Annotated in this window: 55 protein-coding genes and 1 pseudogene (2 of these 56 cut by a window edge); 24 read left to right on the forward strand and 32 right to left on the reverse strand. The window is 67.5% G+C overall.

Annotated features, from left to right (window positions below; genetic code table 11):
- The 10 genes from ACFYO1_RS34325 to ACFYO1_RS34370 form a co-directional block, all read left to right on the forward strand.
- On the forward strand, window positions 1-515 hold the 3' portion of the coding sequence (locus tag ACFYO1_RS34325; RefSeq protein WP_387240475.1) for a ParB/RepB/Spo0J family partition protein. The gene continues 457 nt to the left of window position 1, outside the view; 515 of the gene's 972 nt are visible here — the last part of the coding sequence; its start codon lies beyond the left edge, outside the window; it ends in the stop codon at window positions 513-515.
- 199 nt (window positions 516-714) lie between these two features.
- A complete protein-coding gene (locus ACFYO1_RS34330; RefSeq protein WP_387240478.1) occupies window positions 715-1,953 on the forward strand; it encodes a nitrate/nitrite transporter in 1,239 nt (412 codons plus the stop codon).
- A gap of 46 nt (window positions 1,954-1,999) precedes the next feature.
- A complete protein-coding gene (locus tag ACFYO1_RS34335; RefSeq protein WP_387240481.1) occupies window positions 2,000-3,193 on the forward strand; it encodes a M24 family metallopeptidase in 1,194 nt (397 codons plus the stop codon).
- Window positions 3,194-3,235: 42 nt separating this feature from the next.
- Window positions 3,236-4,300 (forward strand): PLP-dependent cysteine synthase family protein, encoded by a 1,065-nt coding sequence (locus ACFYO1_RS34340; RefSeq protein ID WP_387240484.1) that lies wholly within the window; start codon window positions 3,236-3,238, stop codon window positions 4,298-4,300.
- The gene (locus ACFYO1_RS34345) at window positions 4,297-5,769 is read left to right on the forward strand and encodes a 4-hydroxyphenylacetate 3-hydroxylase family protein (protein ID WP_387240487.1); all 1,473 of its coding nucleotides are present in this window, start codon (window positions 4,297-4,299) and stop codon (window positions 5,767-5,769) included. Before ACFYO1_RS34340 ends, ACFYO1_RS34345 begins: the two co-directional genes overlap by 4 nt.
- Before the next feature lie 5 nt (window positions 5,770-5,774).
- Window positions 5,775-6,365 carry an NADPH-dependent FMN reductase gene (locus tag ACFYO1_RS34350; protein ID WP_387240489.1) on the forward strand — a complete coding sequence of 197 codons (591 nt, stop codon included), beginning with the start codon at window positions 5,775-5,777 and terminating at the stop codon, window positions 6,363-6,365.
- Window positions 6,362-7,201: a hypothetical protein gene (locus ACFYO1_RS34355; protein ID WP_387240492.1), complete on the forward strand. Its 840-nt coding sequence runs from the start codon at window positions 6,362-6,364 to the stop codon at window positions 7,199-7,201. The genes ACFYO1_RS34350 and ACFYO1_RS34355 overlap by 4 nt, the downstream gene beginning before the upstream one ends.
- Entirely contained in the window at window positions 7,198-8,163 is a 966-nt protein-coding gene (locus tag ACFYO1_RS34360) for a dihydroorotate dehydrogenase (RefSeq protein WP_387240495.1), read from the forward strand. The genes ACFYO1_RS34355 and ACFYO1_RS34360 overlap by 4 nt, the downstream gene beginning before the upstream one ends.
- A complete protein-coding gene (gene pyrE / locus ACFYO1_RS34365) occupies window positions 8,160-8,681 on the forward strand; it encodes an orotate phosphoribosyltransferase (RefSeq protein ID WP_387240498.1) in 522 nt (173 codons plus the stop codon). The genes ACFYO1_RS34360 and pyrE overlap by 4 nt, the downstream gene beginning before the upstream one ends.
- Window positions 8,682-8,775: 94 nt before the next feature.
- Entirely contained in the window at window positions 8,776-9,384 is a 609-nt protein-coding gene (locus ACFYO1_RS34370; RefSeq protein WP_387240501.1) for a TIGR00730 family Rossman fold protein, read from the forward strand.
- Window positions 9,385-9,396: 12 nt separating this feature from the next.
- Here the strand turns inward: ACFYO1_RS34370 and ACFYO1_RS34375 are convergent, their stop codons facing one another.
- The 8 genes from ACFYO1_RS34375 to ACFYO1_RS34410 form a co-directional block, all read right to left on the reverse strand.
- Window positions 9,397-10,125 (reverse strand): HD domain-containing protein, encoded by a 729-nt coding sequence (locus ACFYO1_RS34375; protein WP_387240504.1) that lies wholly within the window; start codon window positions 10,123-10,125, stop codon window positions 9,397-9,399.
- Window positions 10,100-11,203 carry an NAD(P)-dependent oxidoreductase gene (locus ACFYO1_RS34380; protein WP_387240507.1) on the reverse strand — a complete coding sequence of 368 codons (1,104 nt, stop codon included), beginning with the start codon at window positions 11,201-11,203 and terminating at the stop codon, window positions 10,100-10,102. Before ACFYO1_RS34380 ends, ACFYO1_RS34375 begins: the two co-directional genes overlap by 26 nt.
- 34 nt (window positions 11,204-11,237) lie before the next feature.
- The gene (locus ACFYO1_RS34385; RefSeq protein ID WP_387240509.1) at window positions 11,238-12,437 is read right to left on the reverse strand and encodes an MFS transporter; all 1,200 of its coding nucleotides are present in this window, start codon (window positions 12,435-12,437) and stop codon (window positions 11,238-11,240) included.
- 311 nt (window positions 12,438-12,748) lie between these two features.
- Window positions 12,749-13,120 (reverse strand): hypothetical protein, encoded by a 372-nt coding sequence (locus ACFYO1_RS34390; RefSeq protein ID WP_387240512.1) that lies wholly within the window; start codon window positions 13,118-13,120, stop codon window positions 12,749-12,751.
- A gap of 8 nt (window positions 13,121-13,128) precedes the next feature.
- A complete protein-coding gene (locus tag ACFYO1_RS34395) occupies window positions 13,129-13,596 on the reverse strand; it encodes a hypothetical protein (RefSeq protein WP_387240515.1) in 468 nt (155 codons plus the stop codon).
- On the reverse strand, window positions 13,593-15,245 hold the full coding sequence (locus tag ACFYO1_RS34400) for an alpha/beta hydrolase (protein ID WP_387240518.1): 1,653 nt from the start codon (window positions 15,243-15,245) through the stop codon (window positions 13,593-13,595). The genes ACFYO1_RS34395 and ACFYO1_RS34400 overlap by 4 nt, the downstream gene beginning before the upstream one ends.
- A gap of 8 nt (window positions 15,246-15,253) precedes the next feature.
- Window positions 15,254-15,592 carry a hypothetical protein gene (locus ACFYO1_RS34405; protein ID WP_387240520.1) on the reverse strand — a complete coding sequence of 113 codons (339 nt, stop codon included), beginning with the start codon at window positions 15,590-15,592 and terminating at the stop codon, window positions 15,254-15,256.
- A 126-nt stretch (window positions 15,593-15,718) separates the two neighbouring features.
- Complete coding sequence (locus ACFYO1_RS34410) at window positions 15,719-16,711, reverse strand: alpha/beta hydrolase (RefSeq protein WP_387240523.1); 993 nt, start codon at window positions 16,709-16,711, stop codon at window positions 15,719-15,721.
- Window positions 16,712-16,978: 267 nt separating this feature from the next.
- Between ACFYO1_RS34410 and ACFYO1_RS34415 the strand changes: the two genes are divergently transcribed.
- Window positions 16,979-17,797, forward strand: coding sequence for an HpcH/HpaI aldolase/citrate lyase family protein (locus ACFYO1_RS34415; RefSeq protein ID WP_387240526.1), 819 nt, complete (start codon window positions 16,979-16,981; stop codon window positions 17,795-17,797).
- Here ACFYO1_RS34415 and ACFYO1_RS34420 read toward each other — a convergent pair.
- The 8 genes from ACFYO1_RS34420 to ACFYO1_RS34455 are packed head-to-tail and all read right to left on the reverse strand — an operon-like array spanning window position 17,791 to window position 25,485.
- Entirely contained in the window at window positions 17,791-18,534 is a 744-nt protein-coding gene (locus tag ACFYO1_RS34420; RefSeq protein WP_387240529.1) for an arylmalonate decarboxylase, read from the reverse strand. The genes ACFYO1_RS34415 and ACFYO1_RS34420 overlap by 7 nt on opposite strands.
- Before the next feature lie 45 nt (window positions 18,535-18,579).
- The gene (locus ACFYO1_RS34425; RefSeq protein WP_387240532.1) at window positions 18,580-19,368 is read right to left on the reverse strand and encodes an SDR family oxidoreductase; all 789 of its coding nucleotides are present in this window, start codon (window positions 19,366-19,368) and stop codon (window positions 18,580-18,582) included.
- Entirely contained in the window at window positions 19,365-20,282 is a 918-nt protein-coding gene (locus ACFYO1_RS34430) for a hypothetical protein (RefSeq protein ID WP_387240535.1), read from the reverse strand. The genes ACFYO1_RS34425 and ACFYO1_RS34430 overlap by 4 nt, the downstream gene beginning before the upstream one ends.
- A complete protein-coding gene (locus tag ACFYO1_RS34435) occupies window positions 20,279-20,968 on the reverse strand; it encodes a hypothetical protein (RefSeq protein ID WP_387240538.1) in 690 nt (229 codons plus the stop codon). The genes ACFYO1_RS34430 and ACFYO1_RS34435 overlap by 4 nt, the downstream gene beginning before the upstream one ends.
- The gene (locus ACFYO1_RS34440) at window positions 20,965-22,086 is read right to left on the reverse strand and encodes a Rieske 2Fe-2S domain-containing protein (RefSeq protein ID WP_387240541.1); all 1,122 of its coding nucleotides are present in this window, start codon (window positions 22,084-22,086) and stop codon (window positions 20,965-20,967) included. The genes ACFYO1_RS34435 and ACFYO1_RS34440 overlap by 4 nt, the downstream gene beginning before the upstream one ends.
- Entirely contained in the window at window positions 22,080-23,045 is a 966-nt protein-coding gene (locus tag ACFYO1_RS34445) for an alpha/beta hydrolase family protein (RefSeq protein WP_387240544.1), read from the reverse strand. The genes ACFYO1_RS34440 and ACFYO1_RS34445 overlap by 7 nt, the downstream gene beginning before the upstream one ends.
- On the reverse strand, window positions 23,042-23,851 hold the full coding sequence (locus ACFYO1_RS34450; protein ID WP_387240547.1) for an oxidoreductase: 810 nt from the start codon (window positions 23,849-23,851) through the stop codon (window positions 23,042-23,044). The genes ACFYO1_RS34445 and ACFYO1_RS34450 overlap by 4 nt, the downstream gene beginning before the upstream one ends.
- A gap of 20 nt (window positions 23,852-23,871) precedes the next feature.
- On the reverse strand, window positions 23,872-25,485 hold the full coding sequence (locus tag ACFYO1_RS34455) for a nitrilase-related carbon-nitrogen hydrolase (RefSeq protein ID WP_387240550.1): 1,614 nt from the start codon (window positions 25,483-25,485) through the stop codon (window positions 23,872-23,874).
- A gap of 395 nt (window positions 25,486-25,880) precedes the next feature.
- Here ACFYO1_RS34455 and ACFYO1_RS34460 point away from each other — a divergent pair, with 395 nt between their 5' ends.
- The 4 genes from ACFYO1_RS34460 (at window position 25,881) to ACFYO1_RS34475 (ending at window position 28,521) form a co-directional block, all read left to right on the forward strand.
- Window positions 25,881-26,945, forward strand: coding sequence for a hypothetical protein (locus ACFYO1_RS34460; protein ID WP_387240553.1), 1,065 nt, complete (start codon window positions 25,881-25,883; stop codon window positions 26,943-26,945).
- The gene (locus ACFYO1_RS34465) at window positions 26,942-27,535 is read left to right on the forward strand and encodes a neocarzinostatin apoprotein domain-containing protein (RefSeq protein ID WP_387240556.1); all 594 of its coding nucleotides are present in this window, start codon (window positions 26,942-26,944) and stop codon (window positions 27,533-27,535) included. The genes ACFYO1_RS34460 and ACFYO1_RS34465 overlap by 4 nt, the downstream gene beginning before the upstream one ends.
- Before the next feature lie 18 nt (window positions 27,536-27,553).
- Window positions 27,554-28,144 (forward strand): neocarzinostatin apoprotein domain-containing protein, encoded by a 591-nt coding sequence (locus ACFYO1_RS34470; RefSeq protein ID WP_387240559.1) that lies wholly within the window; start codon window positions 27,554-27,556, stop codon window positions 28,142-28,144.
- A gap of 71 nt (window positions 28,145-28,215) precedes the next feature.
- On the forward strand, window positions 28,216-28,521 hold the full coding sequence (locus tag ACFYO1_RS34475) for a Dabb family protein (RefSeq protein ID WP_387240562.1): 306 nt from the start codon (window positions 28,216-28,218) through the stop codon (window positions 28,519-28,521).
- A gap of 4 nt (window positions 28,522-28,525) precedes the next feature.
- On the opposite strand, the gene ACFYO1_RS34480 is transcribed toward ACFYO1_RS34475, so the two are convergent.
- Window positions 28,526-29,140 (reverse strand): VC0807 family protein, encoded by a 615-nt coding sequence (locus ACFYO1_RS34480; RefSeq protein ID WP_387240565.1) that lies wholly within the window; start codon window positions 29,138-29,140, stop codon window positions 28,526-28,528.
- 2 nt (window positions 29,141-29,142) lie between these two features.
- On the reverse strand, window positions 29,143-29,586 hold the full coding sequence (locus ACFYO1_RS34485; RefSeq protein ID WP_387240568.1) for a MarR family winged helix-turn-helix transcriptional regulator: 444 nt from the start codon (window positions 29,584-29,586) through the stop codon (window positions 29,143-29,145).
- Window positions 29,587-29,667: 81 nt separating this feature from the next.
- Between ACFYO1_RS34485 and ACFYO1_RS34490 the strand changes: the two genes are divergently transcribed.
- Window positions 29,668-30,918, forward strand: coding sequence for an FAD-dependent oxidoreductase (locus ACFYO1_RS34490; RefSeq protein ID WP_387240572.1), 1,251 nt, complete (start codon window positions 29,668-29,670; stop codon window positions 30,916-30,918).
- On the opposite strand, the gene ACFYO1_RS34495 is transcribed toward ACFYO1_RS34490, so the two are convergent.
- The 5 genes from ACFYO1_RS34495 to ACFYO1_RS34515 are packed head-to-tail and all read right to left on the reverse strand — an operon-like array spanning window position 30,900 to window position 36,598.
- Entirely contained in the window at window positions 30,900-32,315 is a 1,416-nt protein-coding gene (locus ACFYO1_RS34495) for an aldehyde dehydrogenase family protein (protein WP_387240575.1), read from the reverse strand. The genes ACFYO1_RS34490 and ACFYO1_RS34495 overlap by 19 nt on opposite strands.
- On the reverse strand, window positions 32,312-33,457 hold the full coding sequence (locus ACFYO1_RS34500) for an FAD-dependent oxidoreductase (protein ID WP_387240578.1): 1,146 nt from the start codon (window positions 33,455-33,457) through the stop codon (window positions 32,312-32,314). The genes ACFYO1_RS34495 and ACFYO1_RS34500 overlap by 4 nt, the downstream gene beginning before the upstream one ends.
- On the reverse strand, window positions 33,454-34,842 hold the full coding sequence (locus tag ACFYO1_RS34505) for an aldehyde dehydrogenase family protein (protein WP_387240581.1): 1,389 nt from the start codon (window positions 34,840-34,842) through the stop codon (window positions 33,454-33,456). Before ACFYO1_RS34505 ends, ACFYO1_RS34500 begins: the two co-directional genes overlap by 4 nt.
- Window positions 34,839-36,113 carry an acyl-CoA dehydrogenase family protein gene (locus ACFYO1_RS34510; RefSeq protein WP_387240583.1) on the reverse strand — a complete coding sequence of 425 codons (1,275 nt, stop codon included), beginning with the start codon at window positions 36,111-36,113 and terminating at the stop codon, window positions 34,839-34,841. Before ACFYO1_RS34510 ends, ACFYO1_RS34505 begins: the two co-directional genes overlap by 4 nt.
- Window positions 36,110-36,598 (reverse strand): flavin reductase family protein, encoded by a 489-nt coding sequence (locus ACFYO1_RS34515; protein ID WP_387240586.1) that lies wholly within the window; start codon window positions 36,596-36,598, stop codon window positions 36,110-36,112. Before ACFYO1_RS34515 ends, ACFYO1_RS34510 begins: the two co-directional genes overlap by 4 nt.
- A 128-nt stretch (window positions 36,599-36,726) precedes the next feature.
- Between ACFYO1_RS34515 and ACFYO1_RS34520 the strand changes: the two genes are divergently transcribed.
- Window positions 36,727-37,512, forward strand: coding sequence for an IclR family transcriptional regulator (locus ACFYO1_RS34520; protein ID WP_364730294.1), 786 nt, complete (start codon window positions 36,727-36,729; stop codon window positions 37,510-37,512).
- A gap of 12 nt (window positions 37,513-37,524) precedes the next feature.
- On the opposite strand, the gene ACFYO1_RS34525 is transcribed toward ACFYO1_RS34520, so the two are convergent.
- Genes ACFYO1_RS34525 through ACFYO1_RS34535 form a run of 3 tightly spaced genes read right to left on the reverse strand, consistent with a single transcriptional unit; the run spans window position 37,525 to window position 40,157 of the window.
- Window positions 37,525-38,232 (reverse strand): hypothetical protein, encoded by a 708-nt coding sequence (locus ACFYO1_RS34525; RefSeq protein ID WP_387240590.1) that lies wholly within the window; start codon window positions 38,230-38,232, stop codon window positions 37,525-37,527.
- 15 nt (window positions 38,233-38,247) lie between these two features.
- Window positions 38,248-38,928, reverse strand: coding sequence for an isochorismatase family protein (locus ACFYO1_RS34530; RefSeq protein WP_387240593.1), 681 nt, complete (start codon window positions 38,926-38,928; stop codon window positions 38,248-38,250).
- Window positions 38,929-38,942: 14 nt separating this feature from the next.
- Entirely contained in the window at window positions 38,943-40,157 is a 1,215-nt protein-coding gene (locus ACFYO1_RS34535; protein WP_387240596.1) for a CaiB/BaiF CoA transferase family protein, read from the reverse strand.
- A gap of 135 nt (window positions 40,158-40,292) precedes the next feature.
- Here ACFYO1_RS34535 and ACFYO1_RS34540 point away from each other — a divergent pair, with 135 nt between their 5' ends.
- Window positions 40,293-41,186, forward strand: a complete 894-nt coding sequence (locus ACFYO1_RS34540; protein ID WP_387240599.1) for a hydroxymethylglutaryl-CoA lyase — start codon at window positions 40,293-40,295, stop codon at window positions 41,184-41,186.
- A 4-nt stretch (window positions 41,187-41,190) separates the two neighbouring features.
- Here the strand turns inward: ACFYO1_RS34540 and ACFYO1_RS34545 are convergent, their stop codons facing one another.
- The 3 genes from ACFYO1_RS34545 to ACFYO1_RS34555 are packed head-to-tail and all read right to left on the reverse strand — an operon-like array spanning window position 41,191 to window position 44,647.
- Entirely contained in the window at window positions 41,191-42,597 is a 1,407-nt protein-coding gene (locus ACFYO1_RS34545; RefSeq protein WP_387240602.1) for an MmgE/PrpD family protein, read from the reverse strand.
- Complete coding sequence (locus ACFYO1_RS34550; RefSeq protein ID WP_387240605.1) at window positions 42,594-43,460, reverse strand: cyclase family protein; 867 nt, start codon at window positions 43,458-43,460, stop codon at window positions 42,594-42,596. Before ACFYO1_RS34550 ends, ACFYO1_RS34545 begins: the two co-directional genes overlap by 4 nt.
- Window positions 43,457-44,647 (reverse strand): CaiB/BaiF CoA transferase family protein, encoded by a 1,191-nt coding sequence (locus ACFYO1_RS34555; protein WP_387240608.1) that lies wholly within the window; start codon window positions 44,645-44,647, stop codon window positions 43,457-43,459. The genes ACFYO1_RS34550 and ACFYO1_RS34555 overlap by 4 nt, the downstream gene beginning before the upstream one ends.
- A 137-nt stretch (window positions 44,648-44,784) precedes the next feature.
- Here ACFYO1_RS34555 and ACFYO1_RS34560 point away from each other — a divergent pair, with 137 nt between their 5' ends.
- The gene (locus tag ACFYO1_RS34560; protein ID WP_387240610.1) at window positions 44,785-46,242 is read left to right on the forward strand and encodes a dihydroorotase family protein; all 1,458 of its coding nucleotides are present in this window, start codon (window positions 44,785-44,787) and stop codon (window positions 46,240-46,242) included.
- Between the two features lie 10 nt (window positions 46,243-46,252).
- Here the strand turns inward: ACFYO1_RS34560 and ACFYO1_RS34565 are convergent, their stop codons facing one another.
- Window positions 46,253-47,146, reverse strand: a complete 894-nt coding sequence (locus tag ACFYO1_RS34565) for a DUF4437 domain-containing protein (RefSeq protein WP_387240613.1) — start codon at window positions 47,144-47,146, stop codon at window positions 46,253-46,255.
- Window positions 47,147-47,227: 81 nt separating this feature from the next.
- Between ACFYO1_RS34565 and ACFYO1_RS34570 the strand changes: the two genes are divergently transcribed.
- Window positions 47,228-47,797, forward strand: coding sequence for a TetR/AcrR family transcriptional regulator (locus tag ACFYO1_RS34570; protein WP_387240616.1), 570 nt, complete (start codon window positions 47,228-47,230; stop codon window positions 47,795-47,797).
- Window positions 47,794-48,537, forward strand: coding sequence for an arylmalonate decarboxylase (locus tag ACFYO1_RS34575; protein WP_387240619.1), 744 nt, complete (start codon window positions 47,794-47,796; stop codon window positions 48,535-48,537). Before ACFYO1_RS34570 ends, ACFYO1_RS34575 begins: the two co-directional genes overlap by 4 nt.
- Before the next feature lie 49 nt (window positions 48,538-48,586).
- Here ACFYO1_RS34575 and ACFYO1_RS34580 read toward each other — a convergent pair whose 3' ends face one another.
- Entirely contained in the window at window positions 48,587-49,549 is a 963-nt protein-coding gene (locus ACFYO1_RS34580) for a hypothetical protein (protein ID WP_387240621.1), read from the reverse strand.
- A 1,061-nt stretch (window positions 49,550-50,610) separates the two neighbouring features.
- Here ACFYO1_RS34580 and ACFYO1_RS34585 point away from each other — a divergent pair.
- The 3 genes from ACFYO1_RS34585 to ACFYO1_RS34595 all read left to right on the forward strand — a co-directional run bounded on the left by ACFYO1_RS34585 (window position 50,611) and on the right by ACFYO1_RS34595 (window position 55,563).
- Window positions 50,611-51,852, forward strand: a complete 1,242-nt coding sequence (locus ACFYO1_RS34585; RefSeq protein ID WP_387240624.1) for a hypothetical protein — start codon at window positions 50,611-50,613, stop codon at window positions 51,850-51,852.
- 42 nt (window positions 51,853-51,894) lie between these two features.
- Window positions 51,895-54,717: a hypothetical protein gene (locus ACFYO1_RS34590; protein ID WP_387240627.1), complete on the forward strand. Its 2,823-nt coding sequence runs from the start codon at window positions 51,895-51,897 to the stop codon at window positions 54,715-54,717.
- A 393-nt stretch (window positions 54,718-55,110) separates the two neighbouring features.
- Window positions 55,111-55,563, forward strand: coding sequence for a DUF4189 domain-containing protein (locus ACFYO1_RS34595; protein WP_387240630.1), 453 nt, complete (start codon window positions 55,111-55,113; stop codon window positions 55,561-55,563).
- Window positions 55,564-55,659: 96 nt separating this feature from the next.
- On the opposite strand, the pseudogene ACFYO1_RS34600 reads toward ACFYO1_RS34595, so the two are convergent.
- Window positions 55,660-55,852: pseudogene (locus ACFYO1_RS34600) on the reverse strand (inner membrane-spanning protein YciB) (its annotated part continues 158 nt past the right edge of the window); the annotation flags it as partial.

Below are 55,852 nucleotides of genomic sequence, written 5' to 3' on the forward strand. Positions count from 1 at the left end.
GCAAGTTGCGGCGGTGTTCCGCCGGGGAGAATTCCCACCTGAACGGCCGGTTGGGCCAGGACGGCAAGGTGTATCGGCTGGAGCTGTCCGAAGGCCGGGACCGCGCGGCGGATTTCATCGCGAACCATCCGGGGGCCTCGTTGCGCGAGATTGCCAAGCACGCCGGGATCTCGGTCACCACGGCCAAGCGGGTGCGCGACACCTCGTGCCATTCGGCCGCGGTTCCGGTGGGCCGCACCGCGGCTCGGCAAAGCGATACGGCCGGCCAGGCGCACGCGGTTCCGGTGCAGCAGCTCATCTTACGAAGCTTGCTCAACGATCCGGCCTTGAAGTTCACCGACGCCGGGAAGGCGTTGCTGCGGCGATTGGCCGCGGGCGCCGCCGACATTCGCGCATGGGAGCAGCTGGCTGTGCAGGCTCCGCGCCACACCTGGGGCGCCTTGGCCCAGCTGGCGCGCGCCAACGCGCGGACCTGGCAGGAATTGGCCGACCGGCTGGAGAACGCTGGTTCGTGAGGGCGCCTGTCCTGACCGGTCGGCTTCCGGATCCCCAGGGGCGGAGCGGGTTCCGGCCGTCTGCGCACACGGGAGCGGGCTACCGAAATCGTAGGGTGAATCAATTGAGTACGGCATTGCCGGTTGCTAACGTCCTCGTTGCCAGCCCGTCCTGTGCGGCGGGGCATCGAACTCCTGGTGGGAGAGCGGTCGGAGGGGCATGCGTAATCGAATCGGCAGGCTCGGCATCGGGTGGGAAACGGCCACTCAGCTGGCGGCGTCCTGCCTGCTCGGGGGCACCGCCGGGTGGTCGCTGACGGCCGCGGGCGCGGCCGCCTCCCGGCTCGCGGACACCTATCACGTCGGGCTGGCCGGCGTCGGTGCACTGACTTCGGCCTTCGCGGTGACCTATGCGGTATTTCAGCTTCCCGCGGGTGCGCTGATCGACCGGTTCGGTGTCCGGCGCGCCGGCGGCAGCGGCCTGGTGCTCGTTGCCGTGGCCTATTCGATCGGCGCCCTGACTCCGTCATTCACCTTGGCGCTGGTGTGTCGTGCGGCGGCAGGCGTAGGCGCGTCCATGTGCTACGTCGCCGGCGCGGAGGCCGCCCGGCGAAGCGGTACCGGGACGATGGGGCAGGGACTGTTCGGCGGGTTCGCGGCCGCGGCGGGCGGCGTTGCGCTCGTCGTCGTGCCCGCTACCGTCGGGTGGCTCGGCTGGCGGGCGAGCTGGCTCACCTGTGTGGCCATCGCCTGCGTAGGCCTTGCCGTCCTGCTGACCCCGGCCACCGCGGCGTTCGCCGCGGGGCGGGCCGACCGTGCGACTCGGCGGGAGAGGCCAAGCGGCGCTGCGATTTTGGCGGATACCCAGCTGTACCGGCTGGCCGCCGTGCACACCGTTACCTTCGGTGGCAGCATCGTGCTCAGCAACTGGACCGCCCTGATCCTGCAACGGACCTGGGGGATGACCGGAACCGCGGCCGAAGTGACCGCCTCGCTGATCTTGCTGACCACGGTGGTGAGCCGCCCGGCCGGCGGCTATCTCGCTCGCCGCCACCCGCTGCGGATGCGCGGCTGGACGGTCGGCTCGTTGCTGATCGGCGGCGCGGCGGTGCTTGCGCTGGCGCATCGTGGCCCGTTCGCCGTCGCCCTGTGTGCGGCAGTGATTCTCGGCGTCGCCTCGGGCCTGCCGTTCGCCGCGACCTTCGCCTCCGCGCAACGCCGTCATGCCGAGCAGCCTGCCGCGGCGATCGGTCTGATGAACGCCAACGCCAACTTTCTCATCGTCATCGGCACGCCACTCGTCGGCGCCGCGCTCGAAGGTGGTCATATCGCGCTCACCTTGGCCGGCTTCGCCGCGGTGTGGGTGGGGCCGCTGCTGGCCCTGCCGAAATACGACCTGGCCGTGCCCGACAAGGACGACGTCGAGGAATCGCCGATCGGTACCGCCCGATCGGACTGACTCGTATCGGCGTCGATATCGACAAAACAATATGGGGGCTCAATTCATGCGTATCAACCACTCACGCCTGCAACAACGTATGCGCGATTTCCGGCTCGACGCCGTGGTCAGCAGCACGGCGGAGAATCTGCTCTACCTCACCGGGATCGACAGTGTGCATCTCGGCATGTTTCCGCATTCCGGGCGTGCGTTCGCCGCGCTGCCCGCAAATACCGGCGACGGGGCGATTTTCGTCTGCGGCGGCTGCGAGATAGACCAATTTCTCGATGCCGACGAGAAGATCGTGGAAGCCGTTGCCTACGGCACATTCTTCCGGGAGGTGCCGGAGGAGGTGACGATGACCCCCGAGGACGAGTGGCTTCGTCAGGTCACCGTGGCTTCTCGGTTCGACGACGCGCTTTCGGCGCTGGCCTACGCGATTCGCACGGTCTGTCCGGGCGGCGGCCGGATCGGACTGGACGAGGACGGGGTTCCGAGCGCGTTCTTCGATGCGCTGGCCGAACGGTTGCCGCGGTGGGAGATCGTCGCGGCGGCCGGGCATCTGCGGTATGTGCGCCAAGTGAAGACCGAACGGGAACTGGAGTTGATCGCGGCCGCCGCGGCCGTCGGCGAGAACGCGATTCGCGCGACGATCGCCATCGCCGAGGAGGGAGTGACCGAGCGGGAGCTGGTTCGCGAATTCAATCGTTCGGTCGCCGCGCAGGGAGGCGCCGCGAAGTTCACACTCATCAGGATCGGAGCCAACGCGGTCGCGGGCCAGCGCCGTGCCACCGGGACGGTGCTGCGCCGCGGGCAAGCGATCTGGTTCGACGTCGGCGCGGTGGTCGGCGGCTACTGGTTCGACATCGCGCGCGTATGCACCCTCGGCGAACCCGACGCGCGGCTGGACAAGTTGTATAGCGCGGTGCTCGCCGGGGAACAGGCCGCGGTGGAACAAGCCCGCCCCGGCATGTCGGGCGCCGAATTGTTCGAGCTCACCACCGACCGCGTCCGGGAATCCGGTATCCCGCACTACCGCCGCAATCATGTCGGTCATGGAATCGGTGTCGAGGTCTACGACCCGGTACTCATCCGGCCGGACAGCACCACCGAACTGGAACCCGGCACGGTCGTCAACATCGAGACGCCGTACTACGAATTCGGATTCGGATGTGTCCACGTCGAAGATCCGTTCGTGGTCGAGGCCGACGGGAATCGATTGCTCACGACCTCGACTCGGGAATTGATCGTTCTGCCCTGACCACTCGTCGAAGGTCACCCAAGCTGTTTTTCAGGAGAACTCATGATCTACGAGAATGTGCTCGAAACGCTCGGCGATACGCCGGTCGTCCGCTTACGGAAGTTGTTGCCCCGGCCCACCGACCGCATATATGTCAAGCTCGAAGGAGCCAATCCGTCCGGAAGCATCAAGGACCGGGCCGCGCTGCACATGGTGGAATCGGCCGAACGAAAGGGTTATCTCGGTCCTGGGGCGACCCTGATCGAATCCACCTCCGGCAATCTGGGTAAATCTCTGGCTCTCATCGGGGCCGTCAAAGGCTACCGGGTAATTCTGGTGGTGGATCCGAAGACTCCGCAATCGGTGCTGTCCTACGCGGCCAGCCTCGGCGCGGAACTGGACATGGTGAGCAGGCCCGACGGCAACGGCAGCTACCAGAAGACGCGGATCGAGCGAGTACGTCAGCTGCTGGACGAGATCCCGGGTGGGCGGAACCTCGATCAGTACAACAACCCGGACAACCCGAAGGCCTATACCCGTTTCGCCGCGCCGGAGATCGTCAAAGACTTCGACCATTTGGACGCGCTGGTCGTCGCGGTCAGTACCGGCGGCCATATCACCGGATTGAGCAGTGCGCTGAAAGAACATTTTCCCGCGCTGCACGTTCGTGCGGTGGACGCGGTGGGCTCGGCGGCGTTCGGGCATCCGTTCGCCCCGTACAAGATGCGCGGTATCGGGCTGAGCTGGATTCCGGCGAATCTGCGTAGCGACCTGGTCGACTCGCTGCACCGCGTCGCCGACACCGAGGCGTTGTCGATCTGCCGGGCGCTGGCCGCCGAAGAGGGCCTGCTGCTCGGCGAGTCGGGGGGCGCCGCGGTCTTCGCGGCGCTGACCTATGCGGCGGCGAACCCTGGCCAGGTGGTGCTCGCGATCGCTCCGGACAGCGGCGTGAACTACCTGTACGAGTCGTATGACGACCAGTGGTTGCGTGGACAGGGCATCGTGCCCGGCAGCCTGTTCGGCACGTCCGCGGCAGTGCTGCGGCACACGGTCACGCCGATGTATCCGCCCTCCCCGCCGGCGACGGGCAACCCGGTCGACCGGCCGTTCGGGGAGGTGCGGGCATGATTCGCACGGGAGCGGACTACCTGCGCGGTCTGCGCGACGGGCGTGAGGTCTGGCTGGCCGGGCACAGGGTGCCGGATGTGCTGGCGGAGCCGGCCCTGGCCGGCGTCGCACACAGCGTGGCCCAGCTCTACGATCTCCAGCACGACCCGGCCCTCCAGGACGTGCTCGTGGATCAGGAAGACGGACAGCTCGTCCCGGTCTCGCTGGCGGCGCCGCGGGACGCGCACGCGCTTCGCCGCCGCGGCGCGGCGTTCCGCGCCACCGCCGAGGCCACGTTCGGATTGCTCGGGCGCTCACCCGATTTCGTCAACACCGCGGTCACCGCCTTCGCCTCCGCCGACGCGTTCTTCGCCTCGGTCGATCCGCGGTTCGGGCGCAATATTCGCGCGTTCCACGCGCAATGCCGGGCGAGCGATCTGTTTCTCTCGCATGCCACCATCAATCCGCCCGCCGATCGGGGGCGCAGCTCCAACGACCAAGACGACCCGTACATCCATCTGCGGATAGTCCGCGAAACGAGCGAGGGCGTGGTCGTTCGTGGCGCCAAACTGATCGGCACGCTGGTGCCGATCGCGGATGAGATCGTCGTGTTCCCGCTGCCGAAATACCATCCCGGCGATGAGGCCTACACGGTGGCCTTTTCGATTCCGGTGGGGACGCCGGGCGTGCGGATCGTCTGCCGGGAACCGTTCGTCAGCGATCCGGGGCGACGGGTGAGCAACCCGCTGGGCGCGTACGACGAAATGGATGCCACCTGCATTTTCGACGACGTCACGGTGCCGTGGGACCGGGTGTTCTTCTACGGCGACGTCGACGCCGCCAACCGCTTGTACGACGTCACCACGGCCCGCCATCACACCGGGCAGCACGGCATAGTCCGTGGCGCAGCCAAGGCCGAGCTGCTGGTCGGCATCGCCATCGCGCTCGCCGAAATGTCGGGAACCAACGCGTTTCTGCACGTGCAGGAGATGCTCGGGGAAGTCCTCGGTTCGCTCGAGCTCGCGAAGGCGGGGGTATTGGCTGCCGAGGCGAACGCCGCGCCCTCCGCGTGGGGGACCCATACGCCGGCCATCGAGCCGATCATGGCGCTGCGCTACCACTTTCCCAAACTGACCGCCCGGATGATCGAGGTCATCCAGATACTCGGCGGCGGAAGCCTGCTCGGCACCCCGGCCGAAGAGGACTTGCGCAGCGAACTGTGGCCCGCGATCGAACCCTTCTTCCGCGGCCGCGGCGTATCGGGCGAGGAGCGGGTTCGTCTGCTCAAGCTCGCCTGGGACGCCACCGGAAGCGCGTTCGGGCAGCGGCAGATGCAGTACGAGCGGTACCACTCCGGAGACCCCGTACGCCTGGCCGCCGCCCAGTACTTCGGATACGACACCACATCCCTGCTCGACGGCGTCGGCCGGGCGCTGAACCCCCGGCCGGTCCTTGCGGCGGCCGAAAAACGAGTGGAGATGGCCGAGTGAGCCGGATGTTCGTGCCCAGACGGCTGCTCGTGCTGGCCGGCGCGGCGGCACCCGCGTCCCGTACCCGCGCCGTGTCCGAGCTGATCTGCCGCACCATCGCGGACGGGGGAAGCCGGCCGATCCTGCGCGACCTGGTCGACCACCCCGTTCCACTGGTGCACCACAACTCGGGTCGTTCGGCGCTGGCCGATCTCAGATCTCAGGCGGCGCAGACCGAAGGCATGGTCTGGGTGACCCCGTGCTACCACGGCAGCTACTCCGGGATGCTCAAGAACTGCCTGGACCAACTGCGCCGGGAAGATCTGCAGGGCAAGCCGGTCGGCGTGGTGGCCGTCGGGCATTCGCTGAGTGCCGTTCAGGCCTGTGATCACCTCCGTGCGGTCGCGCGGGCCCTCGGCTGCGTCAGCGCGCCGACGCAGGTGGTGGTCACCGAGGCGGACGTCATGGACGACGCCGACGGCGCCGACCTGGAGAACTGCTCGATCGCCCGGGTGCGCCGGATGATCCGGGAGATCCACCTGCTCGCCGAAGTGACGTGGGGGTTGCGCAACGACGCGAACGGCGAGGTCGTCTACTCATCGAGGAAGGGCTCATGATCGATCTACGCCCGTCCGCGCCCGTACGGGAGGACGCCGAGGTAATCGCCCGCACGGACGTGCCGCACTACACGCTGGTGGAGCTCGCCGCACCGCGGATAGCGGATCGTCTCGAACCCGGGCAATTCGTTTCCGTGCCCGCACCGCCGGACCAGGGGCCGCCGGGCCGGTGGATGCTGTCCCCGTCGGCGGTCCGGCGGTCGCCGTCGAAGGCCGGGGTACTCCGATTTATCGTCAACCGCGGCAACACTTTTCGAACCGCGTTCGATACCCTGCGGCCCGGCGATCGGGTTGCGCTGATCGGCGCGCTCGGCTGCCCGGTGCGGCTGTCCGAGGCGCCGGGGCCGGTATTGATCGTGGCCGTGGGGCACGGGGTCGCCTTCGCCTGCCATCTCGCGGAGGAGCTGGCCCGGCGGGACCGTCCCTGTGCGGTGCACGTGTTCTTCCCCGAACCGGTGACCGAAACCGCGGCGCCCTGGGTCGCGGATGTCCCGGACCGGGCAGCCATAACCGCTGCGGCGATGCCGGATTCGCAGCACTGGACGCCCCGGCTGCGCGCCTTGCTCGACGCTGTTCGACCAGGACAGGTCGTCGTCGCGGCCGCCACGCCGATCGCGCGGTCGATCGCCGGCGAATGCCGCTCCCGGACGGTGCCGTGCCTGGTCCTGACCGAACCGTTCATGGCGTGCGGCATCGGACTGTGCCTGACCTGCGCCGTGCCGGTGCGCGATGGCGAACTGCGACAACGGTTTGCGCGCGCCTGCGTCGAGGGGCCGGCCTTCGCGGCGGACGCCATCGACTGGGAACTGCTCGCAGCCGCGGGGAGGCCGGAATGAGCGCGCAAGCCGACACCGTCGATCTCACCGCCGACCTGGCCGGCCTGTCGCTGACCACACCGATCGTGCTCGCGTCGGGTACCGCGATGTACGGCAGGGAGATCGGCGCGTTCCTCGACCTCGGCCGGGTCGGCGCCGTGGTGACGAAATCGGTCCTCCCGCGCCCGTGGCCCGGCCTACCGCCGGTGCGGGCGGCCAGGACCCCCGCCGGCCTGCTCAACGCCATCGGTCTCCAGGGGGAGGGGATAGACGCACTGCTCGACGAGCAGTTGGCCTGGCTGGCCGAACAAGGCGCCACCGTCATCGTTTCCCTGGCCGGGCACTCGATCGATGACTACGCCGCGGCCGCGGCGCGGATCGCCGCGCACGAATTACCGGTCGACACTGTGGAACTCAACATCTCCTGTCCCAATGTGGCCGACCAGAACAAGGTCTTCGCCAGGGATTCGACCTCCGCTGCCGCAGTCGTCGCCGGCGTCCGGGCTGTGCTGCCACATACTCGACTGTCGGCCAAATTGAGCGCGGACGTCCCGGACATCGTCGAAGTGGCCGGCGCCTGCGTCGAGGCCGGCGCGGACGCGTTGAGCTTGATCAACACCCTGCTCGGCGCGGCCATTCATCCACGGACACTGCGACCTTCGCTGTCCGCCGTCTTCGGCGGGCTTTCCGGGCCCGCGATCCGGCCGGTCGCCGTGCGGTGCATCTGGCAAGTCCATCAGGCTATGCCCGGCGTCCCGATTCTCGGCGGCGGCGGGGTTCGCAGCGGGCAGGACGTCGTCGAATTGACGGCAGCCGGGGCGTCCGCGGTTGCCATCGGCACGATCAACTTCGAAGAACCCGACGCCGCGGTGCGCATCACCGCGGAGCTGCGCGCATTGCTCGCCCAGCACGGGTATCGGCGATATCGAGATCTGATCGGCGCCGCCCATCGCGGCCGGGTGGCGAGCGAGGCAGGCGCATGAGCGAGCTGGCCGAACTCATCCGCGACCAGGCGCTGGTGCGTGGCCGGTTCACGCTGGCCTCCGGTGCGACGTCCGATCATTACTTCGATCTTCGCCGAATCAGCTTGCATCCCAGGGGTGCCCAGCTCATCGGCGACGCGATCATCGACTACGCGGGCGAATGGGTCTACGACGCGGTGGCCGGACTGGCGCTGGGCGCCGTACCCGTGGCCCTCGCGGCGATGACCGCTGCCCGCGATCGCGGCAGGCAGGTACCCGCGCTCATCATCCGGAAGGAGCCGAAGCAGCACGGTCTGCGGCGGCGGATCGAGGGCGGCGACGTCCGGGACAAACGGATCCTCATCGTGGAGGACACGTCGACCACCGGCGACTCCACGTTGATCGCGGTCGATGCCGTCCGGGAGGCGGGCGGCACGGTCGCGGGCGTGCTGCTCCTCGTGGATCGCGGTGGCGCCGAGGCGATCAGCGCCGCGGGGATCGCCGTTCGCTCCGTGTTCAGCGCCGCCGACCTGCTGTAGCCGAGCACGACGCGCCGTGGGATCGCGCGAACCCGTTGTGGCACAGGCCGCTACGATGACGCGGTACTGCCCGGCCGATCGAGAAGGAGGGAAAGTGCAAGAGATCCAGCTCGACGGTGAGGTCGCTCCATCCCTATCGCCGGTTCGGAGCATCGCGGTTTTCACCGGCTCCTCGATCGGTAAGCCTCCGGTCGCCGACCGCGTGCGGGTGTTCGGACGTGCTCTCGCCCAACGCGATATCGCCGTGGTCTACGGTGGCGGACATGTCGGTTTGATGGGCGTGCTGGCCGACTCCGTGCTGGCGGCGAACGGCACGGTCGTCGGCGTGATGCCGGTTCACCTGATCAACCAGGAACTGGCACATCGGGGGCTGACCGAGCTGCACACGGTCGAGTCGATGCACGAGCGCAAGGCGGCCATGGCCGCGCGCGCGGACGCGTTCGTCGCGCTGCCCGGCGGCACCGGCACGCTGGAAGAGTTCTTCGAGGCATGGACGTGGGGGCAGCTCGGGCTGCACAAGAAGCCGGTGTGCCTGCTGGATGTCGAGGGCTTCTGGCACCACCTGCTCGCGATGCTCAGCCGAATGGTCGATGACGGCTTTCTCGCGCCGCACTTGCTCGACGCCCTCATCGTGGCCGAGGACGTCGAGTCGATGCTCGACCAGATAGCCGCCTGGCGCCCACCGGCCGATAAATGGGCGTGACCGACGGACGGCTCAGTCGCCGACGGCCTGCGGCCGATTCGACCTGTCCGGCAGCCGGTCTCGCCATTCGGCGATGCGCGCCCCGGCTTCCGGGATCGCCTGCTCCCACTCCTCGATGAAGTCGCCGACGAACGCCCGCATCACCCGGGTCCGCTCCTGCGCCAAGGCTTTTCCGGTCGCCGTCAGCATGTCCGACTCCAGGCGGAAGAGCTTCTCGTAAAAGTGCGCGAGCACCGAACTGGTCTTGCCGGGCGAGTAGGCGTCGGACGGCAGAACCTGTGGCCGCCACAGTGGCTCGCCCAGCCCGCCGCCGTAGGCGAAAGCGCGGGCGATGCCGACCGCCCCGATGGCGTCGAGATTGTCGGCGTCGTGCACGATCGCCGCCTCGATACTCCAGTCCGGCGGCAACCCCTGCCCGAACGAGTAGGCGGAGGTCTGTTCGATGACCTGCCGGACCCGATCCCATTCCCGCGCAGGCACGTTCAACTCCGACAGCAATTGGGCCGTCATGTCCCACGCTTCCGCTATGGACACGTGCTCCTTGTTCTCGCGTCGCTCGATGATCCGATGACAGTCGTGCAGATATACCGACAACAGCGCTATCTCGAGGTCGCCGCCTTCGGCGCCGGCCAGTTTCCGCGTCAGGCCCGCCACCCGGTCCAGGTGCGACATATCGTGCGCCGGGTCGGCGGCGGCGAACAGCTCGAGCACGCGGTCACGAACGTCGAGTGTCGAGGACATTCTTTCCTCCATAGAGATGGCACCAGCGGGCCGCGAAATTGCGCTGACGGTCGGTCGGCAGCCGGTTTATCCCGTCCGGTCCACCGTTCTGGACGCCGTACGCGGCCGCGACGGTGAGCGCGAACAGCTCGGTGTACACCAGGTCCAGCGTATTGCCGAGAATACTGTTGTGCACGAAATTGACCGGCCTGCCCTCGTTGAGCAGCCAGGTGTGCTTCCCGTCCAGAACTATTTGTGCGAGATATTTCGACACGCGCTCGATCCGGCCGCCGGCGTCGAGATCTTCGACCGGGAATTCCACCTGTTTCGAACTGCCCGAGGCCAATACCGTGTCGTCGTTGAGCAGTTCGAAGTCCGCAACCGTGAGTGAGCGGTGACCGCTCACCCCGACGATGACATTGCAGCTCCGCAGCAATCGGGTCCGGCCGTGCACCTCGAAGCCGTCGGTCGCGGCGCCGGCCGATGCGATCGGATCGAGGTCGTACACGTGGACGCGCGCGCCCATCCGCTTCAATCCCTGCGCGGTGTATCGGCCGATTCCGCCGTAGCCGAGCACCCCGACGGTCTGGTTGCCGACCAGCCGGTTGAGTTCGGAACGGAACAGCGCGTCGACCGAGTGCGCGACGCCGTCGCCGACTCGCCGATCCTCGAGCCGCTTCAACGGACTGTCGGCGATGGTGTAGATCGGAACCCGCCGGTCCGCGACTGCCTGATAGCGCCACAGGCCCTGATTCGTATCCTCGACGATCGCCGAAACTCCGGCCTGGGCAAGGTCTTCGGTGATCTCCGCGCAGTATCCACCGACCTCTTGGACGACCATGTGCCCGCCATGGGACCGCGCCGCCGCCAGCACCGCCGGGGCGATCTCGGTGATCGACTCGACCGTCCGCACCGGGATCCCGCGTTGGTGCAGCTCCAGCGCTGCCGCGGCACTCAGCGAGTAGGGCACCGGTATCACGGCGATCAGCGCGAAGGATTCGGCCAGCCGCTGCACGTACTCGACGGATGTCTCGAGCAGATGAGTGACGAGAATGAGGCCGGCCCCCGGGGCGGGCGAATGCTGCTGCACCTCCGCCATCAGACGCAGGGGTGCGACTCGTGAGTCGACTATCTCAGGAGGGCGCGATATGTTCATCTTCGAGGCTTTCGGTTCGCGTTATGCATGGCATCTTGAATTGTTTGGCGAGATATGTAGTGACCGTGGCGATCACGAGTGGTACGACGATGACGGCGCCGCCGGCGCCCCAGCCGCCGCCCGCGATCAGATTTCCGGAGATCGCGGCGCCCGCGGCAGTGCCGAGCAGCACCATCGAGACGAGCCAGGCGAAGACTTCGGTTTCGGTGCCCGGCAACGTCTGGGTCGAGATCGCGACGAAGGCCGCGGCGATTGCCGGCGCCAGCGGAACTCCGGCCACGAACACGGCGGCGCACATGAGCGGCAGCGGCGCCGAGCCTGCCAACCCGAGGCACGCCGTCGGGACGTAGCCGAGCATGAGCGCACCGCAGAGCAGGGGCAAATGGTCGACGGCCGCCGAACGCGGCGTCCGCCGGCCGTAGCTTATCCCGCCGAGCAGCGCGCCGAACGCGTTGGCGCCGAGGATGATTCCCGATTGCCCGGGGCTGTCGTGGTCGTTGGCGAACGCCACCGCGGTCAAGTTCAGCATCCCGAGCGTGGCGCCGATGAACAGAAATGACACCAGAATCGCGTCGACGCTGATCCGCCCCAGCGGTCCCCACCAGCGGATCGGCTGGTCGGTGGCCCGGCGACGTGCCGTCCAGCGTGCCACCGGGTCGATGAGACAGTAGGCGACGGTGCCGGCGACGGACAGTGCCGTCACGAAAACGAGGCCGAACGACGGATCGACGAGAGCGGCGCACCCGGCGGCCAGCAAGGGACCCACAATGAAAATGAGTTCCTGAAGTCCGCTGTCCAGCGCGAAGGCCGAATGGACCAGCCTGTCGTCGCGGAGCACCGTGGACCAGATCGTCCGCAGGCACGCTTCCAGTGGCGGGGTGAACAGCCCGGCCACGATGACGCAGCCGAATACCAGGATCTCGGTCCGCACCGGATCGACGAACGCGAGCACAATGTATCCGCAGGCGGAAACGATCGAACTGACCACCAGGACGGGCACCTGCCTGGTTCGATCGACCGCCCGGCCCAGAATCGGACTGCCGATCGCCGTGGCGATCCCGTAGGCCGCCGCCGCGAGTCCCGCCCGCCCGTAACTGGACCCCGATTGCGTCAGATAGATGAGGATCGCGACCGTGCCGCTGCCGTTCGGGATCCGGCCGATGAAGTTGGTGGTCAAGAGCGAACGGACGTGACGAGTCCGCAGCAATTGGTTGTAGGACATCATGCGGGAAGCTCTGTTTCCAAGGCGTATCCATTCCGTCGGCAGCGCTCGCCGACATGAACTTCGCGATCGGTTATCTACCGCTGCGATAGCGCGCTATCGCGCTTGCCGCAAAGATCGGCTGGATTCGAAAACTGCTCCAGGACAGCACAATAATCAACCCCCCGTGCACGCTTGCGAGCCGTGTTGATACTGAATGGAAACGCTATCAGGACCGTGTGGAACGGGCAATCACAGCACTCTGTACCAAAGTTGCGCCACCGTAGTCACCATGCGCTGTCGCCCCAGATGCTTCGATTGGATTCGGGCTCCTCGATGCCGCGATCTGACTCATGGTGGAGGCGTTGATCGTCCATGTGTGCCGGGTTGTCGCGGACGAAGGTGGAGACCGCATCGATCGTTGGATCTTCACGCAGTTCGCGCACGGCATCCTCGACGCGGGGCTCGGCGTCGAGGATAGCGGCGTTGTAGGCCTCGACGATAATTCTTCCCTCAGGGGTGGAGACCGCGAGGAGGCGGTGTTGGGCGTCCACCACAACATGGATGCCATCGATCGTCGCATTGCCGCGGATCTCTTGGAGTGCAAGGTTGGCGCGCTGCACCTTCAGGCCGAGTTCGTCGTGTTCACTGGTTGGCATGATCGCTCTCAGGGATGGGTGATGGTGCTCGGGAGTGGGTCGCCGCCGGTTGCGTCCTGGGCGAACCAGGGGGAGGACGCGGTGATGGCGAGGTCTCCCTTGCCGTTGTCGACCAGGGTGAAGCCGAAATCATCGAGGGTGCGCGCGCGTCCGATGAGCTGGGGTGTCGCCTGCTCGTCCACGGCCACGCGCCAGCCGAACGTCTTCCAGATCCCGAGAATCAGCCGGAAGTATTCGCGAAGCTTTCCCGGCTGGACGCCCACAACCCAATATTCGGCGTTGAGGAGTAGCGGCACATCTGGTTCGGTAGCGTCGACGGCGGCGACCACGAGTGCGTCGCCGAAGACTGCGTGTTCGTAGCCGGGGTGCTGCCAGGACAGCGAGATATCGTCGGGCAGGTGCCGCAGTGTGTCGGTTAGGTATTGCAGAATCTTTTGCCGTGCTGCGGATTCGGAGGAGCTCGGGACAGTCGTCATGAGACTCTCCCGCTTCCGGAGATGATCATCCCCATGTTCGTCAGGGCCGGGTTGCCGTCATCCCAGTACGAGCCGTGTGCACTCCCGATCCAGCCGCCGCCGTTGGAGAAGAACGTTCCCCACCCGGGGGTCCGTTGTGGTTCGGGGCCGTGCGGGGACAGTGACGGCGCTCCGGCGACGGGGTCCCATGCCGCCGCCGTGTAGTAGATGTGGTCATGCACCTCGCCGGATGCGACACCGGTCAGGCTCATATGTTCGGGCCGGTCGACGTCGAGGCCGGGGCTGGCCACCAAGACCAATTTGTCGGCGTCGAGAGTGCGACCGTGGCTGGCGGCTTGACCGATTACGGTCGTGCCGTAGCTGTGTCCCACAACGGTATTCGCCGACCGGGCGCCGTCATGGGTGACCCGCAGTCCGTTCTGGAACTCATCCAGCGGCAGCGCGGCATTCCTGGCATAACTGCTTCCGATCGCGGCCGGAATGGATTGTGGTGCGTCATATCCGATCCAAGTCACCACCGAGGTCTTCTTCGACGGGTCGGCCAGCTCCGCGGCCCGGCGCATGACATCAGACCGATTGACGTCGACAGCGAAACCTTTGGCGTCCGTAGTCGAGGCAAAGGTACCGGGAACATAGGTGCAGATGTTGTCCGCGGTATCCGGATTCCGGAAGGCAACGGCGGCGTGGCCCTTGTCATCGACCAGCGAGAGCAACCGAGGCACACCGTCTTTGGATTGGCTTTGCTCGTAGATGTTGTTGTACCCATCCAACTCCTTACGGGCTGCGGCGATGCGAGTCAGCCAGGAAGAGTCGTTGGCGTTGGCGTCGCGGTTGCGGATCGCCTTGTCGTGGTCGGCGATGAGGCGGTCAAGTCGCTGCTGGGCTTTGTCGCGAAGATCGTTGAGGTTCAACCGGTTGTAGTGGTCGCGGTCGGCCTGCGGGATACCTTCGCGGTTCCCGATGAAGTGGTCTCTTTGATAAAAGGCGTCCTTCTCCGCGGGGGACAGCTTCAGCCAGAAGTCGTGCAGCATCTGCGGATCGGTGGGTAACTGGGTCCGGCCGTCGAGAATCGCCTGGACCAGCGGGGCGGCCGGGTCCTCCCCGGGATGGGCACGAAACTGCTCCAGTAGCTGCAGGTCGCTGCTGATCGCCTGTGCCGCTTGCGTTTCGGCATCGCCGAACGAGGTCATGAGCCATTGCACGCGCTGCTGAAAGCTTGCCGCCTGGTTATCGAGTCGCTGCTGCAAGATCACTCTGACCGCCGGGTCCGGCCCATCGGCGCCTATCGGCATCGGTGGTGCGGTGACGGTACCGTCGTCATGCCATTGCATGCCCGCCAGCGGAATCTCGCGATCCACGATCGCCAGCAACGCTGTTCGGGTCTCGGTCAGGTTCTTGCTGCCGGCGGCACAGTGGTCGGCGATCGAGAGCACAATGGCGCCGACATGATTGGAAGACATTTGGTGCGCTAGAGCGCTGGTCTGTGCGGACTGGGCTGATTTCCCCTTCCACGAATCCATCGCATGGTCCACATCGCGACTCATCTGATCCACCCGGGTCGAGAATGTGTCGTTGCCGGTGGTCAGTTCGTCGGCGAGGCTGGACATCGCGATCAGATCGCAGGCTCGGATACGGCTGATGGTCTCCATCGCCTTGGCTATGCCTGTCCGCGGAGGTAGGTGCCCAGTTGCTCGGCGTTGGCCCGCTCCATCCCGCTGAAGGACTGCCTTGCCGCGGACATCGTCTTCGACATGGTCTTGATGTGCCCCCCGATGAAAGTATAGGCATCGGACACGATGCGGTTGACTCGCGAAAGTGGTTCCTGTAGAGCCGAATTAGGCATCCGAACCGCAGTGTTGATTCTGATCGCCAGAACGGCCTCGGCATGCCCGTCGAGTTTTTCCGCCAGCTGGCCCAGTCTGACGAGATCGACGAAGAAACCATCACCCGCCGGGCTAGCCGACGTGACTGGGCCCAACGAATTATCAAGTGGCACGGTGTGGCTCCCCTCGAAACACTTCGAACACTCCGTGAAGTCCGGACTGTGGGATCACTTCCGGAACCGTACAGAATAGCGCCGTGCATCAGAGGATGGCAAGGTGGTCGCCGCCCGAAGTAGTGATCACGAAGCGCCGGAGAGGATTTGGGCGTCGGGTGCGGCCGCTACCCGGGCGACGGCGGTTCGGGCGGTCTGTGCGTCGGTGAGTGGGGCGTCGGGTGGGTAGTAGTCGGCGGATCGGGTGCCGGTGAAATAGTCGCCGAGCCAGCCGAGGGCGAGGGTGCGCAGGGTGGTGATGTTCACCGATTCCGGTGTGCCGCACAGCAAGCTGCCGAGGGTGTCGACGCTGGTTCCTTCGGCGTCGGTATGGACACCGGTGCTGATGCGGATGCCGACATAGGAGCGGTGCAGGAGAGACTGGACCGCGTTCGTGCCGCTGCCGAAAGCGTTGCACAGCGACGGGGGACCGGAGACGGTGAGGATCGGCAGCGACGTGCTGTCCAGGTCGGTGAGGGCGCGATCGGTGTTGTCGCCGACGAAGGACTTGACCGGGTCGAGCAGCACCAGCCCCTGCAATCCGCTAGAGCTGCCGGGATGGTCGGTGCGCAACCGATGGGCGACGTACTCGACGGCTTCACCGCCGGCGGAGTGGCCGACGAAGGCGTACCGCCCGGGCAGCCGGAGCTCCGGCCTGCCCGCGTGCGCGGCGGCCGCGGCGAAGCTTCGGGCCAGCGCGCTGCCGGGGTTCTGTGCGGAGGCGAACAGGTTCGCGATCGCGCCGAGGAACTCGGTATTGCCGGTCAGGTTCTGCAACGTGCAACCCGCGAAGTCGAGGAAGGGCAGGCTCGGCGTGAAGACCAGATAGCCCGCATCGGCGAAAGCGGTTGCGAGACCGGCGATATTGACGTTGCTGCGGGCGAAGCCATGCTGCAGCCAGATCAGGCCCCTGGGCGTGCCGACCGGCAGCCGCCAGTCCACCGGAACGGCCATGTCCGTTCCAGCGCAAGGGATTGCGACGGTTTCGTGCGTCGTCGTGGGTTCGGCACGCGCGGCGGGTCCGGTGGCGAGGGCGAGACACAGGGTGATGGCGGCGACGGCCGGACCTCGGAGATTCATCATGACTCCAGTGACGAGCACGCTGTTTCTTGATGCGAAATAGCGTTTCCTACTTGGCGTCCATTAGCGCTCGAGTTCCCAGTGCTGTCAACCGGTGGGCCGGGACTCGTCGAACGGCACCGACCTCGGTCCGTCCGAAATCTCGTGTGCAACTGTTTCATATAGGGAAACGGCGTTGCCAAAATGTGGACCCCGCAGGTACCGTCTGAACAGCGAGCAGTCGGGAGTCGCCGCACGCGGTGTACCCAACGGACGGAAGGTGTGCCGGTGAGATCGGCGTTGTATGTGCCGGGCAGCCGTCCCGAACTCTTCGGCAAGGCGATGTCGAGCCGGGCCGATGTGGTGCTCATCGACCTCGAGGACTCGGTTCCCCCGGCCGCCAAGGACCGGGCCAGGACCGCGGTTGCCAACTGGCTGAACGAGACTCGCGCGAGCGGACCCCGGATCTGGGTGCGCGTGAATCCCGGCTCGATCGGCGAGGCCGATCTGGCGGCGGTCGCGGTGGCCGGTGTCTCCGCGGTGTGTCTCGCCAAGACCGAGTCCGCCGACCAGGTGCACGCCGCGGGTGCGGTGTTGCGGGAGTTCGAACCAGCTCCCGGCGGCATCCGGATCTGCCCGATCCTGGAAAGCGCGTCCGCTGTGCTGGCCGCTCGCGATATCGCCGCCGCCCCCCGCGTCGACCGTCTACAGCTCGGCGAGGCGGACCTCTGTGCCGACATCGGCGTCGAGCCCGGCCCCGACGACCGAGAGCTCTGGGCGGTGCGCTCGCAGGTCGTGCTGGCCAGCGCCGCCGCGGGCATCGCACCCCCGCTCGGCCCGGTCCGCACCGACTTCGGTGACCTCGGCGCACTGCAGGTCTCCACGATGGCGCTGGCGCGCATGGGTTTTCGCGGGCGTGCCTGCATCCATCCCCGTCAGGTCGCGGTCGTCAACGACGTTTTCACACCTGCTCCGGCCGAGCTCGAACGGGCGCGGGCCTTGGTGGCCCGGTTCGATGCCGTGGGCGGGGCGGTGCTCGATGACGCGGGCCGGATGGTGGACCTGGCGGTGGTCCGGCGGGCGCGGCGGTTGCTGGCGGATCAATGATCGCGCAGGAGGGCCCCCGCGCCGTCGACGCGATCGTGGATGCCGTTGTCGCGCAATGCCATCCACCAGGTCGCCGCGTTGATCGCGATGACCGGCTTGCCGAGCCAGCGCTCGGCCGCGTCGGCCAGGCCGACCATGGACAGGTTGGTGCCGCACTGCACCAGCGCGTCGACGCGGTCGCTGTCGACCTCGCGCAGCGCATCGCGCAACCGCGCCTCGGTGACGTGCGCGATGGAAACCGCGGTGGGACAGCGTAATCCCTTGATCGCGGCCACCTCGAAGCCCAGCTCGCCGAAGAACCGCACCACGTTCTGGTCGCCGATCGGTTGATAGGGCGTCACGACTCCGATACGCGTCGCCCCGTTCAGTGTCAGCGCACGCCGGCAGGCTTCGGCCCCGGTGGCTACCGACAGCCCGGTCGCGTCGTGGATCTGGCGGACGAACTTCTGGTTGCCCTCGACGCCACCCCAGAAGGTCTCCGCGGACATGCCCATGACCATGTAGTCGGGCGCACAGGTCAGCACGCGCGCACAGGTCGCGTCCATTTCGGCGCGGATCTGGTCGAGCAGCCGGTCCATGCCCGCGTCGTCGCCCATGTTCTGGTCGCGGATGTGGATGCGACCGAAGTGCGTCGTCACTCCGGGCACGCTCATTCGGGCGAAATCGGGCTCCACGACGGTATTCGTGGACGGGGCGAGTACCCCGAACTTCGCTCTCCAGCCCAATACGTCAGGCACGGTCTCTCTTTCGGCTCGGATTTCTTCGTTGGCGGACAGCGATTGTCACTCGATGAACAGGTCGCGTCGCCGCAACGGCGCGGTGGCGAAGCGGCCGATCACCTTGGGCGTGGTCAGCCAGCGGACGTGCGCCCCGTTCCGGGCGGGGGTGACCGCGCGTTCGGCCAGCCAGGGCGCGACGGTGTCGACCCGGTCGGCGAGAATGTTGAATATCCTGCGCGCCCTGGCCAATTCCGCCGGATCGGTGTAACCGTGGGTCAGCAGATCGGTGACCACCATGCCCGGACTGAGCAGGCCGACCGAGACGCCCGCCGGGACCTCCTTGGCGAGCGCCTTGGTCAGGTAGGTTAGGGCGCGCTTGCTGGCACCGTAGACCGCGAGTCCGGGAACCGCCCGGCCGTCGCTGCCGAGGCCCTCCATGTTCCAGACGTGCCCGCCGCCGGCGTTCGCCATGCCCGCTATGGCGACGGCGGAGCCGTTTATCGCGCCGATCAGGTTGGTGGCGATCACTTTTCGTGTCTCGTCGGCAGACAGCTCCCAGACCGGGGTGCGGACATGGGAGATGCCGGCATTGTTGATCCACACATCGATCGGACCGAATCGTGCCGCGGCCGCGTCCCAGAGTGCTTGCAGCTCAGCGCGTTCGGTGACATCGGCGGCCATCAACAGCGCGGTGCCGGGCAGTTCGTCGCGCAGCCGATCCATTCGCTCGATATCGGTGCCGCACAATGCGACTCGATGGCCGCGGTCGAGTAGCGCGCGGGTGATGCCGAGGCCGATGCCGCGGGTGCCCCCGGTCACCACGACGGTCCTGGCAGGCCGCGGCCTGCTCATCGGCGGACCAATACGCCGTGCAGCACGGCGCTGAGGCGGTTGTGCTCGAACAGTTCGTAGACCACGGCGAGCTCGGTGCCCGCACCCATACCCGGTGCGGCGTCCACCATGAATTCCCGCCCGGTGATCCGGCTGCCGTCGGCAAGGTGCAGCACCGGGTAGTTGGCCCGGCCGTAGGCGGTCGCGTTGCCCCAGGCGCCGGGTCCCTCGTGGAAGGAGCGGACGCCGTCGCGGCGCACGGTGGCCTCGTAGGTGCGGTGGACCGCCCCGCTCCAGGTCACCCGGTGCTCGGCGGTCAACAGGCTCAGCGGAGTGATCTCCAGGTCGACTCGAACGGTGCCGCGGAGCTGCTGATCGGCGCCCCACAGCTCGCAGTCGCCGGCATAACCGCATTCGTCCTTGGTGGGCAAGATGAACGACGCCGCACCGCAGCGGGTTTCGTGCTCTACCAGTTCGCCGGCCAGATCGGGGTTCCGGGTGTAGACGCCGTTGAACACGCCGACGATGGCCGGCCCCTGGGACAGCACCGAGGAATACACCTGGGTATCGCCCAGGGTCTGATTCCAGGTGTTCAAGCCCACCTGCCAGCCCGGACCGTAGTAGTGGGCATCGACGAATCCGCCGTAAGGCTGTCCGGCACCGTAGAAGTCGGGACCGGTATAGAGCCGATCGTTGTCGGAGTCGATCACCCCGAACGCGAACGGCGCGCCGAGGGCGAACCGCCCGGCGAGCTCGCCGCCGCCGGTGAGGCTGCCATCCATGTAGTAGGTCGTGGTCCCGTCCGCGAATACTGACGAACGGCGGATGTCCTCGAAACCGCGCCAGACCCCGTCCGCGGCGAACAGCGACGGCCTGCCGACCCATTCACCGGCGATGCGTTGCTGCCACTGGCTGGGAGCTTCGGCGGCGGTCATCCGAGCAGCTCCGTCCGTACCCGCTCGGCTTGTTCGTCGCCGAGCAGCCGGGTCACCTGCGCCCACACCGGATCCACCTCCGGACTGAACAGATTCGCCCGGTTGGCGCGGTCGCGGGCGGCCAGATCGCCGTCGACCGCGGGAACTCCCTTGTCCACCAATGTAAGCCAATGCTGGAGATAGTCGTCGACCGTGGCGCCCAGGGTCTGGAAGGCGGTGTCGGTGGCTCGGCAGACGACCATCCACGGCGACATCATCGCCCGCTGCCGGGGACCGACCGCCGCCGCCGACACACCCTCGATCCGCCAAGCCGCCTCGAGCAGCGGTGTCAACGGCAGGAACGCGGCGTCTAGATAGGCGAGGTGCACGGCGAGATCGGTGCGCGGGATGAGGTCGAGGTGCATCGCGTGATATTCCGCCGACCGCACCGAGTCCAGGGTGAAGTGCGGGACCGCGGAATCGGGCGGTGTGAAGGCGAAGATCATGTGGCTGTCCAAGCCGATCGCGGGCACCACGAGATCGACGGCGACGAGCTTGTCGATCGGTTCGCCATGAAACACCCGCAGCCTGCCGACCGGTTCCGGCGACGTGCTGCTGGTCAACGAAATATCCTCGGCGGGAACCAGTTCCAGAGAAGTGCTCAGCCGACGCAGGGTGCGCTCGCTGAGTTCGGCGGGCAGGCTCATTGCGGTGTTCCTCCAGTGCGGGCCTTGTGTACCCAGGCCTGATCGAGTTCGGGGTTGTCCCGGCGGGCGGGCGAGGCGATGACGGTAGCCGTGCGGCGCGGTCCGTCGCCGGTGATGACGTCGTCGTCGCCGAGCCACCAGCCGTCCTTGATCAGCTGGGTTCGTCTGCGCCGGTAGGCGATCTGGAGTGCGTCGCTGCGCACATGCAATTCGTCGGCGAGATCGAACGGGAGCAGCTCCGGGCGCTGCGATTCGACCACCGGTTTGTCCTGCAGCAGAATGTCTTTGATTCGCTTGCGCGCGTCGGCGTCGGCCCAGCGACCGGTGAAGAAGTTGCGGTAGCCGAGGATCTTGATCAGCGTGCGGTCCTGCGAGAGCGGGATATTGAAGTCGTAGAGCAGCAGATCGCCGATCGGCAACCGGATATGCAGCTTGACCACGTTGGGCAGATACCATCCATTGGTCACCGTCACGAATTCGGGGCGGGGCTTGTTCCTGGACAGCAGCCCCCACAGCCCGCTCGGCGGCGGCGGGCTGAGCCGGATATCGGCTTCCGCGGACCAATCATCCTTGCGGACGGTGAAATTGGGAATCTCGGGTTTGTCCGGATTGCCGAACCTGGTGCCGTGTACGAACGGGGTGTGCGAGGCATCGACGACGTTCTCGAAGGTCCGTTCGTAGTTCGCTTCGACCTCCATCTCGAACTGCACCATCCGGAAAGCCGGATCGTCGTGCACCGGGATGTCCGGTATGGGTGGGCGTTGCGGTTCGGGCACATCGCCGAGGAAGGCCCAGACCATGCCGTAGCGCTCCTGGGTGGGGTAGGCGTCGACCCTGGCCTTCTTCGGGATGAGCCGGTCTTCGGAGTTCGCCGGGATGCGCACACAGGCGCCTTCGGCGTCGTACTGCCAGCCGTGGTACGGACAGGCGATACAGTCCCCGGTGAGGGTGCCCATCGACAGCGCACCGCCGCGATGCACACACAGATCCGACAGGCAGACCGCCGTGCCCGCCGTGGTGCGATACAGCACGAAGTCCTGACCTAAGCAGGTCACCTTCTTCGGGGTCCGGCCGACGCGGTCGGCGAATTCCAGCGCGTACCAGAAGTTTTTCAACATTGTTCGTGCTCCGATCGTTGGGGTCGCAACACACCCGCCTCGGTGAATTCGGTGAGTTCGGCGCGGGCCGCCGCCGAACCACGCAGGTGGGTGCGCAGAAACGCCGAGCTGAGCCGGGCGAACGGGGCGAGCGCGTCCGCGTCGTCCGGGCCGTCGAGGAAGGCCCGCGCCGCGGTCGGGTCGACGTCGGCGATGCCGAAATGGTTGGCCTCCGGCACGACCGCGAACAGGTGATCACCCGGCGGCAGGGCTTCGTCGAATGTCCTGGCCACCGGGTCGGGGCGGTGCTCGCCGTCTTCGCCGTACCGGTCGGCACTGCCCTTGATCACGCCGTCGTTGGTGCCGACCCCGAGCAGTACCGGGCAGTCGACCTGGGCGGGCAGCACGGTGCCCGCGGGCCAGCCGAGCATGGTCGCCACCATCGTGTGCGCGCCCCAGGCGAAAACCGCGCGGACCGTGGGAAAGAAGCGTGCGGACTGGAGCACGACGGTGCCGCCCGCGGAGTGCCCGCCCAGCGCGACGCGATCCAGGTCTAGAGCGCCGGCCAGCGGACCGTGTTCGTTCAACTCCGTGACAGCGGCCAGGATCGCGCCGATGGCCGGACAGGTCGGGCGGGTGCCGTAGGCGTCGGGGCGGGCCGCGTCGAGGTCGACGCCGACGGTCAATCCGCGCTGCCCGCCGAACAACTCGGCCACCCGGTCGAAAGTGACGACCACGAAACCGGAGTCGGCGATGGCGGTGGCGAACCGGCGATAGGAGTCCTGGCCGACGTTCACGCCGGACAAGAACAGCACCACCGGATACGGTGCGGCCGCCGGATCGGGGGCGAAGACTCCGGAGAGCCGTTCGGTGTCGGAACCGGTGGCGATCGCGGGGTAGTAGACCTTCAAATGCGCGGTGTCGAAGGGAGCGTCGCCCGCCGTGCGCGCCGACCACCAGAGCGAACGAACAATGCTCATGCGACCGGCCTCGGCAGGACTCGATCGCCGCCCCACAGGGCACGCACCAAACGCTGGGTGACGTCCGGCCCGAACATCCGCTCGCCCATGACATTCGCCGGATCGCGTTCGGCGATGTTGCGCCGGATCGCCAGATCCCGGTCGGCGAGGGCCGCCCGCTGCCCGGCCGGGACGGGTTCGGCCGCGTCGACCCAGCCGAGCCATTGTTCGACCCGGGCGGTGAGCAGCTCGGCGACGGTAGCGCGATTGTCGCTGGTCGCCGGGAAGGAGTAGCAGTACGCGGTGGGGGACAGGCTGGCCCGGATGAAGCCGGTGCGGCTGGTGAACCAGGTGAAATCGGGATGGTCTTCCTTGAACGCCAGCCACGGCGGATCGTTCTCGGCGTAGTAGCTGTCGAAGTAGGCGCCGTCGCCGACCAGGTCGCCGCGCGGGATCGCGTCGACGTAGAACCAGCCTTGCGGCCACAGCAGCAACGCTATGCCGAGGTGCGGGACGTTGATCCGTGGTCCGAGCCATGCGGTGAGGTGCAGGTTGACGAAACCCGTTGCGGGGTCGCCGATCCAGGAATGCACAAGCCAATCGATGTCGGGCCCGGAGTAGGCGGCCAGGCTGCCCGACGGGCCGGCCGCCGGGTCGCCGTAGCTGTCCAGCTCCTCGGTGGACGGGTCCCTGGCGAGTTCGAAGCGCTCGGCGATCCGGGATTTCAACCCGCTCAGCAACTCTCGCCATTCCTGGAAGGTTGCGGTGACATCGGTCCTGGCGGTCGCGTCGACCATCTGCTCGACATGCTGCACGGTTTCACTCATGGTCGCTCCGGGTTGTGTTGTCACTGAGCTTCTTTCGTCATGGCGTCCAGCGGCCACGGCGGCCGGTCGGCCACCAGATCGGTGCCTCTGGATACGCTGCGGCGCACGGCTTCGGCGGGACGCACGATCGCGCGTGCACTCGTCGAGCCGGTCGGCACGCCGGTCACGATCGGATGGCTGATCACCCCGGTGAACGGCCCGCTCCACTCGGTCCACAGGGTGAAATCCGGGCTGAGCGCGTAGATCGCGCCGACGAGCCCGACGGATTCGGCGGTGCCGGCGGCCACCACGTTGAGCCGGTTCTCCGCTGCCCGCTCCGCCAGTCCGAGCCGCAGTTCCCACGATTCGGTGGGGGAACAGGGGACCGCGACGACGTCCGCGTCCTGAATCGCGGCCAGGCGGAAGGTTTCCGGAAACAGCGCGTCGTCCCCGACGACGATCGCCATTCGGCCCCAAGGCAACTCGAAGACGGTCAGGCCGTCGCCCGGATCCGTGAACCAGGGATGTCGTTCGGTCGGGTGCAGCTGCGACTGGTAGCCGACCACGCCGTCCGCGTTGATCAGCACACCACGGTGCGTCTCGGCATCGCGCACGCTGAGCACCGCGTGCGCCGTCGTGTCGTGCAGTGCGCGAACGGCTTCCGGAATGGGCAGGGTCGCGAGTTCCGGCAGCACGATGAGGTCGGCACCGTCGGCGGCGAGCCCGGCCAGCACCGTGGTGTCGGCGATCGACACCGCGGCCGACAGCGTCGGAGCCCCGGCGGGTGCGCGGCGTTTGGGCGTCACACCGGACAACGGAACGTAGAGCTCGGGCCTGCGTGCGGCCAGGATGTCGGTGCCGTCGCCGCGGACCTTGTTGTCGGCCAAGCCGATATCGATGTCGGCGACCACGATCGCCTCGTCGGTGACCGGTGCCATGGCGACCGGAATGCCGTCCGGGCCGACGATCTGGCTTTCGCCCGCGCCGTGCAAACGGTCTGGCGGCACGCCGAGCCGGGCGGCGATCGCAGGTAGCTGCCCGGCCGGAAGGAGCGGACCGACCTTGTTGGCCGCCACCACCCATACCCTGTTCTCGGCGGCGCGTACCGGAATGTGCAGGCTCGCTTCATCGATGGCGAACGAGTTGAGGCTGTTGAGCAGCAGTTGCGCACCGCGCAGCGCCAGCGACCGGGTGACCTCGTTGATCACGCCCTCCATGCAGGCGTACATCCCGATGCGGCCCAATGGCGTGGCGATCACCGGTGATTCGCCGCGACCGGCGTCGAGATAGTCGTTCTCCGCGCCCATCAGGATCTGTTTGTCGGACTCGCCGAGTAGCTCGCCGTCGGGTCCGAACAGCAGACCGGTGCCGGTGGTGCGGCCGCCGGCGCGGGCCAGCGTGACGCCGATCTTCACGTAGAGCCGGTGCCGGCGTGCGCGCCGGGCGATCGCGGTGAGGAACGGGTCGCCCCCGGTGCACGCCATTCGGTGCGCGTGTGCGCGGTCGGCGTACCAAGATAAATGGTTACAGAATTCGGGCAGGACAACCAGTTCCGCCGCCGCGGCGGCGGCCTCGTCGATCACCCGGAGGCAGGCGTCGAGGTTTACCGCGACGTCGGTTCCGGCGGCGAGTTGTGCGGCCGCGACTCGGGTCATGGACCAGACCCTTCCACTCGAATCTGTGTTTCGTACAACGAAACGTTGTTTCCATCGTGGTCTCGATTCTGTACCCCGGCGAAGGATCTGTCCAGGGGCGGTCCGACATTTCACGCGACGGTAATTCGGTTAACCGTCTCCTTTTTCGCTTGCCTTGACACTGGTCGGCGCCGCGGGTTCAATATGGCAATCGTGAAACTGCGTTTCCCTCAGTGGAACGCGAGTGGAGGTTGAGGATGACGAGGCATCGCGCATCCCTGGGAAACGCCGGCCTCGGTCGCCGATCACGGACTTCATCGGAGCGAATCGACAACCGCGCCAACGGGACTCGAAACGGTATGCGCGAGTCCGCCGGTGCCGGCGCGGCCGTTCTCTGTGCGATCGCAGCCGGTCCGGTGGGCGGTGCACAGCTCGCCCTGCTCGGAAAGCCGTTGGGGGGTGTGGTCGGCGTGCCGGGTGCGGTGGTCGGCTACATCGTCGCCACCGCCGCCGGGCTCGGCCTGATCATCGCGGCCCTGTGGCTGTGGCGGAGGGGGGCGACGGCCGCGATGGCCAGCGGGTGTGGAGTTCTCGCGGGCGGCGCGACCATTGTCGCGGGTGCGGTCGACGGCGTCGTGGTGTTCACGATCGCGGTCCTGGTGGCCGGCGCGGCAACGGGGCCGTTGCTGGCCATAGGTCGAGCGCTGGCGTTCGAGCTGGGTCGCATGGGTCTGATGTGCACCTGCGCGGCGGCCGTGGCGGGGATGGCCGCCGCCGCGTGGCTGGCCGGGCGTTGTTACGAGAACCCCGGCGAAGGGCTGATCATCGCGGGTGCGCTCACCGCCGTCCTCGGGCTGGCAACGGGATCGGTTGCCGTGACCCGCGCCGCGACCCTCCCGCCCGGACGGCACGCGACCGTCGGCGCGAGCGTCCGGCCGGCGTTACCCCTTTATCTCGCTGCGGGACTCGCGATCGGTGGCACCACGCTGCCGGCGTTGCACCTGTTGCTGTTCCGCTGGAACGAATTCGGCGCCGAGCAGTGCCGGTGGTTGTCGTTCGCCGCCGCGCCGGCCGTTATCGCGGTCATCGTGCCTTGGCAGCGGGCGGAAGCGGTGCCGATGCTGTCGATCCTGGCGGCAGGCGGGACGTTGCTCGTCGCGATCGCGCCGGGACCGGTGACGCTGGCCATCGGCCTCGCGCTGACGCTGTCGCTGAGTTTCCGGGCGGTGGCAGCGCTCGACGAGGGTGTGCGCCGGGCCACGGCTCGAGCCGATCGAAGCGCGGCCGCGGGCGTCACCGCCGGGGTCGTGGTGATCTCCGGGGCGGCCGGTCTGGGATCGGTGGATCTCCTCGGCCGGCTGATCGGAACCGGCTCCGCGCTGACCATTTCGGCGCTCTGCGTGCTTGTGACGGTGTGGTGGCCCCTGCGACCCAGCGCACGACAGCGAAGGCCGCTGGCTGTCGAGGGAGGCATGTCATGAGATTTCTCGCCGGCGTGCTCCGCGCGGCCGTAGTCGGAGTGCTCAGCGGATACCTGGCGGTGTCGCCGGGCACCGCCGCGGCTGGCGGACCGACCGAAATCCAGGTCAGCGCGACCACCGACCTGACCGAGGGGCAGCGAATCACCGTGAGCGGTCGTGGCTTTCAGGCCGGTCTCGCCGCGGTCGCGGTCGGTATGTGCAAGCAGGATTTCCGCAACGGGCTGAAGGATTGCGACCTGGACGGCGGCGCGACCTTCGTCAACATCGGCGGCGACGGTACCTTCGGCCCACTGACCCTGACCGTCCACCACCGGTTCCACGACATCGACTGCACCGAGCAGCAGTGCGTGATCGCCGCCGCCCCGCTGCCCGGCACCGAACCACCCGCGATCATCGCCGCCAATTCTGCCGCGGTATCGGTAAATTTCGCCGGCTCTCGGCTTTCGGCGGCGACTCCGGCGCCCGTCTCGACCGCGACGGTGCACATCGACGCAGACACCGAAGGCCCGTCCACGGTGCTGTGGGCGGTCACCGCGGGGCTGCTTGTGCTCGTCGCCGGCTTCGCGCTCGCCGATCGGCGGCGATTGTGAAATCCATCAGGAGGAAGTATGAAGCTCATCGGTACCCGGCTCGGGATCTTCGCCGGCCTGTCGGTCGTCGCGATCGCCGTCGTCGGCGGCGCCCCCGCGGCACTGGCCGCGCCCGCACTACAGGTGAGTCAATCCACCGGACTGGCTGCGGGACAGACGATCACGGTGACCCTGGACGGTCTGCCCGCGAACATGCCCGCCGTGGCGGTCGGTCAATGCAAGCCGCAGATCACCGGCCCGGGGGACTGCAACCTGCCGGGCTCGATGCTCGGCGCCGCCGACGGGCAGGGCACGTGGCAACCCAGCGGGGACAAGCGGTCGATCGCCCTGGTGGCCGCTGTCGGTGGCACCGACTGCACCGCCGCGCCCGGCGCGTGCACGATCAGCGTGACCAGTCTGACCAACGCCACCGAGATCATCGCCTCGGTTCCACTGACCTTCGGACCGGCCGCGGAATCCCCGAAACCGGCTGCGGCACAGAACAACGCGGTTGATGCCGATGATTCGGACGACAATACCGCCGCGGTGATCGGGGTGAGCGCCGCCGCGGTGGTGATCATCGCGGCCGCCGCCTTTTTCGTGGCACGGCGCCGCAGCCGGAACAACTGAGGTCACGGATGGTCCGGGGTGCCCGCCACCCGGTACCGTTCACCCGCCCCCACGGACGGAGCTATTGTCCGATGCCCACCGACAACCCCCGCCTCACCCACGTCGTGCTGATGAAGTTCCATGACCGCGCCGACGCGAAACAAGCCGGCGAACTGCTCTCCGCACTCGACGGCACAGTGCCGCACATCCTCTCGCTGACCATCGCCCTCGACGAACTGGCCACCCCCGTCTCCTACGATCTGTGCATGACCACCACGCACCTCTCGGCGGCGGAACTGACCGCCTACCAACAGCATCCAGCACACCGAGAGCTGGCGCAGTGGCTGGTGCCCCGGCTCGCGGCCCGAGCCGTAGTGGACTATTTCGACATGCGTTAGCACATCAGCGAGATCGGCCATATGACACCGTCCATCGATGTGCCCGGTACTGGGTCCAGCCGATGAGGCCGAGCAGGCATACCGGGCTCAGCACCGACGTCGCGATCACGGCGGAGGTGAGCGGAAGGATGTAGATCAGTGCCACCGCGGTGACACTCTCGATGCTGAGCCCCGCCGTCCAGATCAGCGTCAGATTCCGGTGGAGACGTCGAAACCCGCTGTCGCAGTGCCAATATCGGTCGAACTCGTCCGGATCGGGCACGATGTCGCGACGGATTCGGGCGATCAGCGGCCGCGCGGTCACCAGGCTCGCGGCGGCCGCGAGTCCGAGGAGGAAGGTGATCGCGAAGTCCTTGGCCAATTCCAGCCGGGGGTCTCCGGTCCACAGCGCGATCGCGACGCCCACCGTGAAGCGCACCAGCACGAGCACGCCGAGGGTGGTGACCTGCCGGGTGCGCGCGTACTGCACGGCCAGCACCAGCACCGATACCCCGGCACCGCCGACCAGTGCCCACACCGGCGGCCAGCCCGCCGCGGTCAGCGCCAGATAGCAGCCGACCGGTATCCCGATGTTCTCCAGAACCGCTCGGGCCGTTCGCCGGATCGCCGGGCTCGCCATGGTCAGGCTCGACTGCCGATCAGCTTGTGCAGCAGCGCGTTCAGCATCCCGGCTTCGTAGGGCTCCAGTCCCAGGCGAGCGGGGTCGTTGAACTCCAGCACGGAGCTGCCGGCGAGTTCCAGGGTCCGGCGCCCCGCCGCGGTCAGCCGAATCGGTACCGGACGGCCCCGGCCGCCTTCGCCGCGGCGCTCCAGCAGTCCGCGTTGTACCAACTGGGTGATAACCGCCGCCATGCTCTGTGGCCGGACGAGCACTCGACGGGCCAGTTCCGATTGCAACAGGTCCGGGCCCGCGGCCAGCTGGGCCAGCACCCCGAACTGGACGGGTGTGAGCCCGTGCTGTTCGAACAGTTCGGTGAAGCCGTGTGCGACGGCGTGATAGGCGCGCACCAGCGTCCAAGCGGGCAACGAGTCCAGGCGGTCCGACGTCCAGGTTCGCTCATCCATGGTGGCAAAGTATCAGTTGACTGATATATATGTCCGCGTATCGTGGCATTAATATCATATGTCTGATACTTGGAGCTGGTTATGCGAGTGGTCATCATCGGTGCCGGGATCGGTGGTCTCGTGCTGGCTCGTGCACTGCGGGACGAGGGTGTGCGGGTCCGGGTGTACGAGCGCGACGCCGCGTTGGCCGATACCGGTGGCTACCGCCTGCACCTGGCCCCGGAGGCCTGCGCGGCCTTGCGGCGGCGGGTCCCCGCCGCGTTGTATCAGGCGTTGCTGGCCAGCGCCTCGGGTGCGGCATCGTTTCGCCGGTTCAGTGTTTTCGACCATCGCCTGCGCCGTTTGCTGTCGCTGCCGCGGAACAGCCCCGGCGACCATCTGTTGATCGGCCGAATCCCGCTGCGCCGCTTGCTCGCTCACGATCTCGACGATGTGCTGGACCTGGACTCGCACTTCATCGGCCACACCCGGTCGGCCGGGGGAACGGTCACCGCCCACTTCGCGGATGGCCGCACGGCGATGGCCGATGTGCTCGTCGGCGCCGACGGCGCGCGTTCCCGGGTGGTCACCGAGATCTCCGGCCGACCAGGCGCCCGCACCTTGGACGCCTGGGGTATCGCCGGGCGCACCCCGTTGACCGACGAAAGCCGCGCCCTTCTACCGGCCGAACTCGACTCCGGTCCCGGATTCGTTGTCGGCCCGCGCGGTACCGCGGTCTTCCTGTCGGTGCACGACCCGGCGGTCGCGCCGGTCAGCCCGCGTTCCTGCCGCGAGATACCCGCCGTGGCCGAGCCCGGATATGTCCTCTGGGGGCTGGTGACCAGTGCCCGGCGAACCGCCGAGTCGAACGCCGTCGACACGGCGCTTGCGCTGCTGCCCGGCTGGTCACCGCGGTTGGTATCACTGATCTCTCGATCCGAGCCGGCCGAGGTCACCACCTTCCCCTACCTGGCCGCCGATCCCCACGAAACCATGACCCCGTGGCCCGCCGACAATGTCACCGCCATCGGCGACGCGATCCACGCCATGCCACCGACCGGCGGACGCGGCGCGACCACCGCCATCCTCGACGCGGACCTGCTCGCCACCCTGTTGTCCGAGGCCCACCACGATAAAAGCACACCTGCCTTGGCAATTCACGACTTCCATCGGCAGCTGCCCGGCTACGCGTTGCCGGCGCTGCGGCAATCGCTTCAACCGTTGCGCTGGCAGCGGGCGGCCGCCAGATCTCCGTTGTTCGCGGTCACCCGGGCCGCGCTCGGTGCGGTGGGAAGCTGGCAGGGACTTCGTCAGCGCGTTCGGCCGGACGCCATTCACCGGGCATCCGGATAAGCGCCGGCGGGTAGTCCGGCGCCGCCGGCGCGGAAGGCGCCGGGGGCATGCGTGACGATTGACTGAGTGTATTCGAGCAGGCCTTCCTCGGCGTATTCGCGGCCGAAGCCGCTGTTCTTGGTGCCGCCGAAGGGGGCGTGCAGGGACATGCCGGTGCGGTTGTGGGTGTTGACGAAGGTGAAACCCGCTTCGATGCGGGAGGCGACGGCGAAGGCGTGCTCCTCGTCGGCCGACCAGACGGATGCGGCCAGGCCGAGTTCGGAATCGTTGGCGCGAGCGAGGACTTCGGCCTCCTCGCGGTAGGCCAGGATCGGGACGGCGGGGCCGAATTGTTCGAGGCGGACCAGGTCGGCGTCGTCGGGTGCGCCGAGTACGAGTACCGGGTCGAGGAAGTACCCGTCGCTGTCGGGCGCTGAGGCGAGCGGGATGACGCGTGCGCCTCGGTTCCTGGCGTCGGTGACGAGCCCGGTGACGCGCTCGGCGGCCGCGCGGGTGACGACCGGGCCCATGGTGGTGCTCTCGTCGGCCGGCTCGCCGACGATCAGGATGCGTTGTGCGGCCGCGATATACGACTCGACGAACTCGGTCAGCCTGGTTTCGGGTACGTACAGGCGTTTGGCGGCCATGCACACCTGGCCTGCCGTGGCGAACGAGGCGAGGACGAGTCGCTCGAAATCGCCTGGCGTCAGCGCGAAGTCGTCCAGGAATATGGCCGGGTCGTTGCCGCCGAGTTCGAGCAGCACGGGGGTGAGTGCGCCGCCCACGGCGGCCGCGATCGCACGTCCGGCCTGATCGCCGCCGGTGAAGGCGACCTTGCGCACCAGGGGGTGCGTGATCAGGGCCTGCACGGTATCCGGTCCACCGTGCAAAACCCTTGTGGCGGGCAGGAGTTCGGCCGCCGCGGACACGGCGAGCGGAGCCAGCGGCGATGGTTTCAGGATGACCGCGTTTCCCGCCGCGAGGGCGGGTCCGAGCTTGAGCATCGCGAGAATGATGGGCGCGTTCCACGGCGTGATCGCGGCGACCACGCCGAAGGGCTTCCGGGTCAGCGTGATTCGGCCCCGCGAGCTGTTCGTGTCGTGCGCGCGCAGGATTTCGGCCGCGTGCTCGCGAACCCAGCGCAGATAGGTGGCGGCGAAGCCGATTTCACCGCGGCAGTCGGAAACCGGTTTACCGGATTCTCGCGCCAGTAGCGAGGCCAGCTCGGGTGTACGCGCATCGAGCTCGTCCGCGGCGTGACCGAGCGCGGTGAGCCGAGTCCCGACCGGCTCCCGGGACCACTCGCGAAAGTCCCTGTGCGCGTGGCGCACTGCGGCGTCGACTGCTTCCGGCGGCGTCGAGATCACCGCGCCGACGATCTGCTCCGGATGGGCGGGGTTCTCCCGCTCGATTCTCATGTCCGTGCCCCGAACGAGTCGAGCAGGCACGCTCGACGCAGATACGCGCGGGCCGCGGCCGGGTCGGCGGCCAGTGCCCGCAGCTGCGCATGATGGCTGCCGTCGCGGCTACGCAACCGGTTCCAGTTGTCATGGCTGGTCCGTTGCACGTGTTCGATGGCGACGGTACGGCGATGCGCCGCAACCTCGTCGAGCCGCTCGTCCGGGGCGCCGCCGAGGACCTCGGCCAGCGTGGACGCGAACTGGACGGCGTCGTGGATGCCGCTGTTCATGCCCATGCCGCCGAGTGGATTGTTGAGGTGTGCCGCGTCGCCCGCCAGCAGGACCCGGCCGTGCCGGAATCGGCCGGCGACGCGCTGATGCACCCGGTACAGCGTGGAGTGCGCGATGTTCCACGACCTGCCCAAGTCGGCGACCGCAGCCAAACGCTCTGGCAGTCTGCGCAATTCGTATTCGTCGTGGGTGTCCGCGGGGGTCGGCAACAGCACCCGCCAATGCTGCGGGGTGCGCAGCAGCACCAGCCACTCGTCCGGATCGAAGATGTAGTTGATCGGCGCGATGCCCGGCAGCGCCCGCGCCAGATCCTCCTCGACCGAGGCCACCAGGAACCGCTCCGGATAGGTGCTGCCCTCGAAGCCGACGCCCAGCCCGTGCCGGACCGCGGAGTGCGCACCGTCCGCGCCGATCACCCAGTCCGCGCGAATCAGTCCGCCGTCGGTGCGCAACGCCACCGAATCGCCGGTGCTGTGCAATCCGTCGACCCGGCAACCGAAGCGCACATCGACCCCGTCGAGGGCGTCCAACAGGATCGGGGTGAGTTTGCTCTGCTCGCATTGCACGCGGAACGGAAACGGGGTGTCTTCGGCCAGTACGGCGAGATCCAGGGTGGCGATTTCCCCGCCGCCACGGTCGCGGTACTGGAAGGTCGACGCGACTATTCCCCGCTCCAGCAACGCATTCAGCACGCCGAGGTCGCGCAGCATCTCCAGCGTCGGCGGATGGAAGGTGGAGGCGCGCGACTCGGTGGCGAGTTCGTCGCCCTGCTCGAGCACGGTGACCGGAATTCCGCGCCGGGTCAGGGTGAGTGCGGCGGTGAGCCCGACCGGTCCGGCGCCGACCACCACGATCGCCGGGGTGGTCATGACGTGTGCAGAGCGAAGCGGCCCTCGACGCCGACCACGCGGGCGCCGGTGAAGAAGCGCAACGTCTCCGCGGTGCCCTCCTCGCCGAGTCCGGACAACCCCCACGCGGGCCGCGGCGTCATCAGGTGCAGGCTCATGATCGAGGAGCCGTTCACCTTCACCTCGCCGGCGCGGATCCGGCGAGCGACGCTCAGCGCTCGTTGCTCGTCGGCGCCGCAGACGTAACCCTCCAATCCGTACGGGACCGCGTTGGCCAGCGCCACCGCCTCCTCGAGGTCGCGATAGGTGACGACGCCGGCCACCGGGCCGAAGACCTCCTCGGCCAGGTCGCCGTCCAGAAGTGTTGGGGCGAAATAGTTTCCGACCTCGGGCGGGTCGCCGAAGCCGTGCGCGACCCGGCCCTCGAACGACGCCCGCACGGTCCGTACGTGATCGGCGTGCAGCAGCGGCCCGAACTCGGTCAGCGGATCCATCGGCGCCCCTATCCGTAGTGCCGCGAGTCGCTTCCCGATTCCCTCGACGAGATCGCCCGCGCGCTCGGCGGGCAGGATCAATCGGCCCAGCGCACGGCACCATTGGCCGTTCAACGTGGTCAGCAGTTCGGCGGCGATCCGGGTGGCGGTGTCGAAGTCGGCGTCGGGCAGGACCACCAGCGGATTGTTCCCGCCGAGTTCGAGCTGACACGGCCGCAACAGCGCCGCCGACGCGGACGCGACCGAGCGCCCGCCGGCCAGTCCGCCGGTGAACGAGACCGCAGTGATCCGCGGCGAGGCGGCCAGGTGCCCGCCGACCTGCGCACCGCCCTGCACCAGCTGGAACATTCCCGCGGGCACGTGCTCGGCGATCGCCCCGGCCAGCACCACCGAACTGTAGGGCGCCAGTTCGCTGACCTTCAGGATCACCGGGCAGCCCGCGGCGAGCGCGTTGGCCACTTTGTGCGCGGCCATGGGGGCGGGCGCGTTCCACGGGACCAGGCACAGCGCCGGGCCGAGCGGTAGCCGGTGCACCTCGACGCCGTCCCGGTCCTGGCGCAACGCTCCGGTGCGGAGTTGTTCGGCCGCGAGCCGGAACGAGCCGGACACGATCGCGGCGAGCGGAACCGTTTGGGTGATCGGTACACCGGTCGCGCGGGCGTCGAGTTCGGCGATCCAGGGCAGCCGCGCGTCCAGGTCGGTGGCGATCGCGTCGAGCATGGTCGCGTCGATCCGGCCGGTCGCGGCGTCGGCGACCGCGAGCGCGCGTTCGACGCGGTCGGCGGCCGTGGCGACCGCCCGGGCTACGGTCCGGCCGGTCGCCGGATCCTGTAGTGCGACACCGAGATCGATTTGCGGCGTGCCCCAAACGTCATCGATCAGGTCGGTGACCGCGGGGAGTTCGGCGCTCATCGGTCCGCGCTCGCCGGTGCGGTGGCGAACAATTCGTTCGCCTTGGCGTCGGTGACGATGCGGGCCACCTCGAGCATGCCGCGCTCGGCGGGAAAGGTCATCACCAAGCCCATCGCCAGATCGCGCAGCGCCCGCCCGGCCACGCCGCTCATGGCCGCGGCGGAGGTCCCGCCGGCCTTGAACGCGCCCAGCGCAACCCGGAAGCAGGCCTCGGTGACCGCGCCTTTGCCCAGGCGCCATTGGGTGAACACTTCTGGCTTGGGTTTGATCGGGGGCTCGGCGGTCTCGATCATCAGCTGATAGCGCAACCACAGGTAGGCGGTCTGCAACTGTTCGGTCATCTCGCCGATGAGCACCTGGTGTACCGGCGAGGAGGCGATCGGGGCGCCGGTGTCGGCGAAGGTCTTCGTGGTGGTGGCGGCCAGTGTCTCGTCGTAGACGTGCTGCGCGCAGCCGGTGTAGACCGCGGCGATGGCGAGCTGGTTGCCGACAAAACTGCCTCTGCTCATGGTGAGCATCTTGGTGAAGGCGCCGGGTACGGCCAAGGCTTCGTCGTCCGGGACGAACACCTCGTCCAGGCGGATGCCGTTGTTGGCGGTGGCGCGCATCCCGAGTCCGTCCCACGGGGCCCGCACCCGGACGCCGGGCGCGTCCCGGGGGACGAAGAAGGTCGCGAGCCCCTCCGCGGTGTCGTATCCCTCGAGCTTGGCCGAGGTGAGATAGAAGTCGGCGATACCGGTCGCGCAGCCGAATGACTTCTCGCCCCGCAGGATCCAGCCACCGTCGGCCTTGCGCGCGGTGGTCGCGATGGTGATGTTCGCGGCGGCGGTCTTGACCGCTTCGGAGGCGAAGTTCGCCAGCCAGCGCCCCTCGGCCATCCGGGTGAGCACCTTCTCGGCGAAGCCTCGCACGACGGGAACCTCGTGGTCGGCGAACAAGCCCGCGTCGATCGCCTCCAGTGGCAGCAGTCCGCGGGAGGCGCTGGTGTTGTGGAAGAAGAACGCCAGCGCGGTGGAGGGGCAGGCGGTGCCCATGGCGAACGTGGCCGCGGCCAGGTCCCGGAGCGTGCCGCCCAACCCGCCGAATTTCTCCGGCACCACCAGTCCCAGCAGGCCCGCGTCGCGGAGCAGTGCGACATGGCCGGGCGGAAAGGCGCCGAGCCGATCTGCTTCCTCGGCGGCCGCGCGCAACGCGGGCAGAACCGCGTCGACCCGTTGGGCGCGTTCGCGTTCGGCGTCGGTCATGTCCTCGACGAGTCGTTCACCGATCATCGGACTATCCCCTCGTGGTACGTGCGGTCGTGGTAGATGAGCGGCGCGATGGGCCGCGGCGTGGCGGCATCCTGCACCGCGCCGACGATGATGGTGTGGTCACCGGCGGGGTGGCAGGCGGTGAGCACGCAGTCGAGCCAGGCGACGGCGTCGGTGAGGACGGCGGCGCCGGTGCTCGCGGTATCCCATTGCCCGGTGGCGAAGCGATCGGTCGCCGCGTTCCAGACGGGCGAGGCGAAACGGCGGCCGATGTCCTGCTGATCGTGCCCGAGGACATTGGCCGCGAAAACGCCACTGCGGCGGATCATCCGGCACGTCGTGCTCGTGGAAACCAGGCATACCGAGATCAGCGGCGGCTCCAGCGCCACACTGGTGAACGAGCTGGCCGTCATGCCGTGCCTGCCACCGTCCGCCCGGACCGTGGTGACGACCACGACCCCGCTGGCCCACTGCGCCAATACCGCGCGGAAGTAGTTGGGTTCCACCGTGACATCCGTTTCGATAGTGGAAACACTGTTACGCACACCGTAACGTCCGATATCGGCGTGGCGCAAGCGGAACCCAGATGGCGATGGTGTTTCCCATCGGGAAATCCACCGCTTACACTCGGGGCGTGTCCGAAACCGAATCCGACAATCAGAGCCGGTCGATCGCCGCGGTCGAACGGGCCATGGATGTGCTGTTGTTGTTCGGCCGTAGCGGCCGGGCCGATCTCGGCGTCACCGAGATCGCCACCGAGCTGGGCATCACCAAGGCCGCGGTGCATCGAATTCTCACGGCACTGCGCAATCGCGATCTCATCGCGTTCGAACCCGCCACGCGCCGTTACGCACTCGGGCATGCCGCCATCGCGCTCGGCCGGGCGTACCTGGCGCGCACCGATCTCCGGGTGATGGCGGCGCCGGAGCTGCGCAGGCTGGCCTCGGTGACGGGGGAGACCGCCACGCTCTCGATCCGCCGCGGCGACACCCGGATGTACGTGGATCAGGTTGTGCCGGAACAGGAATTGCGGATGGAGGTCGCGCTCGGCGTGCCGTATCCGCTGTATGCGGGCAGTTCGTCCAAGGTGATCCTGGCGCTGCTGCGCAAGGACGAGATCGACGAATACCTGGGCCGGCACGAATTGACCGCGTTCACCGACGCGACGATCACCTCGGTGCGTAAGTTGCGCACCGAGCTGAACGCCACCAAGAAGCGTGGTTACGCGATTTCGCTGGGGGAGCGGCAGATCGGGGCGGCCTCCATCGCCGCGCCGATCCTCGACCACGACGGTGGGGTCGTCGCCGCGATCAGCGTGTGCGGGCCGCTGTCGCGTTTCCAGCCGCGGATGGACGAGTGTGTCCCGATGCTGCTGAAAGCGGCCGGGGCGGTATCGGCTCAGTTGGGTTACACGCCATAGCCGGAGCGGGGCTCACAACTGTGCCCCGGGTTTGAGCACGCCCAGCGTCGCGGCGGCGAGCACGCTGCCCCAGATCAGCCACACATAGGGCAGGCAGCCGTCGACGCTGCGCCGCAGGGTGCGCTCGACGGGTTCGCTGGACCCTTCGGTCATCAGGGTGCCGAACGCGGGACCGAAGGGCCGCAACGTCATTCGGATACCGAGTCCGGCCGCCACGGCGACCGTGTACAGCAGGATCTTGGCGCCGAGCCAGCGCGGATTGGTCGTCACGCCGAACGGATCGTGGGCCAGCAGGGCGTAGCCGCCGGTGCCGGCCAGCCCGGCGATGACCGCGAACCGGATGAACAGATCCGCTCGCCGGACCGAGGCGAGACGGCCGTGCGTGCGGTGCGTGAGCACGGTCAAGGTCAGCCAGCCGGCACCGAAGATCCAGACCAGGACCACGAACCACCAAGGGAACAGGTCGATTCCGAACACCGTCGCGCCGTGCGGCGCCAGCGCCATCAGCGTGACACCGCTGGGCAGGAACAGGACCAGGCAGATCTTGGGTCCGAGATCGAGGCCGCTCATGATCGCCAGCGCCGTCGCCCGGGCCGAGGCGCTGAGTTCGGGATCGATCACGAACCGGCTGGAATAGAACACGCCGAGGTCGCCGCCGAGCCAGAATACAAACAGCACCAGATGCAGCACGATCCACCAGCCGTATGGGTGTTGACCCATGGAGTCCCCTTGTCGCTAAGCGAGTTCCGCATCGGCTGCGGTCCCGGAAGTCAGTGGTGGGTGATCGTCGGCGTCGGCCGCGCGCAAGACCGCGAGCGCATCGTCGAGGCTCAGCACGTCGGCGTATTTGATGTCGAGATCGAGCAGGCTGGCCTCGTGTAGCGAGGCGGCCCGATCGCCGCAGGCATCGGCGACGACCAGCGGCCGGAACCCGTGCTGCAGCGCGTCGGTCGCGGACGCGCGCACGCATCCGCTGGTGGTGAGGCCGACGATGACGAGCGTGTCGATCCGCTCGGCGGCCAGCGTCGCGGCGAGCGGAGTGGCGTGAAAGGCGCTGGGGTACTGCTTGGTGATCACCAGGTCGCCGGGTGCGGGAGCGGGGTCGCCGAGGAAGTCGCCGAGCGGGCTGCCTGCCTCGAATACGCGCAGCGCGGGCACCTTGCGGCGGAACAGCCCGCCGTCCGGCCCGCCGGGCTCGAAGCGCACCCGGGTGAAGATCACCGGCAGGCCGGAATGCCTTGCCCGCGCGACGATTTCGGCGGCGGCCCGCACGGCGTCCTCGACAGGTGCGCGCAGTGGTGAGCCCTCGGTGAGATAGGCCGCGCAGAGGTCCACCGCCAGAACGGCGGGGAAGCGTCCCGCGCCGAGGCGGGCGCTGTAGCCGGAACGGCGGTAGTCGGCGGCGCGCTCGGTCATCGGTGCTCGTCTCCTCAGATGATGCCGTCGGCGGCGAGCTGCCCGATGGCGTCGGGGTCGAGCCCGAGCAGGCCGCCGTAGACGGTCTGGTTGTGCTCGCCCAGTTCGGGGCCGGGATGCCGGATGCCGCCGGGGGTTTCGCTCAGCTTCGGGAATACGCCGTGCATCGGCAGCTCGCCGAATTCCGGGTGCGCGAGCCGGACGATGGCCTCGCGCGCGGCGAAATGCGGGTCGGCGAACATGTCTCGCGCGGTGAAGATCCGTCCGGCGGGCACGCCGGCGGTGTGCAGCCGATCGAGCAGCCGGTCGGTCGCGACGGTCGCGGTCCACGCGCCGATCAGGTCATCGAGTTCGGCCATCCGCGCCCCGCGGGCGATGTGGGTGGAATACCTTGCGTCGCTGGCGAGTTCGGGTCGTCCCATGGCCTCGGCCAGCCGGGCGAAGACGGTGTCCTGGTTGGCCGCGACCAGGATCAGCTCGCCGTCCGCCGTCGGATAGACGTTGCTGGGGGCGACATTCGGCAGCACCGGACCGGTGCGTTCGCGCTGATATCCGGTGATCGCCCATTCGGGCAACAGCGATTCCATCATGGCCAGCACGGCCTCGTAGATGGCCGAGTCCACCATCTGGCCGCGCCCGGTATTGGCCCGGTGGTGCACCGCCGCGAGGGTGCCGATGGTGGCGAACACCGCGGCCAGCGAATCACCCAGGGAAATACCGGTTCTGGCCGGCGGGTGATCGGGATCGCCGGTGACGTAGCGGATTCCGCCCATGGCCTCGCCGATCGAGCCGTATCCGGCGCGCGGTGCGTAGGGCCCGGTCTGGCCGTACCCGGTGACGCGGGTCATGATCAGTCCGGGATTGTCCGCGCGCAGCCGATCGAATCCGAGACCCCAGCGCTCCATGGTGCCGGGCCGGAAATTCTCGATGACGATGTCGGCGTGCCCGATCAGCTGCCGGGCCAGCCGCTGCCCGGCGGCTTGGCGCAGGTTACAGGTCACCGACCGCTTGTTCCTGGCCACGACCGGCCACCACAGGGACTTGCCTTGGGACTGGTCGCGGCCCCACTGGCGCATCGGATCACCCGTGCCGGGGGCTTCCAGCTTGATCACCTCGGCGCCGAGATCGCCGAGCAACTGACCGCAGAACGGACCCGCGAGCAGCTGTCCCATCTCGACCACCCGCAGATCGGCAAGCGGCCCTGTCGATTTCGTCGCTTCGGCTGCCATCTCGCAGTCTCCATCTGTTGCGTTCCCGGACGCCCTCGCCGATTTCGCGAGGGTCGGATCACGATCGGCGAAAGTGGATACAATGTATCCCTGAGTGAAACAACGGCGCAAGGCGAGCTCAACGATGGAGGGGCAGTGAAGGTCACGTTGGTCGAGGTCGCACCGAGAGACGGCTTGCAGAACGAATCGGCGATCGTGTCGGCTGCCGACAAGATTCGGCTGGTAGAGCGCAGCGTCGACGCGGGTTTGCGCCGGATCGAGGCGGTCAGCTTCGTCGATCCGCGGCGAGTGCCCCAGATGGCGGACGCGGAGGCGGTCATGGCCGGTGTGCCACGGGTCGATGGCGTGTCCTACGCGGGCTTGATCTTCAACGAGCGAGGCCTGGACCGGGCGCTGGAGTCCGGCGTCGACGAAATCAATGTGGTTGTGGTGGCGACGGATTCGTTCAGCATGCGTAATCAGGGGTGCTCGACCGCGCAGGGGGTCGAGCGGTGGGTGAAGTTGGCGGCCAGGGCACGCGAGGCGGGGCTGTTCCGCACCGTAACGATCGCCGCGGCATTCGGCTGTCCGTTCGCCGGGGAAGTGTCCGAAGCCGCTGTGCTGGAACTGATCCGCCGCGTCGCCGAAGCAGACCCCGACGAGATCGCGCTGGCCGACACGATCGGCGTCGGTACACCGGATCGGGTGCGGGGGCTGGCCGCCGGTGCGGCGCGGTTCGCGCCGGACGCAACCCTGCGATGCCATTTTCACAACACGCGAAATACCGGTTACGCCAACGCGATAGCGGCGCTGGAGGCGGGCGTCCGAGTGCTCGACACCAGCACCGGCGGAATCGGTGGTTGCCCCTTCGCGCCGGCGGCGACCGGCAATATCGCCACCGAAGACGTTCTTTACACCCTGGATCGGATGGGCGTCGAGACCGGCGTGCGGATCGAGCCGGTGATCGAAACCGGTGTGTGGCTGGGTGAATTGCTCGGCAAGCCGGCGCCCGCCCTGCTCGGCCGGGCGGGTCTGTTCCCGCCGCGCTGATCGATCAGATCCGCAGCAGCGACATCAGCTCGACCAGGTCCGGTTGCCCAGCGAGATCCAGCACCGTCTCGGTGATCCGATCGATCCGGCTGCCGGACAGCACCTGCTCGGTGTTCAGGCGGAATTTGGTGGCGAGCTCGCCGGCGGACAACGGATTGCCCGGACCGCCGCGGTTCACCTCCACTCGTTCGGTGCGCACGCGTCCGTCGCGCAGCCACGCGGTGAGCACGGCGGGGAACTGATGCGGAAAGATGGCATCGCATCGCGCATCCGCCACACAGGTGACACGGTCGGCCAAGGCCAGCCGTTCCGGGTCAGCGGCCGCCCGGTCGGTGAAGTCCTGATGGAAGACGCCGAGACCACCGCCGCCGAGCAATGCGGCCGCCACCGTGTACGGACCGGAGAACGCGGCGTGGTAACCGGATTTCGGGCGGATCTTGTCCGCCCGCGGTTCGCCGATGGTGCGGAGTACGGCGGTCGGCGCACCGAGTTCGAGCCGCTCGATGTCCTCGGCGGCGACGCCCCCGGCCCGCAGCCGCAGCGCCGCGTCGATGCCCGCGTGGGTGAAATGGTTGCAGGGATAGGGCTTGAAGAACACCGTCGGCAACTCCCACCGCGCACCGAGGCCGTCGACGATCGCGGCCGGATTGCTCCGTTCCCCGCAGAACGCCTGGAGCAGACCGAATCTCCCCTCGAACACGGTCGGCGGCCCGGTCAGCCCGGCGCACGCGAGCTGCGCCGCGACCACCGCCGCGTGTGCGGCCCACCCGCAGTGCACCCGTTTCACGGTCCCGCCGGTTCGGTTGGCCTCCAGCAGTCCCGAGCCCATGCTCGCCGCGATACCGAGCGCGTGCCCGACGACCGCCGCGTCGGCGCCGGCCAGCATCGCCGCCGCGGCGGCCCCGCCGAGCGTGCCGCAGATCGCGGTCGCGTGCAGTCCACGGTCGAAGAAGATCGAATTGCCCAGTGCGGCGTCATAACCGGCCATACCGACCCGGACCGCGATCTCCACCCCCACCGCGACGGCGTCGAGCAGGGCGTCCCCGCCGGCGTTTCTCGACTCGGCGACGGCGAGCGCGGCCGGAACCACCGTGGCCGACGGGTGCAACACCGACGGCAGGTGGGTGTCATCGAAATCCAGCGCATGCGCGAGGGTGCCGTTGAGTAGCGCGGCGCTCGCGGCGGGCCGTCGACCGGTCGGTCCGAGTGCGGTCGCCTGCGGTGTGCCGCCCCACTCCTCGACCACGGCCGCCACCGCGGCGGCGGCGGGTGTGCCGAGCGCCGCGACGCTGTTGCCCAGCACGTCGAGGATTCGTCGTGCGGCGTCGGTGCGCAACTCGTTGTCCAGCCCGCGGTCGCGGACGGATGCGGCGAAGGCGGCCAGCCGCTGGACGATCGTCGTCTGGCTCATCGGCTCACCGCCGCGAGCGGGCGCACGGGGGAGCCGGTGCCGCCGACGATGCGCAATGGCGCGAGCAGGAAGGCGAATTCGCGCAGGCCGCTCGCGGCGAGCTCCTCGAGCGCGAGATGTTCGATGATGTAGATGCCGAACTCGACCAGCAGAACCCGGTGCACCGGCAGGACGCGGTGCCCATCACCGGGCGGAATGCACTCGTAGGCAGTGGTATCCGCACCGGTCGCGATCACATCGCGAACGCCGAGCCAGTGCGCCGCCTGGACCCCGAGTCCCGGCACGCCGGTTTCCGCGCCCAGGTACGCATTCGGATCGCCGAACAGTCGCGACCAGCCCGTCCGGATGAGCACGACATCGCCGGTCCCCACCCGGACGCCCGCCTGCCTGGCCGCCGTCTCCAGATCGTGCGGGGTGATCTCGTAACCGCCGGGGAGCGTGTCGACCTCGTGCAGCCGGGCGATATCGAGCAGTACGCCGCGGCGCAGGAGGCCGGGCAGGTGCTCGGCGCCGCAGCTGCTGAAGCTGCCGCCGCGCTGGGCGTCCTGCGCGTCCACGCCGCCGTGCAGCGCACCGTTGTGGCTGACATGGCTGAGTGCGTCGATGTGCGTGCCGACATGCCCGCCGGTGACGATGATCTCGCTGGCGGCCGAACCGCCGTCCGGCCGGACGGTGTCACCGTGCCTGCGCGCCAGCGTCATTCGGAAGCCGGGATGGTTCGGCGAGCACGGCATGCCGGTGAAGAAGGGCTGACCCAATTCGATCAGCCGCAGGTTGCCGCGGATGGCGGTGATCAGCGGATCGCGGTCGTCCGCGGCCGGATCGGGTGCCTGTTGCTGCCGGGTGGGTTCGGTGCCGGTCATCGAATCACCCCGGCGGCGCGCAACTCGGCCAGCCCGGCCTCGTCCACCCCGTAGCGCTGGAGCACTTCGTCGGTATGGGCGCCCAGAGGCGGTCCGGTCCAGCGTATTTCGCCTGGAGTGTCGGACAGACGGAACAGGATGTTCTGCATCCGCACCTGGCCGAGTTCGGCGTCGGGCAGCGCGATGATCGAGCCGAGGGCCTGGAACTGGGGATCGGTGAACACGTCGGCGGCCGTGTAGATCGGCGCGACCGCCGCCTCGGCCTGGTCGAACGCGGTCAGCACCTGCTCGGTGCTGTGCCTGCCGATCCAGGCGCCGACCGCGGCATCCAATTCGTCGGCGTGCGCGGCGCGTTCGGCCCCGGTGGCGAACCAGGGTTGCTCGATCAGGTCGGGACGGCCGACCAGCCACAGCACCCGCTCGGCCACCGATTGCGCGCTGGTCGAGACCGCGACCCAGCCGCCGTCGGCGGTGCGATAGGTGTTGCGCGGGGCGTTGTTCGAGGATCGGTTGCCCATGCGCGGCTGTAGTTCGCCGAGTTGGTCGTAGGCGATGATCTGCGGTCCGAGCAGGGTGAGGATCGGTTCGATGATGGCCAGATCGATCTGTTGCCCGGCACCGTCGCGTTCGCGTGCCCGCAGTGCGGTCATGATTGCGAAAGACGTTGTCAGGGCGGCGATTCCGTCGGCGAGGCCGAACGGTGGCAGGGTGGGCGGCCCGTCCGGTTCGCCGGTCACGGCCGCGAATCCGCTCATCGCCTCGGCCAGGGTGCCGAAGCCGGGACGCCGGGCATACGGCCCGAACTGGCCGAATCCGGTGACCCTGGCCAGGACCAGCCGCGGATTGAGCGCGCGCAGTTCGGGATAGCCCAGGCCCCACCGTTCCAGGGTGCCCGGACGGAAGTTCTCGATCACGACATCGGCGTCGGCGACCATGCGCCGGAAGATCTCCTGACCGCGCGGTGCGCCGAGATACAGCGTCACCGACTGCTTACCGCGGCCGAGCAGCTTCCACCACAGTCCGGTCCCGGCCCGCTGAGCGCCGTGGCCGCGCACCGGGTCGCCGGCCGGATGTTCGATCTTGACGACCTCGGCGCCGAAGTCGGCGAGCAGTGTGGCGGCCAACGGGCCGGCGAACAGTGTCGCGATGTCGAGTACGCGGATTCCGGCCAGGGGCTGCGGCGTCATCGGTCCTCCCTTGCGCCGCAACCTGTTTCCTGCACCGAAACGTCGGTGCGCCGCCGCGGCGTTGACTACCAGCGCATCGTACTGCGAAGATCGAGAAATTGGAAACAGCGTTTCGTATAGAGAAACTGGAGGGCGTCGTGCCCGAACTCCTGATCCGCAATGCCAGGGTCGTCCGTGCGGGCGACGCCGCGCCGGACAACCACGAACCACTCGACATCGCCGTCTCGGCGGGTGCGATCGAGGCGATCGGTCCGGATCTGCCCGCCGGTGCGCGGACGCGGGTGGTCGACGCGCAGGGTCTGCTCGCCTTTCCCGGCGTCGTCGACGCGCATCAGCACTGGGGCATCTACCGCGAACTCGCCGCCGACACCGAAAGCGAAAGCCGCGCCTGCGCGCAGGGCGGAGTCACCACGTCGCTGAGTTATCTGCGGACCGGCCGCTACTACCTGAACCGTGGTGGGTCGTATCGTGATTTCGTCCCCGAGGTCCTCGACCGGATGGCGGGCCGATCGTGGGTCGACTACGGCCTGCATCTGGCGCCGATGACCGCCCAGCACATCGACGAAATCCCCTACCTGGTCGAGGAATTCGGCATCACCTCGTTCAAGATCTTCATGTTCTACGGCGGCCACGGGCTGCACGGCCGATCCTCGGATCAGTCCGAGTTCCTGATGATCCCGCCGGACGAGCGTTACGACCTGGCCCACTTCGAGTTCGTGATGCGCGGCCTGCAGCGCGCCCGCGAACGATTCGGCGACCACCTCTCGTTGTCGCTGCACTGCGAGACCGCCGAGATCATGGCCGCCTACACGGCATTGGTCGAACAGGACGGCACCCAGAGCGGGCTACGCGCCTACAGTGCCTCGCGCCCAGCGCATTCCGAGGGGCTGGCGATCACCATCGCCTCCTATCTCGCGCACGAGACGGGGCTGGCCGACATCAACCTGCTCCATTTGTCCTCGGCCAAGGCCGTCGAGGCCGCGTTGACCATGGCAAAAGCCTTCCCGCGGGTGAACTTTCGCCGCGAGGTCACCATCGGTCATCTGCTCGCCGACGTCGACACCGCGCACGGCATCGGCGGCAAGGTGAATCCGCCCTTGCGTGAGCGTGCCGACGTGGAGGCGCTGTGGCGGCACCTGCTGGCCGGCGACATCGACTGGGTGGTCAGCGATCACGCGTGCTGCCGGGACGAGCAGAAGTTCGGCGCCGATCGCGACGACGTGTTCCTGGCCAAGTCCGGTTTCGGCGGTGCGGAGTATCTGCTGCCCGGTTTGGTCGGTGCGGGATTGAAACGCGGCCTGCCGCTGGGCCGGATCGCCGAACTGACCGCGGCGAATCCGGCCCGGCGCTACGGGCTGGCGCGAAAGGGAACCATCGCTGTCGGGTTCGACGCCGATATCGTGCTGATCGACCCCGCCGCGCGCTGGACGGTCCGGGCGGCAGTTTCGGAATCCGCGCAGGAATACACACCTTTCGAAGGCTTCGAGATGAACGCCGCGGTGACCGACGTGTTCCTGCGCGGCAATCACATTCTCCGGGACGGCCACCTGCAAGGCGATGCGCACGGCCGGTACCTGCGCCGGGGCCGGCCGTGAGCGTCGGCGACTACTGATAGGTGGGATCGGCCCACTGTCCGACGGAGCGTGAACGGACCGGTTCGACCGGGCGGGGGGCCAGACTGTGCGGCAGGTCCGGGCCCCAGTTCGTCGGGGTGCCGGACACCTCGATCCTGGCGTTGTCGGTATACCAGTCCACGAGATCGGCATCGGAACGAACGATCCACGTGCAGCCGCGCTCCGCGTCGGCGGTGAAGTCGCCGTGGCGAATACGCGCGGGCCGCCAGAAATACGTTCCGGGCCACATCTTTCCGAAGTTGTAGTCGAACCCACCGTCCAGGCAGTAGGCCTCCTCGCTGCACGGGTGATGCGCCAAGGGTGCTTCGCGCCACCCCGGCTTGGCCTTGATCAGGCGGGTGTAGAAGCCGGTCTCCCGATCACGATGCAGGAGCTTGATATAGAGTCCCGGAACCGGAGTGCCGCCGAGATCGAAGCGCATCGGGCTCCCGTCCTTCACGTCGATCCACGGCATCGTCGCGGTGTCGAGCACGACCAGTTCCTGGTCGTCGCGGACGAAATCGCGGTCACCGTCGGCGGGCTCGAACCCGAAGGCTCCGCCTTCACGGAACAGCAGGATCTCGGTGTCGGCGGCGACCGAAATCGGCGGCGTCCATACACCTTTCGGCGCCATCCAGAAGCCTTCGGGGCCGAGTTCGGTGTCGCCGATGGTGACCCGCCCGGACAGGACGAACCATTCGGTCGCGGCGTGATGCACACCGGCCGGCCGCGACCAATCGCTGGTGAAACGGACCTTCAGCGAGGCGGATCCGTCCTCCTCGTCGTAGCTGAGGTTGCGCTGTTCGGCACTGCCGGTGGCGTGCTCGAACTCGGCGGTGTGCTGGATCAGATCGCGTTCATCGATGAGTTCGACATGTGGACGCATGAGCCCTCCTTGGGCGAGCGATAATAACGATACAGAATGTACTGGTTATTAATATCCAAAACAAGATGTATCGTTTATCGGGTGAGCAAGCCGGGACGCCCGGTCGGCCCCGCCGCCGACACCGAGGAGATCGTGTTGACCGCCGCCTTGGATCTTGTACTGACCGAAGGGGGTTCGGCATTGACGCCCCAGCGACTGCACGCGGTCACCGGCGTCGCCCGGACGACGATCTACCGGCACTGGCCGACGCCGCGCGACGTTCTCGCGGCGTTGATCTCGGTCGCCCCGCATCCGTCGGCGGAGCCGAGCGGTGATCCGGTCGCCGACCTGCGCGCCGAAGTGGACCTGCTCTGTGATCGACTGCGGGACAAGCCGGTCGGTGCGTTTCTGCGTGCGCTGGTGACCGCGTCGTCGACCGACGCGGAGTGTGTGCCGCTGCGGCGGCGCTACGTCTCGGATCTGCTCGCGCCGATCCGCAGGTCGGTGCGCGCGATCGGGGACACCGGCGACGACGAAGCCGATGAGGCGGCCATGGCCATCGTTTCGCCGCTGCTCGTCGATACGCTGCTACTGGACCGGCCCGCCGGGCGGGCCCGAGCCCACCGCGCGGTCGACGATGTGCTGGCCCGGCGGCTGGGCTCGATCCGATGACCAACGCGGTCGGCCCGCGGGGCGTCTTCGGTGTGATCGTGCCGAGCACGAATACCGTTGTCGAACACGACTATTGGCGTGCTGCGCTGCCCGGGGTCGCCTATCGGGCCGGTTCGATGTACATCCCGGATCCGGTGATGGGCAACGACGACGACTTCCGTGCCCTGCTGGGACAGATCCGCGCCTCGATCGACACCGCGGTGCGGGATGTGCTCACCGCCGAACCCGACCGGCTGGTCATGGGTATGTCCGCCGAGACGTTCTGGGGCGGGGTCGCCGGGAACGCGGCCTTCGAGCAGCGCCTCCGTGACCGCACCGGACTGCCCGTGACCACCGGCGCGAGTTCCTGCCGCGCCGCCCTGCGTGAGCTCGGTTGCCGGCGTATCGCGGTCTTTTCGCCGTATCAACCGGTCGCCGACGTCGAGGTGGGTCGCTTCTTCACCGAGGCAGGCTTCGACGTCGCCGCGATCACCGGATTGCGCTGCCCGACCGCCATGGATATCGCCCGGGTGGGTGCCGACCGGTTGCGGGAGGTCGTCGCCGGGATCGACGGACCGGACGTCGAGGCGATCGTCCAGGTCGGCACCAACCTCTCTTTCGTCGGACTCGCGGACCAACTGGAAAGGGAGCTCGGCAAACCCGTCCTCGCGATCAACGCCGCCACGCTCTGGTACGCGCTGCGTGAGCACGGGCTCGACGATCGGGTCGAGGGAGCCGGGCAGTTGCTGCGCGCACACTGACCTCGGCGACGGCCATCGGAAACCGATGACCGTCACATATTCGAGGGAATCAGGGCAGGGTTTGCAGGGTTCCGGCGGAACGCTGGGATTCGTAATAGGCGCCGCCGGGGTAGTAGTCGGCGCTGGTCTTGCCGGAGACGAAATCACCGGCCCAGGCGACCGACAACGTTTGCAGTGCGGAGACGTTTTTCGCCTGCGGGGTGCCGCAGGCGATCTTGTCCGGGGCGGGTGCGCTCGATGCCTCGACATCGATGTGCGATCCGCTGGTGAGCCGGACACCGAGGAATGGCCGGGAGATCTGCGCGATCAACTCGCCGGTGCCGCTGCCGTTGCGGTTGCAGGTGTAGGGCGGGGAGGAGACGGCCAGAATCGGCAGCGTGGTGTTGCTCAGGTGGTTGAGCGCGCTGCCGAGGTTGTTGCCGACGAAGCTCTTGACCGGATCGAACAGGATGAGGCCACGCACCGACGCGAACGCCGCGGCGTAATCGGCGCGCAACGCCTGGGTGACATAGGGAACCACCTCACCGCCGGCCGAATGTCCGGCGAAGACCATGGTTTTCGGGAGGACGAGCTCCGGGCGTTTCGCTTTGTTCTTCGCGTCGGCGAAGCTGCGGCCCAGCTTGTCGCCCGGGTCGGCGGCCTTGCCGAACAGATCGGCCACGTTGTGCAGGAAGTTGGTGTTGTTACCCAGATTCTCCACCGTGCAACCGAACGTGTTCGCCGTCGGAAGGGTGGGTGCGAATACCAGGAAGCCCTGGGCCGAGAACTTTTTCGCGGTGTCCGCGACCGAGTCGTTGGCGCCGGCGAAGCCGTGTTGCAGCCACAGCAGAGCTTTGGGTGTCCCCGCAGGGAAGTACCAGTCGCTGCTCTGCCGCAATGTGGTGAACGCGCAGCGGATTTCGACGGTGTTCTCCACCTCGGTGACCGCGACATCGGTGGTGGCGGTGGGGATGGTGAATGCGGTGGCGGCGGCGATGAGGCCGAGGGCGACCAGCAGGCGATGGATGTTCAACGTAACTCCGGTGTTTCACTGTGAGAAACGGTGTTTCGCTTCTCGGAAACCAAATCTGTGGCTCGGGTGCCCGCTGAGTCAAGGCACGCGACTGGGGAAACAAGTCCCGGCACCGAGTGCCGCACCCGGCTGTGCTGTCTCGGTGGATGCCCAACTATGCAGGGCGGCAACGGCATTGCCGTGTGCATACACGACTCGTACGAGCTGAGCGCGATCAGGCGAGGGGAAATCTCGGCGACGGGTCCGTTGTCCCCAGTCGATCGCGGTGGCGACCGGAGCAGCTGGCCGACAGCCGGTCCGATAGGCGGACTCATTGCTGTACTCCCACGGTGAACCCGACCACCATGGGCCTTCGTAATTCTGCTCTTGCGTTCGGCCATCGATGAGTGGTTGCCGAAATGAGCGAATGATGTCGCGAACCTTTGCGGGTCAGCGCGGCTGAGACGCGGGAAGGACGGGGGATGGCAATCTTCACCGTGACTGTGGATTGGGGTGAGCGCAGCGAGCAGCTGCGGAGGCTGCACGCGGATTTGAAGTCGGTGCGCAGCTTCATGCTGGCAGAAGCGCCGTTGCCGGTGGCGGTGGGTGCGGTTGAGCCGGCGCAAGCGGGGCAATGGGACAGCGTCACACCGACTTCGCTGACGGTGACGCCGGTTGCGGGTGTGTCGAAAGCTACGGTGGCAATTCCCGATACCGTCAAGCTGATTCGCCTCGACTTCGAATTGCGAGTGAGTCTCGGGGGTAATACCGCCACCTGCTTGGCATTCCGGCAACTTTTCGGCGTGGGGGACGGCGGTGCGTTGTTGCCGCAGCAGTATTCCTTCGCTCAGGTCGAGGTGACACCCGGCACGAGTGGTCCGCCGCACGCGCCGACCGTGGCGTCGACCGCGCGTCGATCGTTTCTCGGTTCGTCCCCGGTGGTGGATGTGCGGCCCGGCACCGTCGCGGTCAACTGTGAGTTCCTCGACGTCACGGAGCTGTGGTGGGCGACGTGGGCCGGCCAGGATCGGTTCGGGTGGTATCTGAATCCGGCGTTCGGCGGACGACCGGAGCGGCTGCGGGTGCTGGCCTGGACCAGCGGTGCGGCGCCGATGCTGTGGTTCGTGTCGGTGTCGGACAAGGCGGTCGGCGGCAACGCCGAGACCAGGCCCGCAGCCGAGGCCGGAGCGTCGACGCCCGCATCCCGACCCGGCGCCGACATCGTGTTCTTCCGCGCACCCGCCGGCTTCAATTCATTTCCGTACTCCGCGACCAAGGAGGGGTTCCTCACCTCCCATCCTGCCAAACCGGAGCGGGTCCATGGCATCACCACGATGTTCCACCTCGCGCGGTGGTTGCTGAGACCGCAACCGCCGACCGTGATCGCGGCGGAGGTGGCCCGGGTCAAAACCGCCGGCGGCCTACCTGTGCTGCCCGAACTGATGGGCATGCGACTCGTTCCGAAGACGTCGCCGCCGCCGCGGATAGACCCGCCCGAGCCGCTGGATATGGTCGCCGAGGATGTGCGCTGGGCTTTTCGTCCGGTCGGCGTGGAGGAGGCGTTGCGGCACGCGCCCGCAGAAGACATCGCGGTGCTGCCGCTGGGGTTCGACGGCTTCGGTGAGCTGCCACGTGGTGGATATGCGGCACTTGCCAAGCCCGACTCGCTTGCCCCCGTACTGCGTAGCATCTGGAGCCTGCTCTGGATGCGCGGCGCGGTGCACATCAAGGACACGACGACACCGGCAAGGAACAGTGAGATCTGGCTGCTGGGCAACAGCGGAGCGAATATCTCGATGTCGAACTGTTTGACCAAGAACGCGGCATCGGTCGATCGCTTCATCAGTTGTGACGCAACACCGGCGGAAGCAACGAAAACCGAAGCGGGAAATCTGGTCCCGGCGGTGATTCCGGCGATCAAGAGGGCCACCGAAGTCCGGAAAGGACTGTCGAAGACACTCGAGGTTTTCATGATCACCACGCCGAATATGTGGAACAGCAAGGCCGCCTATGAACATCGGAAAGCTCAGATCAAGGATTCGAAGGCGAGCGTGAGTTATCTACCGGCCGATGCCGAATGGGACGACTACTGGAAGTATCCGCCGACCGCCACGAGCAATCCCTTGCTGTTCGAAGTGCTGTCGAACTGGGACGGCCACGGCCTCGACAAGAGTCACCAGTTCGGCACGGCCCACGGTCGTCAGTTTCTCTTCTGGCACGAATGGTCGGTCGACGGCGGACATCTGGAGCTCGTGCCGAATCCGCCACCGGCCCCGCCGACACCGCGGGTGCGTAGCTGGCTGGAACAAATTCTCCAAATGTGACGCCAAAACATCTGTGGCGCAATAGGTCTCCGGGAGGGTGACATGAAGGTCGATTTCAAGCAATTCGAAGGAACACTGCCCTACGCAGCTCAGCTGTACGGCGTGTACCAGCCACTACTCGGCTGGAAGTCCAAACGGCTGCAACGTCGTTTCGAGCCCGCGCTGAGTTCGGTCGGCGAAGGTGCCCTGGTGCAGACGGCGATCGGCATCGTCCCGGTCATCACCCAGGAGCCGCCGCCGCACTTGACGGCCCAGGGCGGCCCCGTCGACCTGCTGGCGAATCCGCCGAAGGTGTCGCTCGGCACCGCGGCTCCCGCCACGGCAGCGAACGCACCCGATTCGCTGGACAGCGTGTTCGCGAGTCTGATGCGAGACAAGTTGAAGCCGTTCAAGCGCGGCGACGTGGCCCAATGGCGTCCGCTGTTCGCGGCCGAGCAGTTGCAGAAGGTCCTCGACGAGGCGACGACGAAAGTGACCACCGCCCATCTGACGGCTGTCCGGGCACTCGACCGAGTGGCGCCGGCGGACGCGGAGTCCGACAACGCCTTGCTGCTGAACAAGCTCAGCCGCGAATCGGTGGTCGCGGGTTCGGTGCACGCGCTGAATCAGACCGATCAGGTGAAAGCCCTCGGCCAGCTCTTCTTCGCCGATCCCGACCAGACCGTTGCCGCGAAAGACGTCAGCGGTCTGTTCGATCCGCTGCAAACGCTCGACCCGACCAACGGCGGCATATCACGAGTGTCGTTGTCGCCGATCGGCATCGTGCATCTGTTCCGTCAGTACTTCTTCGAGTTCGCGTCCTTTCTCGGGACGCCGGTGCAGCACGTGTGGCTGAGCCCGGGTGGCACCGTCGAACTGGTCGAGGTGGCGACCCGCAAGACGACAGTGGAGAAATTCACCGAAACCGCGCTGGAGCAGATTCAGAAGACCGATACCTCGACCACCACACAGGACGAATTGTCCGACGCGGTGCGCGAGGAAAACCAGCAGAACACCAAGCTCGGCGTCGGTGTCACGGCGTCGGCGAGCGGCGGGGTCGGTGCGGTGTTCACCGCGCAGGGCAGCACCAGCCTGAACTTCGAACTCGACACGTCGCTGAAGCAGGCGAAAGAGCAAACGCACAAGCAGACCCGGCAGCAGACCCAGGCGACGTCGAGTCAGATCAAGAGCAGCTTCAAATCCACGCTGCGGGTGGTCACCGAGAACACCGACACCAGCAGCAAGCGCTACGTACTTCAGAACACCACGAACAAACTGGTGAACTACGAGTTGCGGCGCAAGATGCGTCAGGTCGGGGTGCAGTTGCAGGACTTGGGCACCCAGTTGTGCTGGCAGACCTACGTCGACGATCCCGGCGCGGAACTCGGGATCGCGAAACTGGTGCACATCGCCGAGCCGCCGGACCTGAGCCGAGTGCAGGCGCCGCAGTTGATTCCGGCGCCGCAGCCGGAGGTGCTCGGCACCCCGGTGTCGCTGAATGTCGAATGGTTCTTCGAGGATCGCAAGTACGGCTTCGTCGGCATCGGCGGAACGTTGCAGCTGGTGCCGCCGCAGACCGGATACATTCTCGACCGGGCCGAGGTCGTGGTCACCTCGGGGGAGCACTGGGCGTGGGGCTACAAGAATCGTGACGTCCAGCAGATCGACGACGGTGCGGGTGGCAAGGAGGCCAGCGTCACCTCGATCGACGTCGGCGTGACGACGGCGCCCGGTGGTCTGGAAACCGATGACCACCCGAAGTTCACGCTGCAGGTCACCCCGATCTGGCGGCCCTCGAAGAAGCTGGTCCTCGATGTGACCGCGAAGAACAACGCAAAACTCGCCGAGGTCGACGCGGAGAAGACGCGCCTGGCGCAGGAGGCCTACATCACCGCCGCGCAGGACCGGGTGAAGGCGGCAAGCAATATCACGCCACGGGCTTATACCGACCTGCGCGAGGAGGAGCGGATCGTGGTGTTCCGCAACCTGATTCGGCAACTCACCAAGGAGGTCGGCCTCGACGCGGAGCAGCCACAGGTGCGCCACGTGGTGGCCGAGCTGATCCAGGCAATGTTCGATACCGACTCCATGCTGTATTTCGTCGCCCCCGAGTGGTGGATCCCGCGGGCGCGGCAACTCAAGATCTTCAACTGGACGATCTCCGAAAAGTCGCCCCAGGACGTCGGTTTGGGTACGGCCTTCCCCGACTTCGACAAGAAGCAGACGGTGTCTTGGGGCGGCGCCAACGCCAATCGACCCGACAATTACTACATCACAGGCGATTCCACGCCCGCACGGCTCGGCAGCTCGCTCGGCTGGGTTCTGCAGCTCGACGGGGACAACTCGCGCAACGCGTTTCTCAACGCGCCGTGGGTGAAGGCCGTCGTGCCGGTGCGGCCGGGGCGTGAGCTGGACGCGGTGAACTGGTTGCAGCGCAACGCGGTCGAGGGCACCGATGGGCTCGACGATCTGTATCAGGCGGGCACCCCGGCAGCCGCACAACTGGTGCTCAACGCGCTGAAGGAGTACCCGTGGCCCGCCGGGAGCCCGCAGCGGCAGCGATACGACCGGATCACCGCGGCGGAGCTGACGATTCGCGACGCGATCTCGTACCTGGCGATAAAGATCAACGCGAAATACCAGCTGTCCTTACAAAAGGTTCGAGACCAGGAAGACCCGACGGTCAGCTATCTGCCTACCGACAAGGTGTACGAGACCGGATTCGACCATCTGCAAGGAGGTTTCGAGGCGTCGGGGTCCAAGCCGTTCGCGGTGTTCGATCAATGGATCGAGGTCATGCCGACCGAACAGATCGTCGCCGTCGAGGTCAAGTACGACCCGAAGACCGGCCAGCAACTGCCGCCCGACCCGTTCCCGGTTGCGTAGTCGCAGTGCCCGCACGTCTGGCCAGGCTCGCCCGAGCCTGGCCAGAGGTGCGGTAACGACCTGGGCGCCACCGGATTCCGCAATGTCGAACGCGCGCAACAACTATCGCAGCCGACTTGCTCCGTACCGCTGTGCACGAGGTGGCGCAGGCGCTGAAGTAGCGCATTCCCGAACGGCAGCGGCCGAACGCCGATCGATGCAGGCACTGCGCAGGCACCCAGGGCGGGTTGCTGTGAATGACATGCCTGAGCTATTCGGTGCCACCCCGCGCCGAGAATCGGACAGTCGGCGGGGATGGTGATTCTTGGGGCGAATAGGTCGGCGGGGTAGTTGTCGGCGATGATTCGTGACGTTCTGTCTGCCTGTTCACGGAGGAAGTACTTGAGGAAGTTCATGGGTAAGGCGCTCGTCGCGGTGGCGGCGGTCGGTCTTGCGGGTGGGTCGGTGCTGGGCGCCGGGTCGGCCAACGCGGTCGATTCGACGGACGGGACCAGTCTTTTCGGTGCGATCGCCTTCAGCGAGGAGGAGTGGTTCTACGGCACCAGTGTCGATGCGGTGAGTGCCGAGGCAGCAATTACCGAGGCGCTGGACAACTGTAATTGGAGTGGCGCCGCCGATTGCGCTGTCTTGGTGACCTGGGCCGACGGCTGTGGTGCGCTGGTCTATATCGATGACCAAGCGATGTACGGCGTCGGCACGGGTGCGGGCCCCGACCGTTCGACCGCGCTGTTCGCGGCGCACACCAGCCTGGGTCGCTACTACCCGCGGGCGCTGCTGGCCAATGTCGGATCCGCGGACCTCGCGGGGACCGGAGTCACCGAGGTGCTCTGCACCGCCAACGTGTAACTCGACGCGGCGGTCCGAGGGAAATTCCGCCTGCGGCAATCGATTTCCCTCGGACGTCCGCGCCGAGTGCCGTCCGCGGTGTTCGTTTGCCCGTTGTCAGGCAACGGATTCGCGTGGTCGGCGATACCGGCGCAGCCAGCCGAACATGATCGATGCGAATGCCGCGGTCAGGCATGCCGGGCCGAAAAGCCGGTATACGACCCATACTTCGGTGGACAGGCTATAGGCGACAACCACATTGACGACGCCCAGGATCGCCAGGTGGCCGATGGTGATCGTTTGCAGGCGA

The sequence above is a fragment of the Nocardia sp. NPDC006044 genome, from assembly GCF_042871115.1.
Classification (GTDB): domain Bacteria; phylum Actinomycetota; class Actinomycetes; order Mycobacteriales; family Mycobacteriaceae; genus Nocardia.

Bases quoted from the DNA above. Each gene is read 5' to 3' on its own strand.
- ACFYO1_RS34330 (WP_387240478.1), top strand. From the start codon at position 715: ATGCGTAATCGAATCGGCAGGCTCGGCATCGGGTGGGAAACGGCCACT.
- ACFYO1_RS34335 (WP_387240481.1), top strand. From the start codon at position 2,000: ATGCGTATCAACCACTCACGCCTGCAACAACGTATGCGCGATTTCCGG.
- ACFYO1_RS34340 (WP_387240484.1), top strand. From the start codon at position 3,236: ATGATCTACGAGAATGTGCTCGAAACGCTCGGCGATACGCCGGTCGTC.
- ACFYO1_RS34345 (WP_387240487.1), top strand. From the start codon at position 4,297: ATGATTCGCACGGGAGCGGACTACCTGCGCGGTCTGCGCGACGGGCGT.
- ACFYO1_RS34350 (WP_387240489.1), top strand. From the start codon at position 5,775: ATGTTCGTGCCCAGACGGCTGCTCGTGCTGGCCGGCGCGGCGGCACCC.
- ACFYO1_RS34355 (WP_387240492.1), top strand. From the start codon at position 6,362: ATGATCGATCTACGCCCGTCCGCGCCCGTACGGGAGGACGCCGAGGTA.
- ACFYO1_RS34360 (WP_387240495.1), top strand. From the start codon at position 7,198: ATGAGCGCGCAAGCCGACACCGTCGATCTCACCGCCGACCTGGCCGGC.
- pyrE (WP_387240498.1), top strand. From the start codon at position 8,160: ATGAGCGAGCTGGCCGAACTCATCCGCGACCAGGCGCTGGTGCGTGGC.
- ACFYO1_RS34375 (WP_387240504.1), bottom strand. From the start codon at position 10,125: ATGTCCTCGACACTCGACGTTCGTGACCGCGTGCTCGAGCTGTTCGCC.
- ACFYO1_RS34380 (WP_387240507.1), bottom strand. From the start codon at position 11,203: ATGGCGGAGGTGCAGCAGCATTCGCCCGCCCCGGGGGCCGGCCTCATT.
- ACFYO1_RS34390 (WP_387240512.1), bottom strand. From the start codon at position 13,120: ATGCCAACCAGTGAACACGACGAACTCGGCCTGAAGGTGCAGCGCGCC.
- ACFYO1_RS34395 (WP_387240515.1), bottom strand. From the start codon at position 13,596: ATGACGACTGTCCCGAGCTCCTCCGAATCCGCAGCACGGCAAAAGATT.
- ACFYO1_RS34400 (WP_387240518.1), bottom strand. From the start codon at position 15,245: ATGGAGACCATCAGCCGTATCCGAGCCTGCGATCTGATCGCGATGTCC.
- ACFYO1_RS34410 (WP_387240523.1), bottom strand. From the start codon at position 16,711: ATGAATCTCCGAGGTCCGGCCGTCGCCGCCATCACCCTGTGTCTCGCC.
- ACFYO1_RS34425 (WP_387240532.1), bottom strand. From the start codon at position 19,368: ATGAGCAGGCCGCGGCCTGCCAGGACCGTCGTGGTGACCGGGGGCACC.
- ACFYO1_RS34430 (WP_387240535.1), bottom strand. From the start codon at position 20,282: ATGACCGCCGCCGAAGCTCCCAGCCAGTGGCAGCAACGCATCGCCGGT.
- ACFYO1_RS34435 (WP_387240538.1), bottom strand. From the start codon at position 20,968: ATGAGCCTGCCCGCCGAACTCAGCGAGCGCACCCTGCGTCGGCTGAGC.
- ACFYO1_RS34440 (WP_387240541.1), bottom strand. From the start codon at position 22,086: ATGTTGAAAAACTTCTGGTACGCGCTGGAATTCGCCGACCGCGTCGGC.
- ACFYO1_RS34445 (WP_387240544.1), bottom strand. From the start codon at position 23,045: ATGAGCATTGTTCGTTCGCTCTGGTGGTCGGCGCGCACGGCGGGCGAC.
- ACFYO1_RS34450 (WP_387240547.1), bottom strand. From the start codon at position 23,851: ATGAGTGAAACCGTGCAGCATGTCGAGCAGATGGTCGACGCGACCGCC.
- ACFYO1_RS34455 (WP_387240550.1), bottom strand. From the start codon at position 25,485: ATGACCCGAGTCGCGGCCGCACAACTCGCCGCCGGAACCGACGTCGCG.
- ACFYO1_RS34465 (WP_387240556.1), top strand. From the start codon at position 26,942: ATGAGATTTCTCGCCGGCGTGCTCCGCGCGGCCGTAGTCGGAGTGCTC.
- ACFYO1_RS34470 (WP_387240559.1), top strand. From the start codon at position 27,554: ATGAAGCTCATCGGTACCCGGCTCGGGATCTTCGCCGGCCTGTCGGTC.
- ACFYO1_RS34475 (WP_387240562.1), top strand. From the start codon at position 28,216: ATGCCCACCGACAACCCCCGCCTCACCCACGTCGTGCTGATGAAGTTC.
- ACFYO1_RS34480 (WP_387240565.1), bottom strand. From the start codon at position 29,140: ATGGCGAGCCCGGCGATCCGGCGAACGGCCCGAGCGGTTCTGGAGAAC.
- ACFYO1_RS34485 (WP_387240568.1), bottom strand. From the start codon at position 29,586: ATGGATGAGCGAACCTGGACGTCGGACCGCCTGGACTCGTTGCCCGCT.
- ACFYO1_RS34490 (WP_387240572.1), top strand. From the start codon at position 29,668: ATGCGAGTGGTCATCATCGGTGCCGGGATCGGTGGTCTCGTGCTGGCT.
- ACFYO1_RS34495 (WP_387240575.1), bottom strand. From the start codon at position 32,315: ATGAGAATCGAGCGGGAGAACCCCGCCCATCCGGAGCAGATCGTCGGC.
- ACFYO1_RS34500 (WP_387240578.1), bottom strand. From the start codon at position 33,457: ATGACCACCCCGGCGATCGTGGTGGTCGGCGCCGGACCGGTCGGGCTC.
- ACFYO1_RS34505 (WP_387240581.1), bottom strand. From the start codon at position 34,842: ATGAGCGCCGAACTCCCCGCGGTCACCGACCTGATCGATGACGTTTGG.
- ACFYO1_RS34510 (WP_387240583.1), bottom strand. From the start codon at position 36,113: ATGATCGGTGAACGACTCGTCGAGGACATGACCGACGCCGAACGCGAA.
- ACFYO1_RS34525 (WP_387240590.1), bottom strand. From the start codon at position 38,232: ATGGGTCAACACCCATACGGCTGGTGGATCGTGCTGCATCTGGTGCTG.
- ACFYO1_RS34530 (WP_387240593.1), bottom strand. From the start codon at position 38,928: ATGACCGAGCGCGCCGCCGACTACCGCCGTTCCGGCTACAGCGCCCGC.
- ACFYO1_RS34535 (WP_387240596.1), bottom strand. From the start codon at position 40,157: ATGGCAGCCGAAGCGACGAAATCGACAGGGCCGCTTGCCGATCTGCGG.
- ACFYO1_RS34545 (WP_387240602.1), bottom strand. From the start codon at position 42,597: ATGAGCCAGACGACGATCGTCCAGCGGCTGGCCGCCTTCGCCGCATCC.
- ACFYO1_RS34550 (WP_387240605.1), bottom strand. From the start codon at position 43,460: ATGACCGGCACCGAACCCACCCGGCAGCAACAGGCACCCGATCCGGCC.
- ACFYO1_RS34555 (WP_387240608.1), bottom strand. From the start codon at position 44,647: ATGACGCCGCAGCCCCTGGCCGGAATCCGCGTACTCGACATCGCGACA.
- ACFYO1_RS34565 (WP_387240613.1), bottom strand. From the start codon at position 47,146: ATGCGTCCACATGTCGAACTCATCGATGAACGCGATCTGATCCAGCAC.
- ACFYO1_RS34575 (WP_387240619.1), top strand. From the start codon at position 47,794: ATGACCAACGCGGTCGGCCCGCGGGGCGTCTTCGGTGTGATCGTGCCG.
- ACFYO1_RS34590 (WP_387240627.1), top strand. From the start codon at position 51,895: ATGAAGGTCGATTTCAAGCAATTCGAAGGAACACTGCCCTACGCAGCT.
- ACFYO1_RS34595 (WP_387240630.1), top strand. From the start codon at position 55,111: ATGGGTAAGGCGCTCGTCGCGGTGGCGGCGGTCGGTCTTGCGGGTGGG.